This window comes from Streptomyces sp. NPDC058773, assembly GCF_042746015.1.
Taxonomy (GTDB): domain Bacteria; phylum Actinomycetota; class Actinomycetes; order Streptomycetales; family Streptomycetaceae; genus Streptomyces.
On the sequence record NZ_JBHYPE010000036.1, the window covers coordinates 1 to 42,903 of the forward strand.

At 72.1% G+C, this 42,903-nt stretch carries 35 protein-coding genes and 2 tRNA genes; 6 read left to right on the forward strand and 31 right to left on the reverse strand.

Annotated features, from left to right (window positions below):
* Positions 1–119: 119 nt before the first annotated feature.
* Positions 120–1,994, reverse strand: coding sequence for a translation elongation factor 4 (gene lepA, locus ACFW5B_RS26320; RefSeq protein ID WP_386444362.1), 1,875 nt, complete (start codon positions 1,992–1,994; stop codon positions 120–122).
* Between the two features lie 343 nt (positions 1,995–2,337).
* Between lepA and rpsT the strand changes: the two genes are divergently transcribed.
* Positions 2,338–2,604 (forward strand): 30S ribosomal protein S20, encoded by a 267-nt coding sequence (gene rpsT, locus ACFW5B_RS26325; RefSeq protein ID WP_085925657.1) that lies wholly within the window; start codon positions 2,338–2,340, stop codon positions 2,602–2,604.
* Positions 2,605–2,886: 282 nt separating this feature from the next.
* A complete protein-coding gene (locus tag ACFW5B_RS26330; protein ID WP_386444365.1) occupies positions 2,887–3,354 on the forward strand; it encodes a hypothetical protein in 468 nt (155 codons plus the stop codon).
* Positions 3,355–3,583: 229 nt separating this feature from the next.
* On the opposite strand, the gene holA is transcribed toward ACFW5B_RS26330, so the two are convergent.
* Positions 3,584–4,567 (reverse strand): DNA polymerase III subunit delta, encoded by a 984-nt coding sequence (gene holA, locus ACFW5B_RS26335; RefSeq protein WP_386444368.1) that lies wholly within the window; start codon positions 4,565–4,567, stop codon positions 3,584–3,586.
* A gap of 98 nt (positions 4,568–4,665) precedes the next feature.
* Between holA and ACFW5B_RS26340 the strand changes: the two genes are divergently transcribed.
* Positions 4,666–4,941, forward strand: a complete 276-nt coding sequence (locus ACFW5B_RS26340) for a hypothetical protein (protein WP_386444371.1) — start codon at positions 4,666–4,668, stop codon at positions 4,939–4,941.
* A 149-nt stretch (positions 4,942–5,090) separates the two neighbouring features.
* Here the strand turns inward: ACFW5B_RS26340 and ACFW5B_RS26345 are convergent, their stop codons facing one another.
* The 9 genes from ACFW5B_RS26345 to ACFW5B_RS26385 all read right to left on the reverse strand — a co-directional run bounded on the left by ACFW5B_RS26345 (position 5,091) and on the right by ACFW5B_RS26385 (position 18,680).
* Positions 5,091–5,924 carry an arylamine N-acetyltransferase gene (locus ACFW5B_RS26345; protein WP_386444374.1) on the reverse strand — a complete coding sequence of 278 codons (834 nt, stop codon included), beginning with the start codon at positions 5,922–5,924 and terminating at the stop codon, positions 5,091–5,093.
* Positions 5,924–6,403, reverse strand: a complete 480-nt coding sequence (locus ACFW5B_RS26350; protein WP_386444510.1) for an RrF2 family transcriptional regulator — start codon at positions 6,401–6,403, stop codon at positions 5,924–5,926. Before ACFW5B_RS26350 ends, ACFW5B_RS26345 begins: the two co-directional genes overlap by 1 nt.
* 44 nt (positions 6,404–6,447) lie before the next feature.
* A complete protein-coding gene (locus ACFW5B_RS26355) occupies positions 6,448–9,456 on the reverse strand; it encodes a ComEC/Rec2 family competence protein (RefSeq protein ID WP_386444377.1) in 3,009 nt (1,002 codons plus the stop codon).
* Positions 9,453–10,205 (reverse strand): helix-hairpin-helix domain-containing protein, encoded by a 753-nt coding sequence (locus tag ACFW5B_RS26360; protein ID WP_386444380.1) that lies wholly within the window; start codon positions 10,203–10,205, stop codon positions 9,453–9,455. Before ACFW5B_RS26360 ends, ACFW5B_RS26355 begins: the two co-directional genes overlap by 4 nt.
* A 584-nt stretch (positions 10,206–10,789) precedes the next feature.
* The gene (locus ACFW5B_RS26365) at positions 10,790–11,635 is read right to left on the reverse strand and encodes a DegV family protein (RefSeq protein WP_386444383.1); all 846 of its coding nucleotides are present in this window, start codon (positions 11,633–11,635) and stop codon (positions 10,790–10,792) included.
* Between the two features lie 397 nt (positions 11,636–12,032).
* Entirely contained in the window at positions 12,033–12,839 is an 807-nt protein-coding gene (locus ACFW5B_RS26370; protein WP_386444386.1) for a hypothetical protein, read from the reverse strand.
* A 254-nt stretch (positions 12,840–13,093) separates the two neighbouring features.
* Complete coding sequence (locus ACFW5B_RS26375; protein WP_386444389.1) at positions 13,094–15,979, reverse strand: leucine--tRNA ligase; 2,886 nt, start codon at positions 15,977–15,979, stop codon at positions 13,094–13,096.
* Between the two features lie 312 nt (positions 15,980–16,291).
* Positions 16,292–18,250, reverse strand: coding sequence for a protease pro-enzyme activation domain-containing protein (locus ACFW5B_RS26380; RefSeq protein ID WP_386444392.1), 1,959 nt, complete (start codon positions 18,248–18,250; stop codon positions 16,292–16,294).
* 357 nt (positions 18,251–18,607) lie between these two features.
* Positions 18,608–18,680: transfer RNA gene (locus tag ACFW5B_RS26385), tRNA-Ala, on the reverse strand.
* 177 nt (positions 18,681–18,857) lie between these two features.
* Between ACFW5B_RS26385 and ACFW5B_RS26390 the strand changes: the two genes are divergently transcribed.
* A complete protein-coding gene (locus ACFW5B_RS26390; RefSeq protein ID WP_386444395.1) occupies positions 18,858–20,282 on the forward strand; it encodes a glycosyltransferase 87 family protein in 1,425 nt (474 codons plus the stop codon).
* A 110-nt stretch (positions 20,283–20,392) separates the two neighbouring features.
* Here ACFW5B_RS26390 and ACFW5B_RS26395 read toward each other — a convergent pair whose 3' ends face one another.
* From ACFW5B_RS26395 to ACFW5B_RS26435, 9 genes are all read right to left on the reverse strand, one after another.
* Complete coding sequence (locus tag ACFW5B_RS26395; protein ID WP_386444398.1) at positions 20,393–20,626, reverse strand: hypothetical protein; 234 nt, start codon at positions 20,624–20,626, stop codon at positions 20,393–20,395.
* A gap of 3 nt (positions 20,627–20,629) precedes the next feature.
* Positions 20,630–20,875 (reverse strand): hypothetical protein, encoded by a 246-nt coding sequence (locus ACFW5B_RS26400; RefSeq protein WP_386444401.1) that lies wholly within the window; start codon positions 20,873–20,875, stop codon positions 20,630–20,632.
* 220 nt (positions 20,876–21,095) lie between these two features.
* Positions 21,096–21,168, reverse strand: a tRNA-Ala gene (locus ACFW5B_RS26405).
* A 111-nt stretch (positions 21,169–21,279) separates the two neighbouring features.
* The gene (locus tag ACFW5B_RS26410) at positions 21,280–21,933 is read right to left on the reverse strand and encodes a histidine phosphatase family protein (protein WP_386444513.1); all 654 of its coding nucleotides are present in this window, start codon (positions 21,931–21,933) and stop codon (positions 21,280–21,282) included.
* Positions 21,930–22,364 carry a ribosome silencing factor gene (gene rsfS, locus ACFW5B_RS26415; RefSeq protein WP_386444404.1) on the reverse strand — a complete coding sequence of 145 codons (435 nt, stop codon included), beginning with the start codon at positions 22,362–22,364 and terminating at the stop codon, positions 21,930–21,932. Before rsfS ends, ACFW5B_RS26410 begins: the two co-directional genes overlap by 4 nt.
* Positions 22,365–22,625: 261 nt before the next feature.
* Positions 22,626–24,452: a LytR C-terminal domain-containing protein gene (locus ACFW5B_RS26420; protein ID WP_386444407.1), complete on the reverse strand. Its 1,827-nt coding sequence runs from the start codon at positions 24,450–24,452 to the stop codon at positions 22,626–22,628.
* 24 nt (positions 24,453–24,476) lie between these two features.
* On the reverse strand, positions 24,477–25,088 hold the full coding sequence (nadD, locus tag ACFW5B_RS26425) for a nicotinate-nucleotide adenylyltransferase (RefSeq protein ID WP_386444410.1): 612 nt from the start codon (positions 25,086–25,088) through the stop codon (positions 24,477–24,479).
* Positions 25,089–25,142: 54 nt separating this feature from the next.
* Entirely contained in the window at positions 25,143–25,304 is a 162-nt protein-coding gene (locus ACFW5B_RS26430) for a hypothetical protein (protein ID WP_085925667.1), read from the reverse strand.
* 131 nt (positions 25,305–25,435) lie between these two features.
* Entirely contained in the window at positions 25,436–25,585 is a 150-nt protein-coding gene (locus tag ACFW5B_RS26435; RefSeq protein WP_386444413.1) for a hypothetical protein, read from the reverse strand.
* 152 nt (positions 25,586–25,737) lie between these two features.
* Here ACFW5B_RS26435 and ACFW5B_RS26440 point away from each other — a divergent pair, with 152 nt between their 5' ends.
* Complete coding sequence (locus ACFW5B_RS26440; protein WP_386444416.1) at positions 25,738–26,820, forward strand: M48 family metallopeptidase; 1,083 nt, start codon at positions 25,738–25,740, stop codon at positions 26,818–26,820.
* Positions 26,821–26,867: 47 nt separating this feature from the next.
* Here the strand turns inward: ACFW5B_RS26440 and ACFW5B_RS26445 are convergent, their stop codons facing one another.
* The 5 genes from ACFW5B_RS26445 to proB form a co-directional block, all read right to left on the reverse strand.
* Complete coding sequence (locus tag ACFW5B_RS26445; protein ID WP_386444419.1) at positions 26,868–27,989, reverse strand: hypothetical protein; 1,122 nt, start codon at positions 27,987–27,989, stop codon at positions 26,868–26,870.
* Positions 27,990–28,096: 107 nt separating this feature from the next.
* Complete coding sequence (locus ACFW5B_RS26450) at positions 28,097–28,759, reverse strand: hypothetical protein (protein ID WP_386444422.1); 663 nt, start codon at positions 28,757–28,759, stop codon at positions 28,097–28,099.
* Positions 28,760–28,820: 61 nt separating this feature from the next.
* Positions 28,821–30,089, reverse strand: a complete 1,269-nt coding sequence (locus ACFW5B_RS26455) for a glutamate-5-semialdehyde dehydrogenase (protein ID WP_386444425.1) — start codon at positions 30,087–30,089, stop codon at positions 28,821–28,823.
* 72 nt (positions 30,090–30,161) lie between these two features.
* A complete protein-coding gene (locus ACFW5B_RS26460; RefSeq protein WP_386444428.1) occupies positions 30,162–30,656 on the reverse strand; it encodes a hypothetical protein in 495 nt (164 codons plus the stop codon).
* A gap of 239 nt (positions 30,657–30,895) precedes the next feature.
* On the reverse strand, positions 30,896–31,993 hold the full coding sequence (proB, locus tag ACFW5B_RS26465; protein WP_386444516.1) for a glutamate 5-kinase: 1,098 nt from the start codon (positions 31,991–31,993) through the stop codon (positions 30,896–30,898).
* Positions 31,994–32,457: 464 nt separating this feature from the next.
* Between proB and ACFW5B_RS26470 the strand changes: the two genes are divergently transcribed.
* The gene (locus ACFW5B_RS26470) at positions 32,458–34,545 is read left to right on the forward strand and encodes a hypothetical protein (RefSeq protein WP_386444431.1); all 2,088 of its coding nucleotides are present in this window, start codon (positions 32,458–32,460) and stop codon (positions 34,543–34,545) included.
* 149 nt (positions 34,546–34,694) lie between these two features.
* On the opposite strand, the gene obgE is transcribed toward ACFW5B_RS26470, so the two are convergent.
* The 6 genes from obgE to ACFW5B_RS26500 all read right to left on the reverse strand — a co-directional run.
* Positions 34,695–36,131, reverse strand: coding sequence for a GTPase ObgE (gene obgE / locus ACFW5B_RS26475; protein WP_386444434.1), 1,437 nt, complete (start codon positions 36,129–36,131; stop codon positions 34,695–34,697).
* Positions 36,132–36,320: 189 nt separating this feature from the next.
* Entirely contained in the window at positions 36,321–36,578 is a 258-nt protein-coding gene (gene rpmA, locus ACFW5B_RS26480; protein ID WP_018088248.1) for a 50S ribosomal protein L27, read from the reverse strand.
* 14 nt (positions 36,579–36,592) lie between these two features.
* A complete protein-coding gene (gene rplU / locus ACFW5B_RS26485; RefSeq protein WP_006605648.1) occupies positions 36,593–36,913 on the reverse strand; it encodes a 50S ribosomal protein L21 in 321 nt (106 codons plus the stop codon).
* A 225-nt stretch (positions 36,914–37,138) separates the two neighbouring features.
* Positions 37,139–40,960 (reverse strand): ribonuclease E/G, encoded by a 3,822-nt coding sequence (locus ACFW5B_RS26490; protein WP_386444439.1) that lies wholly within the window; start codon positions 40,958–40,960, stop codon positions 37,139–37,141.
* Between the two features lie 219 nt (positions 40,961–41,179).
* Positions 41,180–41,980, reverse strand: a complete 801-nt coding sequence (locus ACFW5B_RS26495; protein ID WP_386444441.1) for a TIGR03936 family radical SAM-associated protein — start codon at positions 41,978–41,980, stop codon at positions 41,180–41,182.
* 48 nt (positions 41,981–42,028) lie between these two features.
* Positions 42,029–42,903, reverse strand: an 875-nt coding sequence (locus tag ACFW5B_RS26500; protein WP_386444444.1) for a hypothetical protein, incomplete at its 5' end; no start/stop codon positions are given.

Here is a 42,903-nt window from a genome sequence, read left to right on the forward strand (position 1 = left end):
GCCCCCCGGCCCGGGCGGCCGCGCGGGTCGCCCCCCCCGGTGCCGGCCGGCAAAACCCGGGGGGGCCCCCCCCCCCCCGGGGGGCGGGGCCCCCCCCCGCCGCCGTTACCGGCTCCGCGCTACTTCTTCGCCTTCGCGTCGCCGTCGGAGTCCGAGGACAGCACCGCGATGAAGGCCTCCTGCGGGACCTCCACGCTGCCGACCATCTTCATCCGCTTCTTGCCTTCCTTCTGCTTCTCCAGCAGCTTCCGCTTACGGGAGATGTCACCGCCGTAGCACTTGGCGAGGACGTCCTTGCGGATGGCGCGGACCGTCTCACGGGCGATGACCCGGCTGCCGATGGCCGCCTGGATCGGCACCTCGAAGCTCTGCCGCGGGATCAGCTCCCGCAGCTTGGCGACCAGCCGCACGCCGTACGCGTACGCCTTGTCCTTGTGGCAGATCGCGGAGAACGCGTCGACCTTGTCGCCGTGCAGCAGGATGTCGACCTTGACCAGGTCGGCGACCTGCTCGCCGGTGGGCTCGTAGTCCAGCGAGGCATAGCCGCGCGTCTTGGACTTGAGCTGGTCGAAGAAGTCGAAGACGACCTCGGCGAGCGGCAGCGTGTAGCGGATCTCGACGCGGTCCTCGGAGAGGTAGTCCATGCCGAGGAGGTTGCCGCGGCGGTTCTGGCACAGCTCCATGATCGCGCCGATGAACTCGCTGGGCGCCAGGATCGTGGCCCGCACGACCGGCTCGTGCACCTTGTCGATCTTGCCCGTCGGGAACTCGCTCGGGTTGGTGACCTCGTGCTCGGCGCCGTCCTCCATGTCCACGCGGTAGACCACGTTGGGCGCGGTGGCGATCAGGTCGAGACCGAACTCGCGCTCCAGGCGCTCGCGGATGACCTCCAGGTGCAGCAGGCCCAGGAAGCCGACGCGGAAGCCGAAGCCCAGGGCCGCGGAGGTCTCCGGTTCGTAGACCAGCGCGGCGTCGTTGAGCTGGAGCTTGTCGAGGGCGTCGCGCAGTTCGGGGTAGTCGGAACCGTCCAGCGGATACAGCCCCGAGAACACCATCGGCTTGGGGTCCTTGTAGCCGCCGAGCGGCTCCTCGGCTCCCTTGTTGAGCTGGGTGATCGTGTCACCCACCTTGGACTGCCGGACATCCTTCACACCGGTGATCAGATAGCCGACCTCCCCGACGGACAGCCCGTCGGCGGCCTTCATCTCCGGGGAGTTCGTGCCGATCTCCAGCAGCTCGTGCGCGGCGCCGGTCGACATCATCCTGATGCGCTCGCGCTTGCTGAGCGTGCCGTCGACGACCTTCACGTAGGTCACGACACCGCGGTAGGCGTCGTAGACGGAGTCGAAGATCATCGCGCGGGCGGGGGCGTCCTTGACGCCGACCGGGGCCGGCACCTCGCGGACGACCTTGTCCAGCAGCTCGGCCACGCCGACGCCGGTCTTGGCGGAGACCCGCAGCACGTCCTCCGGCTCGCAGCCGACCAGATTGGCCAGCTCGGCGGCGAACTTCTCGGGCTGCGCGGCCGGCAGGTCGATCTTGTTGAGGACGGGGATGATCGTGAGGTCGTGCTCCATCGCCAGGTACAGGTTGGCGAGGGTCTGGGCCTCGATGCCCTGGGCGGCGTCGACGAGCAGGATGCAGCCCTCACACGCGGCGAGCGAGCGGGAGACCTCGTAGGTGAAGTCGACGTGGCCCGGGGTGTCGATCATGTTGAGGATGTGGGTGGTGCCACTGTCCTCCTCGCCCTCGGAGGGGCTCCAGGGCAGCCGGACCGCCTGGGACTTGATCGTGATGCCGCGCTCGCGCTCGATGTCCATGCGGTCGAGGTACTGCGCGCGCATCTGCCGCTGGTCGACGACACCGGTGATCTGGAGCATCCGGTCGGCGAGCGTCGACTTGCCGTGGTCGATGTGCGCGATGATGCAGAAGTTACGGAGGAGGGCCGGATCGGTACGGCTCGGCTCCGGCACGTTCGTAGGGGTCGCGGGCACGCAGGGTCCATTCAGTGAACGCGGGTAGGCGGGACTCGGTTGTGTGACGTCACCCCCATCGTCCCATGAGCGAGGGGCTCGGTCCGGTTTGGGCGGGGGCGGGGGCGGGATCGGGGGGTCGTTCGGGGCTTCGGGGGGCTTTGGGGGCCTGTGGGGGCGGCTCCGGCGGGCGGTTTACGCGAGGCCCGGTGGTGGTTCGGCACCGGTCCGGCGTGCTCGGGCGGTGGTCCGGTCCGGTTTGGGAGGCCGTGGACCGTGCTGGTAGCCTGGTCCACTGCGCTTCGTGCCCTCTCTCGTACGAGGTGCAACTCGAAACTCCAACGAACCTGAAAAGGCTCTTTTCGTGGCGAACATCAAGTCCCAGATGAAGCGGATCAAGACGAACGAGAAGGCTCGTCAGCGCAACAAGGCTGTCAAGTCCACTCTGAAGACCGCGATCCGTCGCACCCGCGAGGCCGTGGAGGCCGGTGACCTGCAGAAGGCCGCCACCGCCCAGGCCGAGGCCGCCAAGAAGCTCGACAAGGCCGTCAGCAAGGGTGTCATCCACAAGAACGCCGCCGCCAACAAGAAGTCGGCGCTGGCGAAGAAGGTCGCGTCCCTCAAGGGCTGACCTTCCCCCGGAGGAAGGTCCTCGGCCCGTCCGGGCCCGATCTTCGATCCACCGCAATACCAGAGCAGTAACCCTGCCGACAGGGATTCAGCGGCCCCTCTCTCCGCTCCTGGCCGGTGCACCACCGCGCCGCACGCGGCCTGCGTTCGCCACGCGGGTGCGGCGCATCCGGCTCACCCGGCGGCCACCACCGCCGACGAAGCCACAACAGCTTGATACCGAAAGCCCCGCTTTTCCTCCTTCCCCGGGAGTGAGGCGGGGCTTTTGGGTTGGTGGGGATCCGTGCTGTTCGCGACCGGCGGTTTCTCCTCCGATCCCACCCCCGATCTCGCGGGCTACGGCTACACCAGTGATCTGTGCGCGGACACCTCGATGACCGCGTACTCCTCCACCTGGCTCTCCAACACGGCCACGCTGCACAAGAAGACCGACCCCGGTCCCGAATTCGCCGACAGCTACCGCTCGTACGAGAAGCAGGACTCCTCCGTCGGCTACCGCGTCGAGGCGGTTCCGGGCCTCGGCGACGAGGCTTTTCTGGTGACCCGGAAGGACGACGGCAGCACGAACTCCGGCTCCTCGTATGTGCTCCTCGGTGTCCGGGACGGCTGGATGACGTACCAGTCGACCTGGTCGAGCTATGCGTCGAGCCGCGGCTCCACCAAGCCACCGACCACGGACGAGATCGCGACGATGCTGAAGAACAGCGCCACGGAGACGCTCAAGCGGCTGCAGAACTCACGGTCCCGGTGAGGGGCGTGCGTTCGGTGGGTGCGTGGCGGGTGGGGTGGGTGCGTCGCGGGTGCGGTAGTGCGTCACCGGCGGGCCCACTGCGGCTGCGCGGACCCGCCGCCCGAGCCCCCGGGCACAGCCGGTTCGTCGAGGCGCCGGACGCGGTTTCGCCGCTGCCTCAGCCGCGGCCGGGCAGATGGCCGTTGCCCGGCTACCGACTCACCACAACCGAGCCGCCCGGCTCCCGCCCTCACCGCGACCGGGCCGCCCTGGCGATCGTCACGACGGCCTTCTCCAAGGCGTACTCGGGATCGTCCCCGCCGCCCTTCACCCCCGCGTCGGCCGCCGCCACCGCGCGCAGCGCCGTCGCCACACCGTCCGCCGACCAGCCGCGCATCTGCTGCCGTACCCGGTCGATCTTCCAGGGCGGCATACCGAGGTCGCGGGCGAGGTCGCCGGGACGGGCGCCGCGGGGGGCGGAGGCCAGCTTGCCGATGGCGCGGACGCCTTGGGCCAGCGCGCTGGTGATCATGACGGGGGCGACACCGGTGGCGATCGCCCAGCGCAGCGCCTCCAGCGCCTCGGCGGCCCGGCCCTCGACGGCTCGGTCGGCGACGGTGAAGCTCGATGCCTCGGCCCGGCCCGTGTAGTAGCGCGCGACGACGGCCTCGTCGATCGTGCCCTCGACGTCGGCGGTCAACTGCGCACAGGCCGATGCCAGCTCACGCAGATCGCTGCCGATCGCATCGACCAGCGACTGGCAGGCCTCGGGCGTCGCCGAACGCCCCGTCGCACGGAACTCGCCCCGTACGAACGCCAGCCGGTCGGCCGGCTTGGTCATCTTGGGGCAGGCCACTTCCCGCGCCCCGGCCTTACGGGCGGCGTCCAGCAGGCCCTTCCCCTTGGCGCCGCCGGCATGCAGCAGCACCAGCATGATCTCCTCGGCGGGCGAGCCGAGATACGCCTTGACGTCCTTGATCGTGTCGGCGGACAGATCCTGGGCGGAGCGCACGATCACGACCTTGCGCTCGGCGAAGAGCGAGGGGCTGGTCAGCTCGGCGAGGGTGCCGGGCTGCAGCTGATCGGGGGTGAGGTCGCGCACATCGGTGTCCGCGTCCGCCGCCCGGGCAGCCGCCACCACCTGCTGCACCGCGCGGTCCAGCAGCAGGTCTTCCTGGCCCACCGCGATCGTGACGGGGGCGAGCGGGTCATCGTGAGCTGTCTTCCTGGCCATCGCGGTCCAGCATCCCACGTGCCACTGACACCCCGGCCCGGCCCGCTCACCGCCCCCTGCCGGACCGGACCACCCGCCCGCTGTCGGACAATGGCCCGGTGAATGATGCGGCCCCCCACCACCCCGAGGTACGACCCGTGCGCCATGTACTGGTGCTGCCCGACCGCGATGCGGCGGAAGAGGTCGCCGACGCCCTGACCGAACGCTTCGGCGTCACCGAGGAGCCCCAGCTCGTACGGGATGCCCTGGCCGGTGAGGACGACGCCGAGGACGCGCAGTGGCTGGTGGTCGTCGAGGACCCGGACGCCGCCCACGACCCGGCGCGGCTGCACGACCTCGCGGAGGAGTACGAGGGCTGGCTCGAGGCCGAGTAACGCGTTGACCCGCGCGCCGGGCTCATTCGGACAACGGGCCCCGGCTCCCGTTCGCACGACGGGCCCCGGCTCCCGTTCGCACGACGGGCCGCCCCGCCTCCCACTCCGGGACGACGGCAGCGCGAGCCTGGGACCCCTCCGGATTCCCTCTACCCGCTACGGAACTCGCTACGGTGCCCTTGGGCTCCCGTCCCGGTCTGCGACGGCCCCGCACCGCCCACCACGGGCTCCCGGTCCAGCACGATCCCGAAGTGCTCCCGGTAGGCGGCGAGGACCTCGTCCGCCCGCAGCGAGCGCTCCTCGCGTCCGCCGTCCAACGTGCTGGTCACCAGCGTCCGGCCGGAGAGCGTGATCCGACCGGTCTCCGTCAGCCGCGAGCACACCAGGGACCGGGTGAAGTGCGACTTGGGTGAGGTGCGGTTCCACCAGCAGCCGACCTCGAAGTCCGGGTACGCACGCGGACGTTGCTCAAGGCGGTACTGCGGCGAGCCGTTCCGCAGAACGTCAAGATCACCCTCCGCCGTCTCCTCGATCCGGAACTCCCCGGCGGGGTCGGTCTGCTCGGCACGGCTGTCCCAGCGCAGCGGAAAGTGGCTGTGCCGGCCGAAGCCGACATCCGCAAGCCACGGCCCGTGGGTGGTCCGGACCCGCAGCGCGAGATGGTCGTACGGAATCCCGAGCTGCCCGTCCGGGCCGAACACGCGGGCGGACAGCAGCTCGACGTCATAACCGAGCGCGCCCAGCAGCATGGCGAACGCCCCGTTGAGCTCATAACAGAAGCCGCCGCGCCGAGCACCGACGATCTTGTCGAGCAGCGGCTGCTCCGCGAGCACGATCTCCTCGCCGAGGTGGATGGAGAGGTTCTCGAACGGGACGGTACGCAGATGGCTGAGGTGCAGTGCACGCAGCGCTTCGGCGTCGGGGGAGGCGGGCCGGCGGGCGCCGATCCGGTCCAGGTAGGCGTCAGTGCCAGCGGTGTCCATCAGGCGTGCGTCCTCTCCGCAGCAAACCAGCGGCGGGTCCGTTCCGCCGCCGAGGCGGGCGTACCGGCGAGCACCTCGGCAAGGGTCTGCGCGGCCAGCTCACGCCGCCAGGCCAGCTCGGCCCTGCGCATCGCCGTGGAGATGCCACAGGGTCGCCCGAACTCCCTGCCGGGCGCCGCCGCGCCGGTCCCTCGCCGACGGATTTCGGTACACCGGAAGGCGTCGTCGGTGCCCTCGATGGCCGCGACGACGTCCATGAGGGTGATCCGCTCCGGCGGCCGTGCCAACTGGAAACCACCCCGCACTCCGGGCGTGGAACGCAGAATCCCGGCCCGGACCAGCGCCTGCAGCCGCTTGTTCAGGTAGGGCGCCGGCAACTCGAAGGAAGCCGCCAGCCGAGCGGTGGACACGGGGCCGTCTTCTTCGAGCCAGGCCAGCGTCACACAGCAGTGCAGGCCCCATTCGACGCCTTCACTCATCCTCACAATCTGGAGTCTACAGATCCTGATTCGACGACTTCCCTCTATTTTTCCGTCCCCGGCGGGCCCCTCTGCGGGGCCCGCCGATTGCCTCCCGGAGAGCGAGCGAGTACGGCTCCGGCTGTGCCGCCGGGGGGGCCTGGCCGGCGTCCCAGGTCATTTTCCGGGTGGTGTCTTGGGGGGCTCCTCGGGTGACGTGTCAGGTGACGGTTGTCGTGAGCGCGAGGACGGCTTCTGAGGCGGCGGTTGCCCGCCGCACGCATGCCGGCTCCACGCACAGCGGGATGCGTAGGGGCCCGGATTCTGGGGCTGCCGGCCCGGAATGCCACGCCCCGGTGGCCGGTGACCGTGGCGGAGAGCCCGGCCGCGGTGCCGAGGACCGCGATGGCTCCGTCGGTGTCCGTACGCAACACCCGGGCGCCCTGGGCACGGAGCGCCTCGATGGTGCGGGGCGCCGGATGCCCGTACGGGTTGTCCGCACCGCAGGAGACCAGCGCCAGGCGCGGCGCCAGCCGGTGTATCAACGGCGGGTCCTGGTAGGCGGAACCGTGGTGCGCCACCTTCAGGACATCGACGCCGCCGAGCTCGGGATGTGCCGCGAACAGCCCCCGCTGTGCGGGCGGTTCGAGGTCACCGAGCAACAGCATGGTGAGCCCTCCCGTACGGACGAGCAGAGTGACACTGGCGTCGTTGGGACCGTCGAGGGCATCGGGGTCGCTGGGAATGTCAGGGCTGCCGGGGCTGCCGGGGCCGGGAAAGTCCGGCGGGGCGGGAGGCCAGAGGACCTCCCAGGTCAGCGGGCCCAGGTGGCGGCGCTCCCCCGGTGTGGCCCGGACGATCGGTACCCGGGCCGCGGCAGCCGTACTGCGCACGAACTGCGCCTGCCCCGGGGGATCTTGCAGGGTCGTGGTCTCGATCGCGCCGACCGAACGCCCGCGGAGCGCCCCGGGAAGCCCGTCCACATGGTCGGCGTGAAAGTGCGTGAGAACGAGGAGAGGAATGCGGCGGACGCCCAGGTCGGTCAGGCAACGGTCGATGGCCTGCGGCTCGGGCCCGGTGTCCACCACCAGTGCCGTACCGTCGCCGGCTGCCAGCACCAGGCCGTCGCCCTGCCCGACGTCGCAGACCACTGCTCGCCAGCCCGGCGGGGGCCAGCCGGTGAGGACGCGGGTGAAGGGGACGGGGCGGCACACCGCGAGGATCAACGCCAACGCGCAGAGCACACACAACCAGGGACGACGCAGCACCCTGCGCCCGACGGGCACCAGCACCACCACGGCGGCCGCCAGCGCCAGCCCACCGGCCCAGCCGCCCGGCCAGGCGAACTCCGCCCCCGGCAGCGCCGCTCCCGTACGGGCGACACCGGCGATCCACTCGGCGGGCCAGCCCGCGCACCACGCCACCGCCTGGGCGGCCGGTGGCACGACCGGCGCGGCGGCGAGGGCCGCGAAGCCCAGGACCGTCGCGGGCGCCACGGCCAGTTCGGCCAGCAGATTGCAGGGCACGGCGACCAGGCCCACCCGGGCCGCCAATACGGCAACGACCGGCGCACAGACCGCCTGGGCTGCGGCCGCGGCGGCGATCACCTCGGCGAGGCGGGGCGGCACCCGACGCCGCTGAAGTGCGGCGCTCCAGCGTGGCGCGAGCAGCAGCAGCGCGCCGGTGGCCAGGACGGAGAGCAGAAAGCCGTAACTGCGGGCGAGCCAGGGATCGTAGAGAACCAGCAGCAGGACCGCGGCGGCGAGTGCGGGGAGCAGGGAACGGCGGCGGCCGGTGCCGATCGCGAGCAGGGTGATCAGGCCGCAGGCGGCGGCCCGCAGCACGCTCGGGTCCGGGCGGCACACCACGACGAAGGCGAGGGCGAGCGCGCCGCCGATGACCGCCGTACCGCGCAGCGACAGCCCCACACGCGGCGCCAGCCCACGACGCTCGGCACGCGCCGCCAGATGCGGCGGCCCGATCAACAGCGCGAGCACAATCGTCAGATTGCTGCCGGACACCGCGAGCAGATGCGTCAGATCGGTGGCGCGGAAGGCATCGTCCAGATCCGGCGGCACACGCGAGGTGTCCCCCACCACCAGGCCGGGCAACAGCGCTCGGGCATCCGGACGCAGCCCGTCGGTGGCCTCCCGCAGCCCGGCACGCAGACTCCCCGCCAACCGCTGCAGCGCGTCCGGCGCCTGCACCTTGACCGGGGGCTCGCCGGCCGTGACGCGCAGCACGGCGGCCACCTGATCACCCGACGACAGCGGCGGTGCCGCACGCGCCACGACCCGAATCCGCGTCGACGGCAACAGACCCCGCCATTCCGGCACGATGCCCGCATGAGCCGCGGCCCGGCCATCGGCTCGGCCGTTGGCCCGCTCGTCCGCCCGGTGATCGTCTCCGTAGCCACCTGCGCCGCTCTCCCCTCCGCCGGGCTGCTGGACGACCGCCAGGGCCGGCGTGCGGACAGCGGTGACCTCGCCGTCCGGCGCCGTGACGCGGACGGCATCGGCCGGGAACACCAGGGCCGGGGGCGTGCGTTGAGAGCCCCGCACCTTGGGCCGGGTCAGCCGTGGATCACCGGTCACCTCCAGGTCCACCGTGATCCGCGCGTACTGCTCCGCGAGGGCCGGAAGCGGCCCACGCCGCAGGTCAGAGGCGTGCAGCGCGGCGGACGCAGCCCCCGCCGCGGCGCAGAGCAACACCCCGGCCAAGGCCACGAACGCACCCGCCGACCGGAAGCGGAGATCTCGGCGACGGGACGGCTCCGCGCCTCGCCGACCGTCGTCGGCACACGGAGCAGCACCGGGCCGCTCCTCCACCTCTGGCTCCCGCTCCGCCCTGCGCCGAACTGCAGCCACCCGTAACGCGATGCCCGCCAGCACCACTGCCACGCCACATACCGCTGCCACTCCCCCGCCCGGGACCCCCAGGCCGATCGCCGCGGCCGCCCAGGCCGCCAGCGCGGGCACGACGAGCCGCAGATCGGCCGGGCCCTCCTGCTGCGGGTCCGAGGCACCGTGCGGTGACGCCGCCGTGGCATGCACAGTGGGGCGGTGGCTGGTCATGGCACCACCAGGGGGCGCAGATCGGCGAAACGACGGTCTCCGATGCCGGTCACCTGACGGAGTTGGTCCACCGAGGTGAACCCGCCGTGCCGGGTACGGAATTCGACGATGTGACGGGCCAGGACGGGGCCCACTCCGGGGAGGGAGTCAAGCTGCTGCTCGGTCGCCGAGCTGAGGCTGACCGGTCCGCCAGGACCGCCCCCGGCGCCCGGCGGCCCACTCCCCGACGCCCCGCCGGCACCGACGTCGGCAGCACCTCCCCCGCCCCCGGCCCCACCACCAGCTGCGTGAGCGGCGCCGGCCGTACCGGGCGCGCCAACCACGATCTGTTCGCCGTCGGTCAGCAACCGCGCCCGGTTGAGCCCGCGGATGTTCGCCCCGTGCAGCACACCACCCGCGGCCCGCAAGGCATCGATCACCCTCGATCCCGCCGGCATCCGCTGGATTCCGGGGCGCCGCACCTTGCCCGTGACATCGACGACCAGTTGTCGCCCCGCATGCCCCGGCGAGCCATGCGCCGCCGCGGTCGCGGACGATGACGCGGACGGCGGCGACGGTTCCCGGGAGTCGGGTCCGGACGCCTCTCCGGCCCGTTCGGCGGCCGGGGCTCGTACCGGCTCGGGACGGCCCGCCCAGAAGTGCTGCACGGCGAATCCCACAGCCACCACGAGCACCAGGACCAGAGCAGCGAGCGCTCTCGGATCGGTGCCGCACCGTAACTGCACCCACAGCGGCAGCCGTTCACGCACGGCACACCACACCCGGCCCCCACGGCGTCCACCCGGCGGATCATGCCCAGGAGACGACAAACCGGCCTCGGCCGCGCCCCCCGCCTCGCCAAAGATCGCCGCGACTCGGGCCCGCACCCGCTCTCGCTCCTCGTCCTGTGGGTCCGCCCGACGGGACGGGGCGGCGGCCTCGCTCGAAGCGGCGAGGCCCGAGGCGGAACCCGGGGCAGAAGAGGAAACGGAAGGAGTGGTACTCGCCGAGGGGCCGGAGGAAGCCGCAAGTCCCGAGAAACCCGATGGGGCCGTATTCGGGCCCGAATCCCACGTCGGTCCCGAACCCCAACCAGGCACCCGAGCCCAACTCGGCGCCGAAGCCGTGCCCATAGCCATATCCGGCGGCCAAACCGTAGCCGGAAATGCAGCCGGAATCACCCCCGGCCCCAATACCCCCGCCGAGTCCGGATATCCCCGTGAAACAGATCGAGAAGAGTTCATACGGCGACGCTAAGCACCCCGCGCAGATCTCGCTGAGCGGGCTCAAATCCGGTGGACAGAGCCCCAGTTGTGGATAACTCCGTCACCCACAGGGCACCCCACCGCCCCTCTCAGCGCGGCGAAACCACAACCCCCAGCAGCCCCGGCCCCGTGTGCGCGCCGATCACCGCGCCCACCTCGCTCACATGCAGCTCATTGAGCCCGGGTACCCGCTCCCGGAGCCGCTGCGCCAGGGCCTCCGCGCGCTCCGCCGCGGCAAGATGGTGCACCGCGATATCGACCTGTCCCTCGCCCGCCCGCTCCGCGGCGATCTCCTCGAGCCGCGCAATGGCCTTGGACGCCGTACGGACCTTCTCCAGCAGCTCGATCCGTCCACCGGCCAGTTGAAGGAGCGGTTTGACAGCGAGCGCGGAGCCGAGCAGCGCCTGCGCCGCACCGATCCGGCCGCCGCGGCGCAGATAGTCGAGGGTGTCGACATAGAAGTATGCGGAGGTGGCCTCGGCGCGTTTCTCCGCGGCGGCGACGGCGTCGTCCATGTCCCCGCCGGCCTCCGTCGTCTCTCCGGCCGCGAGGGCGCAGAAGCCGAGAGCCATCGCCACCATCCCGGTGTCCACGACACGTACGGGCACCGGAGCGTCCTTGGCCGCCAGCACCGCCGCGTCATAGGTGCCGGAGAATTCCGAGGAGAGGTGGAGCGAGACGATGCCGGCGGCACCGGTCGCCGCGACCTTGCGGTAGGTCTCCGCGAACGTCGTGGGGCTGGGCCGGGAGGTCGTCACCGGCCGGCGCTTCTGCAGCGCCTGGGCGAGGGATCTCGCGGAGATTTCGGTGCCCTCTTCCAGGGCCTGGTCCCCCAGGACGACGGTCAGTGGTACGGCCGTGATGCGGTGACGCTCGATAGCCGCCCGCGGCAAGTAGGCCGTGGAATCGGTGACGATCGCGACATGGCGGGACATGACAGGGAGGTTATCCGGGGATCCGGACGCCGCACAGTGCGGGCCCCTCCCCAAGATCCTCCAGGTTTACCCAAGGCTCTGCCAAGAGGCCCGCGCAAGGCATCGCCAGTACCCGGGAGCGACTGCCGAGCCCCGGTCTGCGGGGTCCACGCGACCAGGTCAAGGCCTTCTGGCGGCCCTCGCCTGTGCGACGCCCCCGCGCCGTCGTCGTCCGCGCCCCCGCTGTCGGCCTCCTCCAAACCGGCGGAAGCTGCCCGCATCCTCGGCGCCCAGAAGGAGGAGGTTTCCGGCTCTCCCCCGGGGCCCCGCCCCACCCCCACCCCACCCCTCCACCTGCCCCTGCGGCCTCACCCGGTCAGAGCCTCCCCGGTCGTGGCCGTCTCCCCCAGTCATCCGCTCATCTGCTCGTGTCCTCCGTCCGCGGCGTCTTCTGCCACGGGTAGGAGGGCTGGGTGCGCGGGTCCCTGGCGGTGATCGCCGGCGGGTCCTCGGGCGTCGGTCCCCAGGTGCGGCCGGCGGCATCCGAAGGGCCGCCCGCGGCGCCGGCCGGAGTCTGTCCCTCCGGCTGCTGCGCTCCCCCGCGGTTCTGCGGCTCGCCCGGTGCCGCGCCCTCCGGGCGGCCCGGTACGGGGTCCCGCAGCGGGTCCGCGGCGTCCTCGGGGCGGGTCCAGTGCCGCAGCGCCCCGGCCTCCACATCGATCTGGTCGCTCAGCGAGGCCAGATCGTCTTCCGCGAACTTGCGCGCGCGGTCGCGGGCGGCCCAGCGCAGCGACTCCGCGGAGTGTGTGATCCGCTCCAGGCGCTCGCGGAGCTCCGGGAGACGGGTGGCGATGGTGGCCCGGTCGGGTTCGCGTTCGAGCCGCTTGAGCTCGTCGTCCAGCTCATGGCCGTGCGCGCTCAGGCGCTGGAAGAGGCCGATCGCCTCACCGAGGGACGCGTCGTCGGGCGATCCTCCCTGGAGCACGTCCTGGGTGGCGCGCATGGAGGTGCGCAGGGAGAGCCGCAGCTGTGCCAGTTCGCCGACCACGCCGGGCTGGGCCACCTGCCGGGCCCGGAGGGTGGTGTCCTCGACGGTGCGGCGCGCCTGGGCGACCGTGCGGTCCACTCCGCGTTTGGCCGCCTGGAGCGCCTTGACCGTCACGAAGACCCCGGCCAGAACGAACAGCACGAAGAGCAGTCCGATGATGGCGACGGCGGCTTCCATGGGCTCTCCCCAGACGTGTCGGCGGCGCCGGTTTCCGGCCTGCGCCCTGTACCTCCACGGTAAACGGCTCGGGCAGGCCGCGGGTTCCGGAAGAACCCCCAACCTGCCCGTAGGGGAAAGCCCCCATGGCGCTCACGGAGCCCCGGCGGTGCGGGACCGGAGTGGCCCCAGACCGGCCGGTGCGACACCGGCGGGGTGCGTGCCGAAGACCCGCTGCGGGGCGCCCGGGAGCCGGTCCGGGCGCCCGCCGGTGGTCACGCAGGAACGATGTTCACCAGCTTCGGCGCCCGGACGATGACCTTCCGGATGCCCGCACCGTTCAGCGCCGCGACCACGGCCGGCTCGGCCAGCGCCGCCGTCTCCAGGTCCGCGTCGGAGATCGACGGGGCGACCTCCAGGCGCGCCTTGACCTTGCCCTTGATCTGCACGACGCAGGTCACGGTCTCGTCCACGACGTATGCCGGGTCGGCCACCGGGAAGTCCGCGTACACCACGGAGTCGGTGTGGCCCAGCTTGCGCCACAGCTCCTCGGCGATGTGCGGCGCCAGCGGGGCGATCAGCAGCACCAGTTGCTCGGCGACCGTGCGCGGAACGGGGGTGCCCGCCTTGGTCAGGTGGTTGTTCAGCTCGGTCACCTTGGCGATGGCGGTGTTGAAGCGCAGGTTCGCCATGTCCTGGGTGACGCCGTCGACCGCCTTGTGCAGGGCGCGCAGGGTGGCCTCGTCCGGCTCGCTGTCGACGACGGTGACCTCGCCGGTCGCCTCGTCGACGACATTGCGCCACAGGCGCTGCAGCAGGCGGTACTGGCCGACGACGGCCCGGGTGTCCCACGGGCGCGAGACGTCCAGCGGGCCCATTGCCATTTCGTACAGGCGCAGGGTGTCCGCACCGTACTCGGCGCAGATCTCATCCGGGGTGACCGCGTTCTTCAGGGACTTGCCCATCTTGCCCAGGACGCGGCTGACCTTCTCGCCCTGGTGGTAGTAGCCGCCGTCGCGCTCCTCGACCTCGGCGGCCGGGACGGCGATGCCGCGGCTGTCCCGGTAGACGAAGGCCTGGATCATGCCCTGGTTGTACAGCTTGTGGAACGGCTCGGAGGACGCGACATGTCCCAGGTCGTGCAGCACCTTGGACCAGAAGCGGGCGTACAGCAGGTGCAGTACGGCGTGCTCGGCGCCGCCCACGTACAGGTCGACGCCACCGGCCGGCTGCCCCTCGCGCGGGCCCATCCAGTACTGCTCGATCTCCGGGTCGACCAGCGCGTCCCCGTTGCGGGGGTCCAGGTAGCGCATCTCGTACCAGCACGAACCGGCCCAGTTGGGCATGGTGTTGGTCTCGCGGCGGTAGCGCTTGATGCCGTCGCCCAGGTCCAGGTCGACATGGACCCATTCCTCGTTGCGGGACAGCGGGGTCTCCGGCTGGGTGTCGGCGTCGTCCGGGTCGAAGGTCCGCGGGGAGTAGTCCTCGACCTCGGGCAGCTCCAGCGGCAGCATCGACTCGGGCAGGGCGTGCGCCACACCGTCCTCGTCGTAGACGATCGGGAACGGCTCACCCCAGTAGCGCTGTCGGCTGAACAGCCAGTCGCGCAGCCGGAAGTTGACGGTGCCCTCGCCGATGCCCTGGCCGGCCAGCCACTCGGTGATCTTCGCCTTGGCCTCGGTCACGCCCAGACCGTCCAGCGAGATGTCCGCACCGGACGAGTTGACGATCTTCGCGTCATACGAGGCGAAGGCGTCGTCCCAGGTCGAGGGGTCGGTGCCGCGGTCGTCGGACGGCTCGACGACACAGCGCATCGGCAGCTCGAAGGCGCGGGCGAAGGCGAAGTCACGGCTGTCGTGGGCGGGCACGGCCATGATCGCGCCGGTGCCGTAGCCCATCAGGACGTAGTCGGCGATGAAGACCGGGACCTGCTCGCCGCTGACCGGGTTGGTCGCGAACGCGCCGGTGAAGACACCGGTCTTGTCCTTGGCCTCGGCCTGCCGCTCGACGTCCGACTTGGAGGCGGCCTGCTTGCGGTAGGCGGCAACGGCGTCGCCGGGGGTGGCGTGGCCGCCGGTCCACACGTCGTGGGTGCCCTCGGGCCAGGCGTCCGGGACCAGGGAGCCCGCGCCGTTGTCGGCGCCGGCGACCAGCGGGTGCTCGGGGGCCAGCACCATGTACGTCGCGCCGAACAGGGTGTCCTGGCGGGTGGTGAAGACGGTGATCTTGTCATCGCCCACCGGGAAGTCGACCCGGGCGCCCTCGGAGCGGCCGATCCAGTTGCGCTGCTGCAGCTTGATGGCCTCCGGCCAGTCCAGCGCGTCCAGATCGTTCAGCAGCCGGTCGGCGTAGGCGGTGATGCGCATGTTCCACTGGCGCAGCTTGGCCTTGAAGACCGGGTAGTTGCCGCGCTCGGAGCGGCCGTCGGCGGTGACCTCCTCGTTGGCCAGCACCGTGCCCAGTCCGGGGCACCAGTTGACCGGTGCGTCGGAGGCGTACGCGAGGCGGTACTCGCCCAGGATGTTGGCCCGCTCCAGGGGGCTCAGCGCGCTCCAGGCCCGGCCGTCGGGGGTCGGGCGGGTGCCGGCCTCGAACTGCGCGACCAGGGTGTCGATCGGGCGGGCGGCGTCCGCGTCCGGGTCGTACCAGGAGTTGAAGATCTGCAGGAAGATCCACTGGGTCCACTTGTAGTACGCCGGGTCGATCGTCTCGACCGAGCGGCGCCGGTCGTGGCCCAGGCCCAGGCGGCGCAGCTGGCGCCGCATGTTGACGATGTTGGCCTCGGTGGAGACCCGCGGGTGGGTGCCGGTCTGGACGGCGTACTGCTCGGCGGGCAGGCCGAAGGCGTCGAAGCCCAGGGTGTGCAGGACGTTGTGGCCCGTCATGCGCTGGTGGCGGGCGTAGACGTCGGTGGCGATGAAGCCCAGGGGGTGTCCGACGTGCAGGCCGGCGCCGGACGGGTAGGGGAACATGTCCATGATGAACTTCTTGGGGCGGGCCACCCGCTCGGCGTCGCCGGCCAGGTCGCCCTTCGGGTTCGGGGCCTCGTAGGTCCCGTTCGCCTCCCAGACGTCCTGCCAGCGTGCCTCGATGTCGGCGGCCAGCGCGGCCGTATAACGGTGCGGCGCTGCGACCTCGGCAGCGGTGGTCGTCTCGCTCATCGTCCTCAAAGCTCCATCGATCGTCTCTGCCGGCGGAAACGCACCGGATCCCGGCACGCCGGAAACAAAAAGACCCCTCGCACAGGAGGGGAAGCCGCGCCGATTCCGACGGGTTCTGTCATCCGTCGGTACTGATCAGCGCGGCCCGCTAAGCAGAAGGCGTACGGCACGCATGGCGTCAGGGTACCGCAGGGCGTCCGGGGCCCGCGCTGAGGATTACCCCAACCCGGGCCCCGCCCCCTGTTACCCCGTCCTCCTACCGCCGCGCCACCGGGCACGGCCGGTGCGGGGAGGCGGTGCCGTGCCCCGGCGTCAGGGGCGGTAGGAGCTCACGTAGCCGGCGCCCGGCGTGCCCACGCCGGTGACGTCGTCGTAGCCGACGACGGCGTGCAGCGAGCTGTCCTTGCCGAGGCTGCGCAGCGAGGTCGTGGTGCCCTTGCTCGCGTCGGTGCCGTTGACGTAGTCGACGCGGACGACCGCCAGGTCACGGCCCGCACCGAGCGGGTGATCGGTGACGTCGTGGTAGGCGGCGGTGCCGTAGCGCTGGTAGATGCCGGGGTTGGCGAAGCCGAGGGCGACGCCGTGCCGGGCCTGCTGGGCGAGCGCCTGGACGCCCGCGATCACCGGGGCGGCCAGTGAGGTGCCGCCGATGCGGTACTCGTCGTAGCCGAGCTTCCCGTCCGGCAGGGTCTGGGTCTGGCCGACCAGGAAGCCGGTGTTGGGGTCGGCGACCGCGGCGATGTCCGGGACGGTGCGCATCGCGCCGCCGCCGTTCGCCTTCGCGAGCCCGTCCGGGACGACTCCGCGCTGGTAGAAGGGCTGCGTGACGGTCTTGCTGGTGCCGCCGCCGGCCCCGCCGTTGAAGGCGCCGGGGAAGCCGGTCCAGTCGTTGCCGTCCTTGGAGAGCACGGCCTTCCGGGTGCCCCAGCCGGTCTCCCACCGGTACGCGTCGTGCTTGCCGACGGCCAGAGAGGTGCCGCCGACGGCGGTCACCCAGGCGGAGTTCGCCGGTGTGTCGACCTGCTTGGTGCCGGTGTTGTCGACCTCGTCACCGTTGTCGCCGGAGGAGAAGTAGAAGCCGATGCCCTGCACCGCGCCCTGCTGGAAGAGCTGGTCGTAGGCGGCGGCCACGTCCGGGGTCTCGTTCGCCTCGAGGTCGCCCCAGGAGTTGGAGACGATGTCGGCGAGGTGCCCGTCGACGATCTTGCCGAGCGAGTCCAGCAGATCGTCGTCCATGCAGGAGGCGCCGCCGACGTAGACGATGTCGGAGTCGGGGGCGACGGCGTGGACGGCCTCGACGTCGAGGGTCTCCTCGCCGTACCAGCCGGCCGCGCCGCACTCCTTGATGTGCGTGTAGCGCTCGGGAAGGACCTGGGAGAGCTGACCGCGGCGGTAACGGGGGTCGCCGTTACGGGCGGCGTAGGTGTCCGCGTCCCGGGCGATGGTCGGCGAGGCGTAGGCGTCGGTGATCGCGACGGTGACGTTCTTGCCGGTCCACTTCTTCGCCCCGTAGGCGGCGCGGAGCTGCTTGCCCGTGTATCCCTTGATCGCGTACGGCGCCTTGTGCCCGTAGGCGGACGGCAGCGTCTTGTCGGTCCGGGAGCCGTAGTACGAGGAGAACGGGCCGGAGTTGCGGAAGACGCCTTCCGGCGGTGGCAGTTCGCCGGAGTGGTGCCGGGCCAGGCGCGGTGCGTTGTCCAGGCCGGTGACCGTCAGCACCGCGCCGCCCAGGGAGGCGGGAGCGGAGGCGGTGGTCGACGGGGCGTGGTAAGTGTGCCCGCTTTTGCGGTAGTTGTGCAGGTCGGTGGCGAAGGCGCGCTCGGCGGCGGCCGCGTCGCCCTTGACCGTCAGATACCGGTTGGTGGTGCCGGTGACCGTCAGACCGGACTTCTTCAGCCAGCCGGTCACCTTGGCTATCTGGTCGTGCGTCGCGCCATAACGGGCACGCACCTGCGCGGGGCTCAGATATTTCCCGTACGCGGCGGAGTGCGGGTCGGACACGGCACGCGCGTGGTCCGCGAGGCCCTTGGCGTCGCGGCCGGCCAGGTAGACGCGGGCGGTGACGGCCGTGGAGGCGGAGGTGGCGCCCTGGTCGGCCTGCCGGGTGGCCCACAGCGGCTTGGTGCCCCGCAGCGCGTGCCGGCCGCCGTCGTGGCCCGCGGCGTCTGCGGCGGGCGCACCGAGCGCGAGCGCACCGGCGACCAGCGGCAGCGTCGCTGCCCAGGCGAGACCGGCGCGGGCGCGCGGTGATCTGGTGCGGCTTGATCTCATGTAACCCCCTGTGTGGCGATGCGGTGCGCTGCGGGGTGCCGCGCTGCGCGGCGGGCCGGTGTGCGGCACCGCACGAGCGGTGAATGCGTGAGAGGTCACGCCCACGCGATTGCGCGCCACTCTTTCGGTGAACTGTTCATGTCAGGGACATGCGATCACCAAGATGAGCCCAAGGAACGACAAGGACTGGTCAGGAATGGGCGCGGAGCGAACGCTCAACTCGCCATAACGGACCCGCCGCTGACCGGACATCAGCGCGGCCCGGCGGAACCGGCACCGGTCGCACCCCCGGGCACCCGGTCCGTGTACGCACGACAAAGCAGGCCGCCCGTATTGGACGACCTGCTCCGTTCATTGTGGAGCTAAGGAGAATTGAACTCCTGACCTCCTGCATGCCATGCAGGCGCTCTACCAACTGAGCTATAGCCCCGTGTTCTGTTTTCCGCCCGGTTCCCCGCTGCGGCATCGCCTACATTACACGGACCTCCCCGGCTTCTGCCAAATCGTTCTGCCGGAGGCCCTTCGGCTCGTTCCACCAGGACCGTTTCCGCACGATGCGCGGTACTGTCGGCGGCCTGTGCCCGATTCGTCCTGGGGAGCGTGCGCCGTGACCGCGCTGGAGCTGGAGCAGTCCACCGAAGCCGGCGGCGCCCACCCCGGCGGCGGCCTCGTCCGCCGGCACCCCACCCTCACGGCGGCGCTCGGCTGTCTGGTCTCCTTCGCCGCCTTCTGGACCGTGCAGCGCCTGCTGCACGCGACGATGATCGACCTGATGGTCTACCGCGCCGAGGGCTTCACCGTCCGCAACGGCGCGTCCCTCTACGACATGGTGGCGACCTCGGCGCACCTGCCCAATACCTACCCGCCCTTCGCCGCCCTGGTGTTCACCCCGCTCACCCTGCTCGGGGTCCCGGCGATGCGCACCGTCGCCACGGCCGGCAACCTGCTGCTGCTCGTCGGCGTCGTCCACCTCTCCCTACGGCTGACCGGCCTGCCCCGGCGGCTCCCCCGGCCCGCCGCGACGTTCGCGGTCTCCGCGCTGCTGGTGTGGTGCGAGCCGGTCTGGACGACGCTGCGCTACGGCCAGATCAATCTGCTGATCGCCGTCCTGGTGCTGTGGGATCTCACCCGCCAGGACAGCCGGCGGTTCGCGGGCATCGGCATCGGGCTCGCGGCGGGCCTGAAGCTGACCCCGGCGCTGTTCGCGGTGTTCCTCGCGCTGGCCGGTCTCGTCCGCGCCGGGCAGCTGCTCCGCTCCGGCACGGGGGTCCGCGCCGCCTGGAACCCCTGGCTGCGGCAGGCCGTCGTCGCCACCGCCACCTTCCTGGCCACCGCGCTGCTCTCCGCGCTCGCGCTGCCCCGCGACTCCCACCGCTTCTGGACCGAGATCGTGTACGCCACCGACCGGGTCGGCGAGGTGGAGATCACCGCGAACCAGTCGCTGCGCGGCGTCCTCGCCCGGCTGCTGCACACCCACGACCCGGGCGCCGCCTGGCTCGTGGCCGCCGGTCTGACCGGGGCGCTCGGGCTGGCACTGGCGGTCGGGGCGCTGCTGCGCGGACAGCGCGCCTGGGCGGCCGTCGCCTGCGCGATGACCGCGCTCCTGGTCAGCCCGATCTCCTGGTCCCACCACTGGGTGTGGTGCGTACCGGTGCTGGTCCTCCTCGGCTCCGAGGCACTGCACCGGACGGGCGCCGCGGCCCGCCGGTGGTGGGTGACGGGCGGCGTACTGGGGCTGCTCTTCTGCTCGTTCGCGCTGTGGTGGGTGCCGCACCGCTGGCATCACCACGAGGAACTGCACCAGAACGGCCTGCAGATGCTGCTCTCCGCGGGCTATCCGCTCGCCGGTCTCGCGCTGCTGGCCCTGACCGCGGCCCGGTTGTGGCGGCTCCGGGAACGGTCGGGGCAGGGCGGCGCGCGTCCGTCCGCCGAAGCCCGCGTCGGTGTCCGAACCGTGCGTATGTACCGGGGATGTGACCGACCGTCTCATATCCGCCCCAACGCCCCCCGCCCCGGCGGCAGTTCCGCGTGACCGGAACCGTTCGGAGCCGCCCGGAAGTGTCCGTAGCCGCCCCGAGTTGCCTGAAACGGCGTCAAGGAGGAGGTGCGCTCGTGCGGTGGCCCCGGGGGACGGTGGGCCGGTCAGGCCGTGACGAACGAGTAGAAGCGCTTCAGCGTGCAGTGCTCGTCCAGCAGTCGCCCGTAGATCGGCTCCCCGTCGAGTTCCCGGTAGGTCTCGATGGGGTCGCCTTTTATGACGAGGGCGCGGGCGCATTCCTCGCACCAGTACTGGTAGTCCGTGTTGACGGGTTCCATGTCCCGGACGATCGGCGTACCACTGCCGCACCAGTCACATTTCCTGCTGTGGGCGCCCATCCATCAGCTCCAACTGTGGCCGCAGGCCGTACAAACGAAGGAAACGCCCCCGTTGTCACCCAGCACCTGTGCGACATGGGAGGAGCCGCACGAGGGGCACTGCAGGGCGGTGACGCCACTGCTGCACACGGAGACGGGGCCGCCAACGGGGCAGGTGAAGCGGAGCGCGTATTCCGGCAGCCAGTCATGGCCCTGCGCCTCGGCCACTTCGAGCAGGTCATTGACCTCCTCGAGGATGCTCGTGGGCATCGCGATCTCTCCTCCCCTGCCGGCGCCGTCCGATTCTGCCACGGACCGGGGGCCCGCACAGGCCCGCCTTTCGCGCCACCCTGGCCGACGACAGCGCCTTGCGCGGCGCCCCCGGCGACGGCGGCCGAGGGCGCCCCACCAGGAGAGCGCACGCCCCGGCACAGCGGTCCGTACAACGAGAAGATCCCGCCTCCATCAGGAGACGGGATCATCCGGGTTGTGGAGCTAAGGAGAATTGAACTCCTGACCTCCTGCATGCCATGCAGGCGCTCTACCAACTGAGCTATAGCCCCGGGTCTTGTTCCGCTCCCCCGGGTTTCCCCCGGCGGCGCCGCGAACAAGAAGAACTTTAGCCTGCGACCTGCCCAGATGTGAAATCCGGGGGCCGGACCGCTCGGGCGGGCTCAGTCGTCGTCGCCGAGCACCGGCTCCGGCAGGGTGCCGGCGTTGTGCTCCATCAGGCGCCAGCCGCGCGCGCCCTCGCCCAGCACGGACCAGCAGCAGTTCGACAAACCACCCAGGCCCTCCCAGTGGTGGGCCTCCAGACCGAGCAGCCGCCCGATGGTGGTGCGGATCGTGCCGCCGTGGCTGACCACGACCAGGGTGCCGTTCTCGGGGAGCTTGTCGGCGTGGTTGAGGACGACGGGGGCGGCCCGGTCGGCGACCTCGGTCTCCAGCTCGCCGCCGCCGCGGCGCACCGGCTCCCCGCGCTTCCAGGCGGTGTACTGCTCCCCGTACCGCGCCAGGATCTCGTCGTGCGTCAGCCCTTGCCAGGAGCCCGCGTAGGTCTCCCGCAGGGCCGCGTCATGCGTCACCTCGAGCCGGGTCAGCGCGGCCAGCTCGCCCGCCGTCGCCGCGGCCCGCTGCAGGTCGGAGGCGACGATGGCGTCCGGTCCCAGGGCGGCGAGCAGCCGGGCGGCGCGCCGCGCCTGGGCGACGCCCGCCTCGGTCAGCTCGATGTCCGTGGAGCCCTGGAAGCGGCGCTCCAGATTCCAGGCGGTCTGGCCGTGGCGCCAGAGGACGATGCGGCGACCCTGGCCGCTCCTGGTGGCGTTCAGAGCAGCTCACCGTCCTGATCGCCGGCCGTGGCGTCGGCGTGCGCCGCGGCCTTGCCCCGGGTGGCCTTGGCCTCCTCGGGGAGGTCGATCTCGGGGCAGTCCTTCCACAGGCGCTCGAGCGCGTAGAAGACGCGCTCCTCGCTGTGCTGGATGTGCACCACGATGTCGACGTAGTCGAGCAGCACCCAGCGGGCCTCGCGGTCGCCCTCGCGGCGGACCGGCTTGGCGCCGAGGTCCTTGTTGAGGCGTTCCTCGATCTCGTCGACGATCGACTTGACCTGGCGGTCGCTGGGCGCCGAGGCCAGCAGGAAGGCGTCGGTGATCGAGAGGACGTCACTGACGTCGTACGCGATGATGTCGTGCGCGAGCTTGTCGGCAGCGGCCTGGGCGGCGGCGTTGATGAGCTCGATGGAGCGGTCCGTGGCGGTCACAAGCGGCTTTCCGGTTCGAGGGCAGCCTCTCCGGCCGGGCAGGGGCGCTCGCTCGCTGCGGAACCGCGGCGCGCGCCGCGGAGTCCCCATGGGCAACCGGATCGGCGGTCAGGTACCCCTCAAGGGTCTCACGGACCGCCGACACTCCCGGCTGTGTTTTCGAACCCACCGGCCGGACCCGGCGTCCGGGCCGGTCAGCGCCGGGGCCGGGCCGCCGGGACCGGCCGGCCGCCATCGGCCCGGCCGGCCGCGCCCGGCCCGTCAGCCCTGGTAGTCCCGCCCCAGCAGCACGGTGATGTCGGCGTTCGAGGCGCCCTTGCCCTGCCGGACCGCGGTGCCCGGCAGCCCCAGTGTCTTGGCGACCTCCACGGCCTTGGTCTTCTGGGCGGCGTCCGCGTAGGTGATCCGGGAGGCGGTGGCCGCACCGGCGATGCCGCCGTCGACGAAGCTGTAGCCGCCATTGAGCAGCGCCACCTGCGCCTTGCCGGAGGCGGCCCGGTTTCCGGTGGCGTTACGGACCGCGACCCGGGCGGTCGCGTCGGGGGCGGTCTTCTTGACCGTGCCGCCGAGCACGTCCTTGACCACACGTGCCGAGGTCGTCCGGCTGAGCGTCCCGTTCGCCTGCACGGGCAGCAGGGTGGTCCGGTAGGCGCCGGTCTTCGCCAGCTCCGCGCGCTGCGCCAGCGAGCTGCCCAGCTGGGCCTCGGTGAGCGGTGGGTCGAGCACCTGGAGCAGCGTCTTCACGGTGGTGGTGGCGCCGTCGGCGTCGCTGGAGACCTTCTTCAGGGTCGCCTGCATGACCTGGCCGAACCGCTGCAGCTGCCTGGTCTGCGGCTCGCCCGGCCCCAGGTAGGTGGCGTAGGCGACGGCGGCCTGGCCGCTGAGGTCCTGGGCGGTGCCCTGCTTGACGACCGGGGAGGCGCCCTTCTTGGCGCCGGGGACCGTGGCGTCGGTGTCGAGCGTGATCCCCCCGACCGTCTCGACGAGGTTCTCCAGGTACGGGGTGTCCAGCCGCCAGCTGGCCTTGAGGTCGGCGCCGAGGAGGCTGTTGAGGGAGTCCCGGGTCGGCTCGGTGCCCTCGTCCTTGACGGACTTGCCGAGCGTCGTGGTGGAGCCGTCGTCCTTGGAGACGAGGAGGCTGTTGGGCAGGAGGACGGTGGTGCCCTTGTGGGTGGTCTCGTTGTCCACCAGCAGCGCCGTCGAGCTGTTCCCCGTCTTGGTGTCCCGCAGATGGACGACGAGGACATCGCGCTTCTGTCCGGCGCCCGCGGCCGCCGCGTCGGCGCCCGGCCCAGCCATGCCCGGCAGCTTGCCCGCCCACCACAGATAGCCGACACCGCCGGCCGCCAGCAGGGCCAGCACCACGGACAGCGCGACGATCCGGCTGCGGCCGCGCCGCTTGGCCTCCTCGCGCCGCTCGGTGCGGCTCTCGGTGAACTTCAGCCAGTCGATGACGTCTTCGGAGTCCTCGTCCGGCTCCTCGATGAAGTCGAACTGCTCGGTGCGGTAGTCGGGGCCGCCATCGGGCCCGCCGGAACCGCCCGCGGCCTCCGGCCCGCCGGTGTCACCGGCCGGCGCGCCGCGCTGCGCCGGCGGCCGGGGCGCGCCGTCCCGGCGCTGCGGGGCGGGCTCCTCGTAGCGGGGCTGCTCCCCGTAGGAGGGCTGCTCGTACGGGGACTGCTGGGCCTGCTGCGGGATCCACTCCTGCTGGTGCGGGGGCTCCTGCTGCGCGGGGCCGTACGGGTCGTACTGCTGGGGATAGCCGGTCCGGGCCTGCGCCTGCTGCTGCCCGTAGGCGTCGCAGCCGTACTCCGGCTGCGCCTGGTAGGACTGCCGGCCGCCCTGGTAGTCCTGCGCGGCCCGGCCGGTCTGATGGCCGCCGTAGGGGTCGTAGCCGTCATAGGCCGACGCCGCGGCCTGCTGCCCGTACGCGTCGTAGTGCTGGTCGTACGCCGGCTGGGCGGCGTCGTGGTACACCGGCTGCCCGTAGGCGTCGTAGGTGTAGCCCGGCTGCCCGTGCCGCTCCTGGGCATACGGGTCGTGGGCGTACGGGTCCTGCGGCCCGTACGGATCCTGTCGGTCGCTCACCGGTGCCCCTTTCCGTCAGCCCCGTCAGCGGTCGTTGCGGTACAGCTGTTTTTTGTCGATGTAGCGCACCACACCGTCCGGCACGAGGTACCAGACCGGATCCCCCTGGGCGACGCGCGCCCGGCAGTCGGTCGAGGAGATGGCCAGCGCCGGTACCTCGACCAGGGACACCGCCCCCTCGGGCAGCCCGGGGTCCGCGAGGACGTGTCCGGGCCTGGTCACCCCGATGAAGTGGGCGAGCGAGACCAGCTCCGCGGCATCGTGCCAGGTGAGGATCTGGCTGAGCGCGTCGGCGCCGGTGATGAAGAACAGATCCGCGTCACGGTGCTGCGTCCGCAGATCACGCAGCGTGTCTATCGTGTACGTCTTGCCGCCGCGGTCGATGTCGATGCGGCTGACGGAGAACTGCGGGTTCGACGCGGTCGCGATGACCGTCATCAGATACCGGTCCTCGGCCGGGGACACCGTCTTGTGGCTCTTCTGCCACGGCTGTCCCGTCGGCACGAAGATGACCTCGTCGAGGTGGAACTGGCTGGCCACCTCGCTGGCGGCGACCAGGTGACCGTGGTGGATCGGGTCGAACGTCCCGCCCATCACTCCGAGTCGCCGCTTCACGGGCCCTGTGTGCTCTCCCATGCGTGCAGACCCTACTGGGCGGCGCGCGATGCCGGGTGCCGGGTGCCAGGTGCCTCAGCGGTCCCGGTTGAAGCGGGTGGTGATCCAGAGCAGGAGGAGCAGGACAAACAGGGCGCCGCCGCCGGTCACGAAGGGGCTGAGGCTGGCGTGACCGCCCTCGTGTCCGGGTTCGGCGGCGAGGGTGGCCAGGGACTGTGCGGTGGTGTGCAGGCTCATCGTCGGCAGGACCAATCCGGGCTTGGGGTCGGGCAGGAGACTTCCACCACATCGTATGCGGCCGTCCGCCGCGGGCCCACGGCGACTCCGCCCGGACGCCCCCCGGGAGGCCGGCGGCGGCCTGCGGGAGGTCAGTCCTGGCCGTAGCCGCGCAGCAGGAACCAGGCGAGCAGGGCGGCGCCCACGACCCCGCCGATGATCACCGCGCGCAGGATCCATCCGGGTCCGCCGTCCCTGGCGGTCTCCTGGGCTGCGGCGAGCAGCACGCTCGGATACGGCATGACGATGCGCTCCCTACTGATGCGGCCCGTGCGCCATGTGTACGGGCCTGGGCGGGTATTGGTGCGATCGCCAGCGTACGCCCGAGCATCCATTCGCCTGTCGGTGGCGTCCTCTAGTCTGAACACACGCAGTCGAAGAGGGGGAGGCCCCAATGACGGAGAGCCCAGGCGGCAGCGCGAACGTACCGAGCCGGGACCGGCGGCGATTCCCCGGCATCTCGTCGCGGGCGTACGAGCACCCGGCGGACCGCTCGGCGCTGGTGGCGCTGCGCAAGCTGAGCGGGTTCGACACCGTCTTCAAGACGCTCAGCGGCCTGCTGCCGGAGCGCAGCCTGCGGCTGCTGTTCCTGTCGGACTCGGTGCGGGTGGGCGACCAGCAGTTCGCGCACCTCAACGACATGCTGCGGGACGCCTGCTACATCCTGGACCTGGAGAAGGTCCCGCCGATGTACGTGAATCAGGACCCGCAGCCCAACGCCATGTGCATCGGTCTGGACGAGCCGATCATCGTGGTGACGACCGGTCTGGTCGAGCTGCTGGACGAGGAGGAGATGCGGGCGGTCATCGGCCACGAGGTCGGCCACGCGCTGTCCGGTCACGCCGTCTACCGCACGATCCTGCTGTTCCTGACGAATCTGGCGATGAAGGTCGCGTGGATCCCCCTGGGCAATGTCGCGATCATGGCGATCGTGACGGCGCTGCGCGAGTGGTTCCGCAAGTCGGAGCTGTCGGCGGACCGCGCCGGGCTGCTGGTCGGCCAGGATCTGCAGGCCTCGATGCGCGGTCTGATGAAGCTGGCCGGCGGCAATCACCTCCACGAGATGAATGTCGACGCCTTCCTGAAGCAGGCGGACGAGTACGAGTCCGGCGGCGATCTGCGCGACTCCGTGCTGAAGATCCTCAACCTGCTGCCGCGCAGCCACCCGTTCACCACCGTGCGGGCGGCCGAACTCAAGAAGTGGGCGGCCGGCCGCGACTACCAGCGGATCATGGACGGCCACTACCCGCGCCGGGACGAGGACAAGGACACCTCGGTCTCCGACTCGTTCCGCGACTCCGCCGCCCACTACGCCGACTCGATGCGCAACAGCAAGGACCCGCTGATGGGCCTGGTGCGCGATATCGCGGGCGGCGCGGGCGACTTGGGCGGCAAGCTGCGCGACACGGTCTTCCGTGGCGGACCGCGGCCCGACGGTTCGGGCGGCGCCAATGGGAGCGGCGGAGCGGACTCCTAGCCCGCCCCGGCTCCTCGGAGGCCCGGCGCATGGGCGGGCCCGGCGGCTCAGCGCATCGGATGGCTCGGCTTCGGCTGGGCGGCGGGCGCCAGCTCTCCGCAGAGGGAGGGGTTGACGCGGTCCCGGGCGTAGGGGTCCGTACCCGAAGGCCGGTCGTTGCCGGCGTGCTGTCCCGCGAACAGCGGGCGCAGCGCGTCGGCCGGCTTCGAGGAGCAGGCCAGCGGCCCCGCCTGCAGGCTGCTCTGCAGCACCTCCAGACGGTGGTCGCTGAGGTTGTCGCGGGTCAGCCGGAAGTGCATCTCACGGCGGACGGTGACCAGCGAGGCGGCGCCCGGCGTGGGCTTGCCGGTGTCCTGGCCGGCGGCGTGCGGTGCGCCCGGCGCGGGCCGCACGGCGTAGACGAAGGTGTAGTCGGCGGTCACGTCGAGGGCGTCCGGGCTCAACTCCGAGGCGGACAGCGTGCCGTTGACCCGTACCTCCCGGTCGGCGAGCCGGGTCTGCTGTGGGTCGAAGCGGACCAGCCACCCGGTCGCGGCGTGGTGGCCGTTGTCGTCGGGGCGCGCCAGGCTCCGGTCGAACTGGTCGAGTTGGCGGGTGTCGAGCAGCAGCCGCACCGGCCGTACGGAGCCGCCGGTGAGGGTGTCCGGGTCCAGCGAAGAGCGGACGAGGTAGTCCTTCGCGATGGTCAGCGCGGAGACGATCTGGCCGTCGGAGAAGTGCTCGGTGCGGGAGACGGCGGGCAGATTGACGCCCGCGGCGCCGATCCGGTAATTCGCCGCGGGGCTGTGCGCGAAGAGGTCCTCGGGCGTCGCGCCGGGAACCTTCCCGGACGGTGCCAGCGGCACCACCGCGGAGCGCAGCAACTGCGGCCGGACCGTCTCGGGGGTCTTGTACGGGTGCCGTACGCCCATGTAGACGGCGGTGCCGAAGGCGAGCACGATCAGCAGCACCAGCAGGATCGCCTGCCGGGAGCCGCCCAGCCGCCGCCAGGCGTGCCGGGTCTTGACGGCCGGCGAGTGGTGCTCGCCGAGCCGCTCGTCCGCGGAGAACTCCTGCAGCCGCGCAGCCCGAACAAACGATTCGTCGAAGACGACGGATCGGTATTCGTCCTCACCGCCTCCCGGGGCGCCGTTGGGCGTCCCTTCCGGAGGGTCACCAGGCCCGGTCATACAACAAGAGTAGGTCTGCCGGGGCGAACGTAAACGCCGGGACGCCGGGCAACTTCGCCGGACAATGCGGTTTCAGGCGCCCGATTTGCGGGAAGTGTGCCACGCCGTCAGTGCGGCCTGGGGACCGCCGAGAACGAGGGCCGCGGAGCCTCGGCGGACGGCGCCGACGGCAGGCCCGGGCGGACCGTGCCGACGCCGCCGTCCGTGCCGCCCGTGGCCGGGGCGTCCACGCCGCTGGAGGTGGGTGCCGGGGACGGATTCTGGGTCCGCCCGGCAGAGCCGCGGTAGACGGCGCTGAAGGCCAGCGCGACCAGCCCGATGCCCATCACCACGGCCAGCACCCAGGCGACCGGCCGGTGCCAGCGGGTGCTGCTGCGGTACGGACGCAGCGCTCCACCGTAGGGGCCATACGGGTCATGCGGCGGATAGTCGCCGTACTCCCCGTCGTCGTACTCTCCGTAATCGGCGTAGCCGTCGTAGTCGTCGGGCTCGCGGCCGTGGCGACGGCCGCGGGGGCCGAGCCCGTCCAGTTCGTCGCCCTCGGCGCCGAAACCGGGTCCGGAGCGGGCCGCCTCGGCCTCGGCGCGTGCCTCGGCGGCGGCCAGCATCCGCTCGACCGCCGAGGGCTCGTGAACGGGGGCGGCCCGGACGAATTCCTCGTCGAAAACCACGGAGGCGAATTCTTCGTCCGCCCTTCCGTGGCTCCCGTGGTGGTGCTCGTCGGGCTCTTCACCGTCCGGGAACGGCTTGCCCCCCACGTCGTCCGGCACCCGTCCAGGTTAGCCCCGGCCCACCATTTTGGGCAGGGAGAACGGGGAATCCGGGGGACGTTCAGCGGGTGTGGCCGTCGCCCGTGACGATGTACTTCGTGGAGGTCAGTTCCGGCAGTCCCATGGGGCCGCGGGCGTGCAGCTTCTGCGTCGAGATACCGATCTCCGCACCGAAGCCGAACTCGCCGCCGTCGGTGAACCGGGTCGAGGCATTCACAGCGACGGTGGTGGAGTCGACCAACTGGGTGAATCGGCGGGCGGCGGCCTGCGAGGTGGTCACGATCGCCTCGGTGTGACCGGAGGTCCAGCGCCGGATGTGCGCCACCGCCGCGTCCAGGTCGGGCACCACGGCGGCCGCGATGTCGTACGAGAGGTACTCCGTCGCCCAGTCCTCGTCGGTGGCGGGGGCCACCAGCCCGGGGCCCGCCTGCTGCCAGGCGGCATCGCCGTGCACGATGACACCGGCCTGGGTCAGCGCCTCCAGGGCACGCGGCAGGAACTTCTCGGCGATCCCGGCGTGCACCAGCACCGTCTCGGCGGCGTTGCAGACGCTGGGCCGCTGGGCCTTGGAGTTGACCAGGATGTCGATCGCCATGTCGAGGTCGGCGGCCTCGTCGACGTAGACGTGGCAGTTGCCGGTGCCGGTCTCGATCACCGGGACCGTGGACTCCTCGACGACCGTCCGGATCAGGGACGCGCCGCCGCGCGGGATCAGCACATCGACCAGGCCGCGGGCGCGCATCAGCTCGCGCACCGAGTCCCGGCTCTCACCGGGCACCAGCTGCACCGCGTCGGCGGGCAGTCCGGCGCTCTGCACGGCGTCGCGCAGCACCTCCACCAGGGCGCTGTTGGAGGCGTACGCGGAGGACGAGCCACGCAGCAGCACGGCGTTGCCCGACTTCAGGCACAGGGCCGCGGCGTCCACCGTCACATTGGGCCGGGCCTCGTAGATGATCCCGATCACGCCGAGCGGGACCCGGACCTGCCGCAGGTCGAGACCGTTGGGCAGGGTCGAGCCGCGCACCACCTCGCCCACCGGGTCGGGCAGCGCCACGACCTGGCGGACGTCGGCGGCGATGGCCGCGATCCGCTCGGGGGTGAGGGTGAGCCGGTCCACGATCGACTCGGCGGTGCCGGCCTCCCGCGCCTTGGCGATGTCCCGGGCGTTGGCGGTGACGATCGTGTCGGTCCGCTCCACCAGGGCGTCGGCGATGGCGAGCAGCGCCGCGTCACGGGCCGTACGCGGCAGTGGCGCCAGGACGGCGGCTGCCTCCCGCGCGCGGCGGGCGGTCTCGAGGACGGGCGAGGAGTGCGGTGCGCTGCTGGTCATGGCCGCAGCCTAGCCGGGTGGCGGGCGGTGGCCACGCCGTATCTCACAGCGCGGGACGCGAACGGTCGCTGGTCAGAACGGGTGGACGCCGACCGGGGAGGCCGGCGGCGGCCCGTACCCCTCCGCGAGGCGCTGGTGGTAGGTCTCGCGGTCGATGACCTCCAGGCCGACGATCTCCCAGGGCGGCAGCTTGGCCGTCGAGCGGTGCTCGCCCCACAGGCGCAGGGCGACGGCCGCGGCGTCGTGCAGGTCCCGCGCCTCCTCCCAGTAGCGGATCTCGGCGTGGTCGTTGGCGTAGCGGCTGGTCAGCAGGAACGGGTGGTCGTGGGCGAGCTGCTCCAGCGCCCGCCGGACCTCCGTCAGCGGGGCCTCGGCGCCCGAGACGCTCAGGGTGATGTGCCACAGGCGGGACAGCTCCCGGCGTCCGGCCTCCGGTGCGGGCTGCGCCGCACCGTCACGCTCCGTGTCCGGTTCGTCCGGCCGGCCGCTGTCCTCGCCGGTTCCGACGCTGGTCAGGGTGCGCTCCGCCGTCCCTCGGGGCGGTGACCCCGGTCGCCCTCGCCTCACCGGCGGCCTCCTGTGATGAGAATCGCTCCGCCCGCGGGGGTGCGGAGCCGTCGTACATCGGCGGGTGCGCGTGCTGCGCTGCGGACGCCGCTCCCCTTCGGCGCCCCGCAACAAAGTTGACCAGCCCGCGGCCCGTCGCGGGGGCGTTTTCACCAAGGTCTCCATGGAAAGGCCGGTCTGCGCACCCCGCCGACGGGGCGGTTTTCGGCCGCCGGAGGACGTCGGGCGGCGGACGGTGCTCAGTGGTGCAGCAGCACCAGGTCGTCGCGGTGCACGACCTCCCGCTCATAGGCGGGGCCCAGCTCACGGGCGAGATCGCGGGTCGAACGGCCGATCAAACGGGGGATTTCCCGGGCATCGAAATTGACGAGGCCGCGGGCGACCGCCCGGCCGTCGCCGTCCCGCAGCTCGACCGGGTCGCCGGCGGTGAATTCGCCCTCGACGGCGGCGATGCCGGCGGGCAGCAGCGAGGAGCGGCGCTCGACGACGGCCCGCACCGCCCCGTCGTCCAGGACGAGCGCCCCGCGCGGTGTGGAGGCGTGCGCGAGCCACAGCAGCCGGTCGGCGGAGCGGCGGCCGGTGCGCAGGAAGTGGGTGCCGGTCGAACCGCCGGCCAGCGCCTCCGCGGCGTGCACGGCGGAGGTCAGGACGACCGGGATACCGGCCGCGGCCGCGATCCGGGCCGCCTCGACCTTGGTGACCATTCCGCCGGTGCCGACACCGGCCTTGCCCGCGCTGCCGATGGAGATGCCCTCCAGATCCTCGGGCCCCTGGACCTCGGCTATCCGGGAGGTGCCCGGAGTGGCCGGATCGCCGTCGTAGAGGCCGTCGACGTCCGACAGCAGGATCAGCAGATCGGCGCGGACGAGATGGGCGACCAGGGCCGCCAGCCGGTCGTTGTCGCCGAACCGGATCTCGTCGGTGGCGACGGTGTCGTTCTCGTTCACGATCGGGACGGCACCCATGGCCAGCAGCTGGTCGAGGGTCCGGTAGGCGTTGCGGTAGTGGGCCCGGCGGCTGGTGTCGTCGGTGGTCAGCAGCACCTGGCCGACGCGGCGGCCGTAGCGGGCGAAGGAGGCGGTGTAGCGGGCGACCAGCAGCCCCTGGCCGACGCTGGCGGCGGCCTGCTGCCGGGCCAGGTCGCGGGGCCGCTTGGCGAGCCCCAGGGGCGCCAGACCGGCCGCGATGGCACCGGAGGAGACCAGCACGATCTCCTTGTCCTCGTGCTTGGCCAGCACATTCACCAGGGCGTCGACCCGGTCCGCGTCCAGTCCCCCCGCGGCCGTGGTCAGCGAGGAAGAGCCGACCTTCACCACGATCCGGCGGGCGTCCTTCACGTCCTGCCTTGCGCCTGCCACCTGCGTTACCCCTGTGCTCTGCCGATCCCACCGCCGTACGGGTGCACTGCGCCCCGCACCACGGCCCTACGGGCGCAATCTACGGCAGTACGGGCCACGGGCGCTTCGTGATATCGCCTGGCGGACGCCCCGTGAGACCCGGCCGGCCGGTCACGGGCACGCGAAACGTCGCGCACAATAAGGAGGCGCGCACGGCCACGTCTCCCGTTGGCCGCATACCCACGAGGTTTTCCTTAAGAGGGAAGCCCGGGCCGGCGGGTTGCGTTCGATTGATCCGCTTTCGCGGTGATGAGAGCCACAGCAGATTGTCACCAGGGCCAACAAGGTCATACGGTCGGGTGTCCATCGGTCCCGTTTCGCCGCTCCGGCGGCGTCGCAGCGCGGGACCCGGCCGCCCCCCTCGGCCTCCCCTTGACCTTTCGTGCTGCCAGGAGCCCTCCCCCGTGCCTTCCGCCGGAATCGTCCCCCGTCGAGCCGTACAGCTCACGGCCCTCTTCGCGATGATGGTCGCCTTCACCGCGCAGCTCCTCGGTGCGCTGCTGCCCGTCATCCCGCTGTTCATCGCCGCCTCCGTGGTCAACCTGGGTCTCGACCTGGTCCTCCAGCACAAGCAGCCCGGCCTGCTCGCGGTGCTCGGCCGGATCCGGTTCGATGTCACGGTGCGCCAGTTGCTGCGCGACATGCTGATACTGGTCGGCCTGCTGCACATCGACGGCATCAACCCACTCGAGGAGCAGGCGCCGCTCACCATCACGCTGCTCCTCTTCTACGGCACCCACTTCGTGTGCCAGGCGGTCGCGGTGCTGGTCCGCCGGACCCGCAGCCTGCCGTTCGTGACCCGCAACATCGACGCGAGCGCGCTGCGGCTGTGCGACGCCCCGCCGCGCATCCTCTCCCGCCAGACGGGCCGCCGCCTGCTGCGCTTCTCGGTGCCGACCACCACCGGCATGATGCTCACCGCGATCACCACCGACGCGTTCTGGGGCGGCATCGGCCTCGCCGTCTCCCTGGCCCTGTCCGCCGGCGGCACCCTCTACCTGGGCACCTGGCTGCTGCCCAAGAAGCGGGTGGCCGGTGAGAAGCAGGCGCTGGAGTGGCTGGACAACTGGCTGACGGAGTACCGGCCGACGGTCGGCATGTACTTCTCCGGCGGCGCCTCCTCCGCCTACCAGGCCAACATGTGGCTGAGCACCCTCGCCGACCTGGACGGCAACCCGATCATCGTGCTGCGTGAGCGCTTCATGGTGCAGAAGATCGAGGCGACCGACATCCCGATCGTCTGCATCCCCAAGGTCGCCAACCTGATGCGCCTGGAGCACTCCGCGCTCAAGGTCCTGCTGCACCCGGCGAACTCCGGCAAGACCTCGCAGATCCTGCGCATCCCGTCCATCAAGCACGCCTTCATCAACCACGGCGAGAGCGACAAGCTGTCCTCCTGCAACCCGTACGCGAAGGCGTACGACGAGGTCTGGGTGGCGGGCCCGGCGGCCCGTGACCGCTACCAGCTCGCCGACATCGGCGTCGAGGACAAGGACGTCATCGAGGTCGGCCGCCCCCAACTGGCGCCGATCCGCCCGTACTCCGGCGCCCCGGCCGGCCGGCTGACGACCGTGCTGTACGCCCCGACCTGGGAGGGCTGGGACGGCAACCCCGGCAACACCTCGGTGATCCTGGCCGGCGAGAACATCGTCCGCGAGCTGCTCGCCGACGAGAACGTGCGGCTGCTGTACAAGCCGCACCCGATGACCGGTTCCGTGGACCCGCGCGCTGGCGCCGCCAACACCCGCATCCAGGCCATGATCACGGAGGCGAACGCCCGGCGCAGCGGCGAGCAGCCCGGCCCGGAGGCCGCCGCCGAACTCACCCGCCGCAGCGACGAGCTGAACGCGCTGACCACCTCCGCGTTCCGCAAGAGCGCGGACGAGCTGGAGCGGATGCGGCTCCAGGGCACCCCGGAGGAGGGCCGCGCCGCCGCCGTCGCGTCGGCCGTCACCGCCTGGGAAGAGGCGTACTGGAAGTCCTTCCCCGAGTGGGAGCACCGCATCGTCACCACCGCCCGCCCCGGCATCTTCAGCTGCTTCAACCAGGCGGACGTGCTGATCAGCGATGTCTCCAGCGTGGTCTCCGACTACCTGACGAGCGAGAAGCCGTACGCGGTCGCCAACACCTCGGGAATGACCGAGGACGACTTCCGGGTGAACTTCCCGACCGTACGGGCGGCGACGATCCTCACGCCGGACGCGGCGCAGGTGGCGGGTCTGCTCGACGCGGTCCGCAAGCCGGAGCTGGACACCCTGGCCGGCGAGCGGGCCGAGCTGAAGGAGCATCTGCTGGGCCCGTCGGACCCGCCGTCGTCGGTCCGTTTCAACCAGGCCGCGCTGGCCCTGGGCACCAAGGCCGACGAGCGGCGCATCCGGATGGAGAACCGGCTGGCCGGTATCCCCGGGCAGCGCTCGCAGGAGGACGTGGACCCCGCCGAGACGGCCGAGGACCCGGCCAACGGCACCACGGACGCCACCGCCGGCGTCTGACCCCGCAGCGGGCCGTCCACGGCCTCGGCGCGGAACCGCATACGGGGAAGGCCCCGGGAGGATCTCCTCCCGGGGCCTTCCCCGTATTCCGTGCTTTCCGTGTTTGCCGTCCGGCGGCCCGCCGTTGACGGGCCGCCGGCGCGGTCCTCCTAGAAGGGCCGGAAGCGCTCGTACTCCTCGGCGGCCTCGTCCCGCTCCGCGTCGCGGTCCCTGCGGCGCTGCGCGGCCGGCCGGGGCGCCTCCAGACGGTGGTCCTCACCACGCCGGCCCAGCATCTCCGCACCGGCCGCCATGGTCGGCTCCCAGTCGAAGACGACCGCGTTGTCCTCGGGGCCGATCGCGACGCCGTCCATGGCGCGGGCGCCCGCCTTGAGGAGCGCGTCCTCGACGCCGAGGCGGTTGAGCCGGTCGGCCAGATAGCCGACGGCCTCGTCGTTGTTGAAGTCGGTCTGGCGCACCCAGCGTTCGGGCTTCTCGCCACGGACACGGTAGAAGTGCTCGCCCTCCTCCGTGACCGTGAAGCCGGTGTCGTCCACGGCCTGCGGCCGGATCACGATCCGGGTGGCCTCCTGGACCGGCTTGGCGGCACGGGCCTTCGCGACGATGTCGGCGAGGGCGAAGGACAGCTCCTTGAGGCCCTGGTGGGCGACGGCCGAGACCTCGAAGACGCGGTAGCCGCGCTCCTCCAGGTCGGGGCGGATCATCTCGGCGAGGTCCTGGCCGTCGGGGATGTCGACCTTGTTGAGGACGACCACCCGCGGCCGGTTCTCCAGGCCGCCGTACTGGGACAGTTCCTCCTCGATGACGTCCAGGTCGGAGACCGGGTCGCGGTGCGACTCCAGGGTCGCGGTGTCGAGGACGTGCACCAGGACCTCGCAGCGCTCGACATGGCGCAGGAACTCCAGGCCCAGGCCCTTGCCCTGGCTGGCGCCCGGGATCAGACCCGGCACGTCGGCGATGGTGTAGACCGTCGAACCGGCCGTCACCACACCGAGGTTGGGCACCAGCGTCGTGAAGGGGTAGTCGGCGATCTTCGGCTTGGCGGCGGAGAGCACCGAGATCAGCGAGGACTTGCCGGCGCTCGGGTAGCCGACCAGCGCCACATCGGCGACGGTCTTCAGCTCCAGCACGATGTCGCGGGCCTCGCCGGGCTCGCCGAGCAGCGCGAAACCGGGGGCCTTGCGGCGGGCGGAGGCGAGCGCGGCGTTGCCGAGGCCGCCCCGGCCGCCCTGGCCGGCGATGAAGGTGGTGCCGCGGCCGACCAGGTCGGCGAGGACCTCGCCGTTCGTGTCGAACACGACCGTGCCGTCCGGCACCGGCAGGACCAGGTCCTTGCCGTTCTTGCCCTCGCGGTTGTCACCGGCGCCGGGCTGGCCGTTGGTGGCCTTGCGGTGCGGGTGGTGGTGGTAGTCGAGGAGGGTGGTGACGTCCGGGTCGACGACCAGGATCACATCGCCGCCACGGCCGCCGTTGCCGCCGTCCGGGCCGCCGAGCGGCTTGAACTTCTCACGGTGAACGGAGGCACAGCCGTGGCCTCCGTTACCCGCGGCGACGTGCAGCTCGACGCGGTCCACGAAGGTGGTCATGGTGGGGGTGCCTCCAGATAACTGCGGGTGTTGCGGTACCGCGCGGATGTCTCCGGTACCGCGGATGTCTCTCGTACTGCGGTGTCTCTGTATCAACGCGCCAAGGGCGGACCGGCCTTCCCGTTCTCACGGGAAAAGGCGGTCCGCCCTCGGAATGCTGCGGTGCGTGGAACTACGTCCGGGCCGGAATTACTCGGCGACCGGGACGATGTTCACGACCTTGCGGCCACGGTGGGTGCCGAACTGCACCGCACCGGCAGCAAGGGCGAACAGGGTGTCGTCGCCGCCGCGGCCGACGCCCGTGCCCGGGTGGAAGTGGGTGCCACGCTGGCGGACCAGGATCTCACCGGCGAGGACGGCCTGACCGCCGAAGCGCTTCACGCCGAGCCGCTGAGCATTGGAATCGCGACCGTTCCGAGTGGACGATGCGCCCTTCTTGTGTGCCATGTCTCCTCAGTCCCTTACTTCGCCGGAGCGTCGATGCCGGTGATCTTCAGCGCCGTGTGGAGCTGGCGGTGGCCGATCCGCTTCTTGTAACCGGTCTTGTTCTTGTACTTCTGAATCCGGATCTTGTCGCCCTTGTGGTGGTCCACGACCTCGCCCTGGACCTTCACGCCGGCCAGGACCCACGGGTCGCTGGTGACCGAGTCGCCGTCGACGACCAGCAGCGTCGAGAGCTCGACGGTGTCGCCGACCTTGCTGGTGGAAATGCGGTCAACCTCGATGACGTCGCCAACAGCAACCTTCTGCTGGCGCCCGCCGGTGCGCACGATCGCGTACACGCGGAACTCTCTTTCGCTGGAAACGGATCCTCTGATGCCAGCCGCTCACACGGGCTCGGGATAGGGCCCATGGAATCCGAGTGGACGAGCGGCCTCCCTCGGCGGACCGAGAGGTGTGTGCTCAGGGGTTTGGTGTCACAGACACCGACGGTCAAGGTTACGGGGCCTCGACCAGGGGGTCAAACCGGCCCCGGGCCACCTGGGCCCGGGGCACGGCCGTACCGCTCAGTCCTCCGCGGAGGCGGACACCGACGCCACGGCGGGCTGCTCGGCGGCGGCGGTCTTCTTGGCCGCCGCCTTCTTCGTCGTCTTCTTCGCGGTGGTCTTCTTCGCCGTGGCCTTCTTGGCGGTGGCGGTCTTCTTCGCCGCCGCCTTCTTGGCCGTGGTCTTCTTCGCCGTGGTCTTCTTGGCCGCGGCCTTCGTCGTCTTCTTCGGAGCCGCCTTCTTCGCGGTCTTCTTGGCCGCGGGCTCCGCCCCGGCCGCAGCGCCCTCGACGGGCTCCGCGGCCTCGCCCGGTGCCGGCTCGGTGGCCGGCTCCGCCGCCGGGGCGGTGATCACGACGGTGCCGGCGGAGTCGTCGGAGACCTCCGGGGCGGCCACCTTACGGGTCACCCGGCGGCGCGGACGGGCCGGCGCGGGCTCCGCGGCCGGCGCCTCGGCGACCGGCTCCGGAGCGGGCTCCGGCTCGGGTGCCGCCACCGGCTCGGCCGGCACGACGATCTCGGTGGCCTCCGCGGTCGCCTTGGGGGCGCCCGCCGGGGCGGACACCTTACGGCTCACCCGGCGGCGGCCACGGCCCCGTCCGGCGGCCGCCTCGGCCTCGGCCGGGCTGCTGAACCACTCGTCGGCCTCGGCCACCGCGGGCTGCAGCTCGGCCTCCGTCACGGCGACGGGCTCCAGCTCCGGGGCGCCGCCGTCCGGCGTCGGCTCGGCCGCCTCGACCTCGTGGACATGCGGCTCGGCCTGCACGGCCTTGCCCTTCTTCTTGCGCTTGCCACCGCCGCCGGCGGTCGTCGGCTGGTCCATGTGGACGATGACGCCACGGCCGTTGCAGTGGACACAGGACTCGGAGAAGGACTCCAGCAGGCCCTGACCGACCCGCTTACGGGTCATCTGGACCAGGCCGAGCGAGGTCACCTCGGCGACCTGGTGCTTCGTACGGTCCCGGCCCAGGCACTCCAGCAGGCGCCGCAGCACCAGGTCCCGGTTGGACTCCAGCACCATGTCGATGAAGTCGATCACGATGATGCCGCCGAGGTCGCGCAGCCGCAGCTGGCGCACGATCTCCTCGGCCGCCTCCAGGTTGTTCCTGGTGACCGTCTCCTCCAGGTTGCCGCCCTGGCCGGTGAACTTGCCGGTGTTGACGTCGACCACGACCATCGCCTCGGTCCGGTCGATCACCAGCGAACCGCCGCTGGGCAGCCAGACCTTGCGGTCCAGCGCCTTCATCAGCTGCTCGTCGATGCGGTACGTCGCGAAGACATCGACGTCCGAGGTCCACTTCTGGAGCCGGTCGACGAGGTCCGGGGCGACGTGCCCGACATAGCCGTGGATGGTCTGCCAGGCGTCGTCACCGCTGACGATGACCTTGGAGAAGTCCTCGTTGAAGATGTCGCGGACGACCCGGACGGTCATGTCCGGCTCGCCGTAGAGCAGCGAGGGGGAGCTGGTCGAGGAGGCCTTGGCCTTCTTCTGGATCTCCTCCCACTGCGCCTGCAGCCGCTGGACGTCGCGCGCCAGCTCGTCCTCGCTCGCGCCCTCCGCGGCGGTGCGCACGATGACGCCCGCGTCCTCGGGGACGATCTTCTTGAGGATCTGCTTCAGCCGCGCCCGCTCGGTGTCGGGCAGCTTGCGGCTGATGCCGGTCATCGAACCCTCGGGCACGTAGACCAGGTAGCGGCCGGGGAGCGAGACCTGGCTGGTGAGCCGGGCGCCCTTGTGGCCGATCGGGTCCTTGGTGACCTGCACCAGCACGGACTGGCCGGACTTCAGCGCGGTCTCGATCCGGCGCGGGCCGTTGGCCATGCCCAGCGCCTCGAAGTTGACCTCGCCGGCGTACAGCACGGCGTTGCGGCCCTTGCCGATGTCGACGAACGCGGCCTCCATCGACGGCAGGACGTTCTGCACCTTGCCGAGGTAGACGTTGCCGACGTACGAGGTCGCCTGCTCCTTGTTGACGAAGTGCTCCACGAGCACGTCGTCCTCAAGGACGCCGATCTGGGTGCGCTCGCCGCTCTGGCGGACGACCATCACCCGCTCGACGGCCTCGCGGCGGGCGAGGAACTCCGCCTCGGTGATGATCGGCACCCGGCGGCGGCCCTGCTCGCGGCCCTCGCGGCGGCGCTGCTTCTTGGCCTCCAGGCGCGTCGACCCCTTGATCGACTGCACCTCGTCGGCGCTGGTGCTCTCGTCCTTCTTCCGCGGCTCGCGGACCTTGACGACCGTGCGCTCCGGGTCGTCGGTACCGGCGGTCTCGGGCTCGGCGGCCTCACCGGTACGACGGCGGCGGCGACGGCGACGGCGGCTGCTGCTGGAGCCGCCGGCCGACGCCTCCTCGGCGTCCTCCTGCTGCTCCGGCTGCCCGGCGGCCGGTTCCTCGGCCTCCTCGGCCTCGGCCTCGGGGGCCTCGCGGTCCTCGGCGGTCTGCTCGTCGGCGCCCTCGGCGGCCTCACCGCGACGACGGCGACGGCCCCCACGGCGACGGCGGCGCGAGGGGCGGTCGGCGGACTCGTCCTCCTGACCGCTCTCGGCCGGCTCGGTCTCCGGCTCGGTCTCCGGCTCGGCCACTGCGGCGGCTTCCTCGGCGGCCGGCTCCTCGGCCGGGGCCGCGGACACCTGCTCGGGCTCGGCCGGGGCACCGCGACGGCGACGGCGGCGCGCGCCCGCGGCGGGCTGCTCCTCCACGGCCGGCTCGGCGGCGGGCTCCTCCTCGCGGGCCGCGGCGTGTGCGGCGGCCACGCTCTCCGGCGTCTGGAACATCGGCTCGGTGAAGACCGGCGCCTGGAAAACGGCGGTCGGGGGGCGCTGCGCACGGCGGCGGCCGCGCTGCGGCTCCTCCGCCGCGGGCTCCTCCTCGGCGGAGGGGGCCTCGGCGGCCGGCTCCGCGGGGCGCTCGCCACGGCGGCGCGACCGGCGGCGGGGCGCCTCGGCGGTCTCGGCGGCGGCCGGGGCCTCCTCGGTCTCCGCCGCTGCGGTCTCCTCGGCCTCCTCGGTGGCCTGCGGCGGCCCCGCGGGGGCGGTGGCCTTACGGGTCGCGCGGCGGCGCGTCCGGGCGGGCTTGGCGTCCTCGACGGGAACGGGAGCCGCGGGGGCCGCTTCCTCGGCGGCGGGGGCGGCGGCCTCGGCGGGCGCGGCGCTCTCGTCCGTCGTGGCGGTCTCGTCGGCGGCGCTCACCTGGGGGGCACCGGCCGGAGCCGTGGCCTTGCGGGTGGCCCGGCGACGGGTACGTCGCGGTGCGGCTTCCTCGGCCTGCGGCTCCTCGGCGGGCGTCTCGACGGCGGCCTCGACGGGCTGCGCGGCGGGCGCGGGCGCCTCGGCGGCCACCGGCTCCGGGGCGGCCTCGGGCTGCGGGGAACCGGCCGGCGCGGTCACCTTGCGGGTGGCCCGGCGGCGGGTTCGGCGGGGTGCGGCCTCCTCGGCCTGCGGCTCCTCGGCAGGCGCCTCGGCAGCGGCCGGTTCGGCGACGGCCGGGGCCTCGGCGGCCTCGGGCTCGGCGGCCGGCTCAGCGGCACCCGGCTGCGGGGCACCGCTCGGGGAGGTGACCCGGCGGGTCGCGCGGCGGCGGGTGCGGGCGGGCTTGGCCTCGTCGCCGGTGGTCACCGCGGAGGCGGTGGTCTCCTCGTCGAGGGCCGGATCGGCCGCGGGCGCGGCGTCGGTCCCGGTGCTCACCACCGCGGCTTCGGCGGTGCCGGCCGCCGGCGGACCGGCCGGCCGGGATGCCGCCCGGCGCCGGCGGCGCGGGGGCAGCGTGTCACTGGGTGAGTGGTTGTCGTCGGCACCGCGATCCGTGGCAGGCGCGGATCGGGTGGGCTCAATGGGCTCGAGCATGCGGGCGGTTCTCCCGTCACGCTCCCGGGCGCCGCGCCTGGTTCCGGTCGCGGTCCGCGTGATGAGCGCGGTCCCGCTGTCCGGGGCGCGGGCGCCGCACGGGAGCTGTCGTCTCGCTCGCCGGCCCGCGTGGGGCGAGACCGGCGAAAGTCTCCTGGTCAGTGCGTCTGCCGGACCGGGGTGGCTCCCTGGTTGATCGGCGACGCGACGACGGCGGTCCTACGCAGTGCCGTCCCCGGCTGCCGGGGAGGCCCCACTGGTCACCTTCGCGGCACTCAGCCCGGCGGCCGTGGATGGGGCGGCCGTGGCAGCGTCGCGGTCGGGCGCCAGCGGGTCAGTCACCGCGCCGGTCTCCTCATCGAGCAGCCCCTGCGCCAGCCTGGTCACCGCAGCGGGGACCGGCGGCGCCAGGTCGGCCGTAGCTCGGAGGCCGGACAGGACGTCGTCGGGTCGAACGGCAGGTGTCAAATGCCGAACAACCAGCCGCAGTATCGCACAGGCATTGCCGTCGGGCCTATCGCCCTCGCGGCCGGCGGCCTCCAGACGCGCCACTGCGGCCCGCGCGTCAAAGGTCCGCATGCCATTTTTTGTCCGGCGCTCGACCTGCACCTCTTCCGCGGCGAGGAACGCCTCGACGGCGTGCCCGGCTGCCGCCGGCTCGACCCCGTCCAGCCGGATCTCCCACACCGAGGCCTCCAGACGGTCGGCCAGACCGCTGGTGCGGGACTCGACGGCGTCGATCACATCGAGGCCGTCCGGCAGCGACTCGTCGAGGAGTTCGCGCAGCTTGTCCGGATCGCGGCGCTCGGCGAGCTGGATCTCCAGATACTCGGCCTCGCTTCCCGTACCGGTCGGGGCGGCGTTGGCGTACGACACCTTGGGGTGCGGGGTGAAGCCCGCCGAATAGGCCATGGGGACCTCGGCGCGGCGCAGCGCCCGCTCGAAAGCGCGCTGGAAGTCGCGGTGGCTGGTGAACCGGAGGCGGCCGCGCTTGGTGTAGCGCAGTCGGATGCGCTGCACCGCCGGTGCGGGCGGCGGGCCTTCGGGCTGTCGCTTGCCCAGTGTCGCTCAGTCCTTCGTGAGTGCGGTCGTACTGCTCCCAAGAGTACGTGCCCCGGACGCCCCCGGTTCCCGCCGGGGCGCAGCGGCGGCGGCGCGCGCCGGCTCGCGGGGTGCGCCGAACAGGGCCCGCCGCAGTTCCCTGCGGGTCTGCCGCACGGTCTCGCGGGCGGTGCGCAGCGCCTGCCGGACCGGGCGCCAGATGCCGTCCCGGATGCCGTGGCCGAGCGGGGTGAGGACGGTGCGGTACACCCAGCGCACCGGCTTGACGAAGACCCACCGCAGCACCGCGCCGAGGAACCGGCCGACGGCCCGGGAGATCATCCCGGCCACCCGCCAGCAGTGCCCGAACGCCGCCGCGACCTCGCGGACGAGCACCGTCACCACGGTGACCAGCGCCCGCCCGACGGGCCGCAGCACATACCGCCACAGGGCGGTCAGCGGAACGACCACGGTCCACCGGACGAGGGCGGCGAGCACCGTGCCGAGCCCGCGCACAAGCCAGGCGATTCCCCGCCCGAGCGGCGCCAGCACCGCCGAGTACAGCCACCGGGCGGGCACCACCACCAGATACCGCACCAGCCACGCCACCACCGCGACCGTCCCCCGGCCCAACGGCGCCAGCACAAACCGCCACAACGCCACCCACGGCCACACGAACAACGCCTTCGCCAGCCACGACAACCCCACACCCAGCCCCCGCAGCAGCCAGGCGATACCGCGGCCGACCGGCGTCAGCACCACGGCGTACAGCCACTGCGCCGGCACCACCACCAGATACCGCACCAACCACGCCACCACCGCGACCGTCCCCCGGCCCAACGGCGCCAGCACAAACCGCCACAACGCCACCCACGGCCACACGAACAACGCCTTCGCCAGCC

Bases quoted from the DNA above. Each gene is read 5' to 3' on its own strand.
- holA (WP_386444368.1), bottom strand. From the start codon at position 4,567: ATGGCCAGGAAGACAGCTCACGATGACCCGCTCGCCCCCGTCACGATC.
- ACFW5B_RS26345 (WP_386444374.1), bottom strand. From the start codon at position 5,924: ATGGACACCGCTGGCACTGACGCCTACCTGGACCGGATCGGCGCCCGC.
- ACFW5B_RS26350 (WP_386444510.1), bottom strand. From the start codon at position 6,403: ATGAGTGAAGGCGTCGAATGGGGCCTGCACTGCTGTGTGACGCTGGCC.
- ACFW5B_RS26355 (WP_386444377.1), bottom strand. From the start codon at position 9,456: ATGACCAGCCACCGCCCCACTGTGCATGCCACGGCGGCGTCACCGCAC.
- ACFW5B_RS26365 (WP_386444383.1), bottom strand. From the start codon at position 11,635: ATGTCCCGCCATGTCGCGATCGTCACCGATTCCACGGCCTACTTGCCG.
- ACFW5B_RS26370 (WP_386444386.1), bottom strand. From the start codon at position 12,839: ATGGAAGCCGCCGTCGCCATCATCGGACTGCTCTTCGTGCTGTTCGTT.
- ACFW5B_RS26375 (WP_386444389.1), bottom strand. From the start codon at position 15,979: ATGAGCGAGACGACCACCGCTGCCGAGGTCGCAGCGCCGCACCGTTAT.
- ACFW5B_RS26380 (WP_386444392.1), bottom strand. From the start codon at position 18,250: ATGAGATCAAGCCGCACCAGATCACCGCGCGCCCGCGCCGGTCTCGCC.
- ACFW5B_RS26395 (WP_386444398.1), bottom strand. From the start codon at position 20,626: ATGGGCGCCCACAGCAGGAAATGTGACTGGTGCGGCAGTGGTACGCCG.
- ACFW5B_RS26400 (WP_386444401.1), bottom strand. From the start codon at position 20,875: ATGCCCACGAGCATCCTCGAGGAGGTCAATGACCTGCTCGAAGTGGCC.
- nadD (WP_386444410.1), bottom strand. From the start codon at position 25,088: ATGGGAGAGCACACAGGGCCCGTGAAGCGGCGACTCGGAGTGATGGGC.
- ACFW5B_RS26430 (WP_085925667.1), bottom strand. From the start codon at position 25,304: ATGAGCCTGCACACCACCGCACAGTCCCTGGCCACCCTCGCCGCCGAA.
- ACFW5B_RS26435 (WP_386444413.1), bottom strand. From the start codon at position 25,585: ATGCCGTATCCGAGCGTGCTGCTCGCCGCAGCCCAGGAGACCGCCAGG.
- ACFW5B_RS26440 (WP_386444416.1), top strand. From the start codon at position 25,738: ATGACGGAGAGCCCAGGCGGCAGCGCGAACGTACCGAGCCGGGACCGG.
- ACFW5B_RS26445 (WP_386444419.1), bottom strand. From the start codon at position 27,989: ATGACCGGGCCTGGTGACCCTCCGGAAGGGACGCCCAACGGCGCCCCG.
- ACFW5B_RS26455 (WP_386444425.1), bottom strand. From the start codon at position 30,089: ATGACCAGCAGCGCACCGCACTCCTCGCCCGTCCTCGAGACCGCCCGC.
- obgE (WP_386444434.1), bottom strand. From the start codon at position 36,131: ATGACCACCTTCGTGGACCGCGTCGAGCTGCACGTCGCCGCGGGTAAC.
- rpmA (WP_018088248.1), bottom strand. From the start codon at position 36,578: ATGGCACACAAGAAGGGCGCATCGTCCACTCGGAACGGTCGCGATTCC.
- ACFW5B_RS26490 (WP_386444439.1), bottom strand. From the start codon at position 40,960: ATGCTCGAGCCCATTGAGCCCACCCGATCCGCGCCTGCCACGGATCGC.